At 70.9% G+C, this 57,671-nt stretch carries 45 protein-coding genes, 5 tRNA genes, 1 pseudogene and 1 riboswitch (1 of these 52 running past the window's edge); of the genes and pseudogenes, 24 read left to right on the top strand and 27 right to left on the bottom strand.

What is annotated here, in order from left to right; genetic code table 11:
- Window positions 1–210, top strand: partial view of a DUF8083 family protein gene (locus IEY78_RS24205; RefSeq protein ID WP_189101581.1) — the final stretch only. It extends 627 nt beyond the left edge of the window; 210 of the gene's 837 nt are visible here — the last part of the coding sequence; the start codon falls outside the window, past its left edge; the stop codon is at window positions 208–210.
- A gap of 512 nt (window positions 211–722) precedes the next feature.
- Window positions 723–929 carry a developmental transcriptional regulator BldC gene (bldC, locus tag IEY78_RS24200; RefSeq protein WP_003949541.1) on the top strand — a complete coding sequence of 69 codons (207 nt, stop codon included), beginning with the start codon at window positions 723–725 and terminating at the stop codon, window positions 927–929.
- A 527-nt stretch (window positions 930–1,456) separates the two neighbouring features.
- Here bldC and IEY78_RS24195 read toward each other — a convergent pair.
- The 3 genes from IEY78_RS24195 to hrpA all read right to left on the bottom strand — a co-directional run bounded on the left by IEY78_RS24195 (window position 1,457) and on the right by hrpA (window position 6,334).
- On the bottom strand, window positions 1,457–1,690 hold the full coding sequence (locus IEY78_RS24195) for a DUF6274 family protein (RefSeq protein ID WP_189101579.1): 234 nt from the start codon (window positions 1,688–1,690) through the stop codon (window positions 1,457–1,459).
- Between the two features lie 369 nt (window positions 1,691–2,059).
- Window positions 2,060–2,134, bottom strand: a tRNA-Asp gene (locus IEY78_RS24190).
- Between the two features lie 93 nt (window positions 2,135–2,227).
- Window positions 2,228–6,334 (bottom strand): ATP-dependent RNA helicase HrpA, encoded by a 4,107-nt coding sequence (hrpA, locus tag IEY78_RS24185; protein ID WP_373294234.1) that lies wholly within the window; start codon window positions 6,332–6,334, stop codon window positions 2,228–2,230.
- Window positions 6,335–6,510: 176 nt separating this feature from the next.
- On the opposite strand from hrpA, the gene IEY78_RS24180 reads away from it, so the two are divergent.
- A complete protein-coding gene (locus IEY78_RS24180) occupies window positions 6,511–6,720 on the top strand; it encodes a hypothetical protein (RefSeq protein ID WP_189101577.1) in 210 nt (69 codons plus the stop codon).
- 78 nt (window positions 6,721–6,798) lie between these two features.
- Here the strand turns inward: IEY78_RS24180 and IEY78_RS24175 are convergent.
- From IEY78_RS24175 to IEY78_RS24155, 5 genes are all read right to left on the bottom strand, one after another.
- Window positions 6,799–6,872, bottom strand: a tRNA-Phe gene (locus IEY78_RS24175).
- Window positions 6,873–6,876: 4 nt separating this feature from the next.
- Window positions 6,877–6,951, bottom strand: a tRNA-Asp gene (locus IEY78_RS24170).
- 48 nt (window positions 6,952–6,999) lie between these two features.
- Window positions 7,000–7,072 (bottom strand) — tRNA-Glu (locus tag IEY78_RS24165).
- 82 nt (window positions 7,073–7,154) lie between these two features.
- Window positions 7,155–8,834, bottom strand: coding sequence for a metallophosphoesterase family protein (locus tag IEY78_RS24160; protein WP_189101575.1), 1,680 nt, complete (start codon window positions 8,832–8,834; stop codon window positions 7,155–7,157).
- Between the two features lie 116 nt (window positions 8,835–8,950).
- A complete protein-coding gene (locus IEY78_RS24155) occupies window positions 8,951–9,721 on the bottom strand; it encodes a TetR/AcrR family transcriptional regulator (RefSeq protein ID WP_189101573.1) in 771 nt (256 codons plus the stop codon).
- 104 nt (window positions 9,722–9,825) lie between these two features.
- Here IEY78_RS24155 and IEY78_RS24150 point away from each other — a divergent pair, with 104 nt between their 5' ends.
- The 6 genes from IEY78_RS24150 (at window position 9,826) to IEY78_RS24125 (ending at window position 15,240) form a co-directional block, all read left to right on the top strand.
- A complete protein-coding gene (locus tag IEY78_RS24150; protein ID WP_189101571.1) occupies window positions 9,826–10,212 on the top strand; it encodes a VOC family protein in 387 nt (128 codons plus the stop codon).
- 75 nt (window positions 10,213–10,287) lie between these two features.
- On the top strand, window positions 10,288–11,262 hold the full coding sequence (locus IEY78_RS24145; protein ID WP_229700143.1) for a transposase family protein: 975 nt from the start codon (window positions 10,288–10,290) through the stop codon (window positions 11,260–11,262).
- Between the two features lie 148 nt (window positions 11,263–11,410).
- A complete protein-coding gene (locus IEY78_RS24140) occupies window positions 11,411–11,761 on the top strand; it encodes a metallopeptidase family protein (protein WP_189101569.1) in 351 nt (116 codons plus the stop codon).
- Window positions 11,762–11,939: 178 nt separating this feature from the next.
- A complete protein-coding gene (locus IEY78_RS24135) occupies window positions 11,940–12,566 on the top strand; it encodes a hypothetical protein (RefSeq protein WP_229700142.1) in 627 nt (208 codons plus the stop codon).
- A gap of 248 nt (window positions 12,567–12,814) precedes the next feature.
- The gene (locus IEY78_RS24130; protein WP_189101568.1) at window positions 12,815–14,989 is read left to right on the top strand and encodes a DEAD/DEAH box helicase; all 2,175 of its coding nucleotides are present in this window, start codon (window positions 12,815–12,817) and stop codon (window positions 14,987–14,989) included.
- A gap of 178 nt (window positions 14,990–15,167) precedes the next feature.
- Window positions 15,168–15,240, top strand: a tRNA-Lys gene (locus IEY78_RS24125).
- A 143-nt stretch (window positions 15,241–15,383) separates the two neighbouring features.
- On the opposite strand, the pseudogene IEY78_RS24120 reads toward IEY78_RS24125, so the two are convergent.
- Together IEY78_RS24120 and IEY78_RS24115 are read right to left on the bottom strand one after the other, a co-directional pair.
- Window positions 15,384–16,886 (bottom strand): annotated as a pseudogene (locus IEY78_RS24120) (site-specific integrase); the annotation flags it as partial.
- On the bottom strand, window positions 16,883–17,461 hold the full coding sequence (locus IEY78_RS24115; protein WP_229700141.1) for a transcriptional regulator: 579 nt from the start codon (window positions 17,459–17,461) through the stop codon (window positions 16,883–16,885). The pseudogene IEY78_RS24120 and the gene IEY78_RS24115, both read right to left, overlap by 4 nt.
- A 196-nt stretch (window positions 17,462–17,657) precedes the next feature.
- On the opposite strand from IEY78_RS24115, the gene IEY78_RS24110 reads away from it, so the two are divergent.
- From IEY78_RS24110 to IEY78_RS24090, 5 genes are all read left to right on the top strand, one after another.
- The gene (locus IEY78_RS24110; protein WP_189101564.1) at window positions 17,658–17,888 is read left to right on the top strand and encodes a hypothetical protein; all 231 of its coding nucleotides are present in this window, start codon (window positions 17,658–17,660) and stop codon (window positions 17,886–17,888) included.
- A 233-nt stretch (window positions 17,889–18,121) separates the two neighbouring features.
- Window positions 18,122–19,366: a DUF3631 domain-containing protein gene (locus tag IEY78_RS24105; RefSeq protein ID WP_373294232.1), complete on the top strand. Its 1,245-nt coding sequence runs from the start codon at window positions 18,122–18,124 to the stop codon at window positions 19,364–19,366.
- Window positions 19,367–19,548: 182 nt separating this feature from the next.
- Window positions 19,549–20,355 (top strand): DUF2637 domain-containing protein, encoded by an 807-nt coding sequence (locus IEY78_RS24100; RefSeq protein ID WP_229700140.1) that lies wholly within the window; start codon window positions 19,549–19,551, stop codon window positions 20,353–20,355.
- A gap of 93 nt (window positions 20,356–20,448) precedes the next feature.
- A complete protein-coding gene (locus IEY78_RS24095; RefSeq protein ID WP_308426935.1) occupies window positions 20,449–21,060 on the top strand; it encodes a MobC family plasmid mobilization relaxosome protein in 612 nt (203 codons plus the stop codon).
- 4 nt (window positions 21,061–21,064) lie between these two features.
- Window positions 21,065–22,771, top strand: coding sequence for a relaxase/mobilization nuclease domain-containing protein (locus IEY78_RS24090; protein WP_189101561.1), 1,707 nt, complete (start codon window positions 21,065–21,067; stop codon window positions 22,769–22,771).
- On the opposite strand, the gene IEY78_RS24085 is transcribed toward IEY78_RS24090, so the two are convergent.
- From IEY78_RS24085 to IEY78_RS24065, 5 genes are all read right to left on the bottom strand, one after another.
- On the bottom strand, window positions 22,748–23,602 hold the full coding sequence (locus IEY78_RS24085; RefSeq protein ID WP_189101559.1) for a hypothetical protein: 855 nt from the start codon (window positions 23,600–23,602) through the stop codon (window positions 22,748–22,750). The two genes, IEY78_RS24090 and IEY78_RS24085, sit on opposite strands and share 24 nt — an antisense overlap.
- Window positions 23,603–23,608: 6 nt before the next feature.
- On the bottom strand, window positions 23,609–24,781 hold the full coding sequence (locus IEY78_RS24080; RefSeq protein WP_189101557.1) for a cupin domain-containing protein: 1,173 nt from the start codon (window positions 24,779–24,781) through the stop codon (window positions 23,609–23,611).
- Window positions 24,782–24,955: 174 nt separating this feature from the next.
- On the bottom strand, window positions 24,956–25,153 hold the full coding sequence (locus IEY78_RS24075) for a hypothetical protein (RefSeq protein WP_189101555.1): 198 nt from the start codon (window positions 25,151–25,153) through the stop codon (window positions 24,956–24,958).
- Window position 25,154: 1 nt separating this feature from the next.
- Entirely contained in the window at window positions 25,155–25,538 is a 384-nt protein-coding gene (locus IEY78_RS24070; RefSeq protein ID WP_189101553.1) for a DUF6415 family natural product biosynthesis protein, read from the bottom strand.
- Window positions 25,539–25,694: 156 nt separating this feature from the next.
- The gene (locus IEY78_RS24065; RefSeq protein WP_189101551.1) at window positions 25,695–27,008 is read right to left on the bottom strand and encodes a helix-turn-helix domain-containing protein; all 1,314 of its coding nucleotides are present in this window, start codon (window positions 27,006–27,008) and stop codon (window positions 25,695–25,697) included.
- A 468-nt stretch (window positions 27,009–27,476) separates the two neighbouring features.
- Between IEY78_RS24065 and IEY78_RS24060 the strand changes: the two genes are divergently transcribed.
- The 5 genes from IEY78_RS24060 to IEY78_RS24040 all read left to right on the top strand — a co-directional run bounded on the left by IEY78_RS24060 (window position 27,477) and on the right by IEY78_RS24040 (window position 34,676).
- The gene (locus IEY78_RS24060) at window positions 27,477–28,376 is read left to right on the top strand and encodes a ParB N-terminal domain-containing protein (protein ID WP_189101550.1); all 900 of its coding nucleotides are present in this window, start codon (window positions 27,477–27,479) and stop codon (window positions 28,374–28,376) included.
- Window positions 28,369–29,175: a DUF6551 family protein gene (locus tag IEY78_RS24055; RefSeq protein WP_189101548.1), complete on the top strand. Its 807-nt coding sequence runs from the start codon at window positions 28,369–28,371 to the stop codon at window positions 29,173–29,175. Before IEY78_RS24060 ends, IEY78_RS24055 begins: the two co-directional genes overlap by 8 nt.
- Window positions 29,176–30,652: 1,477 nt before the next feature.
- On the top strand, window positions 30,653–31,798 hold the full coding sequence (locus IEY78_RS24050) for a PP2C family protein-serine/threonine phosphatase (protein ID WP_189101546.1): 1,146 nt from the start codon (window positions 30,653–30,655) through the stop codon (window positions 31,796–31,798).
- Window positions 31,799–32,179: 381 nt separating this feature from the next.
- Window positions 32,180–32,326: riboswitch (cyclic di-AMP (ydaO/yuaA leader) on the top strand.
- 11 nt (window positions 32,327–32,337) lie between these two features.
- Window positions 32,338–33,486: a M23 family metallopeptidase gene (locus IEY78_RS24045; protein WP_189101544.1), complete on the top strand. Its 1,149-nt coding sequence runs from the start codon at window positions 32,338–32,340 to the stop codon at window positions 33,484–33,486.
- A gap of 224 nt (window positions 33,487–33,710) precedes the next feature.
- Window positions 33,711–34,676 carry an aldo/keto reductase gene (locus IEY78_RS24040; RefSeq protein ID WP_189101542.1) on the top strand — a complete coding sequence of 322 codons (966 nt, stop codon included), beginning with the start codon at window positions 33,711–33,713 and terminating at the stop codon, window positions 34,674–34,676.
- A gap of 94 nt (window positions 34,677–34,770) precedes the next feature.
- Here the strand turns inward: IEY78_RS24040 and IEY78_RS24035 are convergent, their stop codons facing one another.
- Window positions 34,771–35,076, bottom strand: coding sequence for a hypothetical protein (locus tag IEY78_RS24035; RefSeq protein WP_189101540.1), 306 nt, complete (start codon window positions 35,074–35,076; stop codon window positions 34,771–34,773).
- A gap of 169 nt (window positions 35,077–35,245) precedes the next feature.
- Window positions 35,246–35,995 carry an HNH endonuclease gene (locus IEY78_RS24030; RefSeq protein WP_189101538.1) on the bottom strand — a complete coding sequence of 250 codons (750 nt, stop codon included), beginning with the start codon at window positions 35,993–35,995 and terminating at the stop codon, window positions 35,246–35,248.
- 161 nt (window positions 35,996–36,156) lie between these two features.
- On the opposite strand from IEY78_RS24030, the gene IEY78_RS24025 reads away from it, so the two are divergent.
- Window positions 36,157–37,341 carry a DNA cytosine methyltransferase gene (locus IEY78_RS24025; RefSeq protein ID WP_189101536.1) on the top strand — a complete coding sequence of 395 codons (1,185 nt, stop codon included), beginning with the start codon at window positions 36,157–36,159 and terminating at the stop codon, window positions 37,339–37,341.
- Here the strand turns inward: IEY78_RS24025 and IEY78_RS24020 are convergent.
- From IEY78_RS24020 to IEY78_RS23990, 7 genes are all read right to left on the bottom strand, one after another.
- Entirely contained in the window at window positions 37,276–37,737 is a 462-nt protein-coding gene (locus tag IEY78_RS24020; protein WP_189101534.1) for a very short patch repair endonuclease, read from the bottom strand. The two genes, IEY78_RS24025 and IEY78_RS24020, sit on opposite strands and share 66 nt — an antisense overlap.
- Before the next feature lie 29 nt (window positions 37,738–37,766).
- Window positions 37,767–38,519: an NgoMIV family type II restriction endonuclease gene (locus tag IEY78_RS24015; RefSeq protein WP_189101532.1), complete on the bottom strand. Its 753-nt coding sequence runs from the start codon at window positions 38,517–38,519 to the stop codon at window positions 37,767–37,769.
- A gap of 17 nt (window positions 38,520–38,536) precedes the next feature.
- Complete coding sequence (locus tag IEY78_RS24010; RefSeq protein ID WP_189101530.1) at window positions 38,537–39,499, bottom strand: NaeI family type II restriction endonuclease; 963 nt, start codon at window positions 39,497–39,499, stop codon at window positions 38,537–38,539.
- A 362-nt stretch (window positions 39,500–39,861) separates the two neighbouring features.
- Window positions 39,862–41,199, bottom strand: coding sequence for a PrsW family intramembrane metalloprotease (locus IEY78_RS24005; RefSeq protein ID WP_189101529.1), 1,338 nt, complete (start codon window positions 41,197–41,199; stop codon window positions 39,862–39,864).
- Between the two features lie 28 nt (window positions 41,200–41,227).
- A complete protein-coding gene (trmB, locus tag IEY78_RS24000; protein ID WP_189101527.1) occupies window positions 41,228–42,091 on the bottom strand; it encodes a tRNA (guanosine(46)-N7)-methyltransferase TrmB in 864 nt (287 codons plus the stop codon).
- 149 nt (window positions 42,092–42,240) lie between these two features.
- Window positions 42,241–43,452 (bottom strand): L-2-hydroxyglutarate dehydrogenase, encoded by a 1,212-nt coding sequence (gene lhgD, locus IEY78_RS23995; protein WP_189101525.1) that lies wholly within the window; start codon window positions 43,450–43,452, stop codon window positions 42,241–42,243.
- A gap of 221 nt (window positions 43,453–43,673) precedes the next feature.
- Entirely contained in the window at window positions 43,674–45,122 is a 1,449-nt protein-coding gene (locus tag IEY78_RS23990; RefSeq protein WP_006604728.1) for an NsdA family TPR-like regulatory protein, read from the bottom strand.
- 810 nt (window positions 45,123–45,932) lie between these two features.
- On the opposite strand from IEY78_RS23990, the gene IEY78_RS23985 reads away from it, so the two are divergent.
- A complete protein-coding gene (locus tag IEY78_RS23985) occupies window positions 45,933–48,032 on the top strand; it encodes an asparagine synthase-related protein (protein ID WP_189101523.1) in 2,100 nt (699 codons plus the stop codon).
- Between the two features lie 106 nt (window positions 48,033–48,138).
- On the opposite strand, the gene IEY78_RS23980 is transcribed toward IEY78_RS23985, so the two are convergent.
- On the bottom strand, window positions 48,139–50,124 hold the full coding sequence (locus IEY78_RS23980) for a sigma-70 family RNA polymerase sigma factor (RefSeq protein ID WP_229700138.1): 1,986 nt from the start codon (window positions 50,122–50,124) through the stop codon (window positions 48,139–48,141).
- A 328-nt stretch (window positions 50,125–50,452) separates the two neighbouring features.
- Window positions 50,453–51,283 carry a TetR/AcrR family transcriptional regulator gene (locus tag IEY78_RS23975; protein ID WP_189101521.1) on the bottom strand — a complete coding sequence of 277 codons (831 nt, stop codon included), beginning with the start codon at window positions 51,281–51,283 and terminating at the stop codon, window positions 50,453–50,455.
- 474 nt (window positions 51,284–51,757) lie between these two features.
- On the opposite strand from IEY78_RS23975, the gene IEY78_RS23970 reads away from it, so the two are divergent.
- Together IEY78_RS23970 and IEY78_RS23965 are read left to right on the top strand one after the other, a co-directional pair.
- Window positions 51,758–53,143, top strand: a complete 1,386-nt coding sequence (locus IEY78_RS23970; RefSeq protein WP_268240317.1) for an NAD(P)/FAD-dependent oxidoreductase — start codon at window positions 51,758–51,760, stop codon at window positions 53,141–53,143.
- 310 nt (window positions 53,144–53,453) lie between these two features.
- Entirely contained in the window at window positions 53,454–55,304 is a 1,851-nt protein-coding gene (locus tag IEY78_RS23965) for an ATP-binding SpoIIE family protein phosphatase (RefSeq protein WP_189101519.1), read from the top strand.
- A 98-nt stretch (window positions 55,305–55,402) separates the two neighbouring features.
- On the opposite strand, the gene IEY78_RS23960 is transcribed toward IEY78_RS23965, so the two are convergent.
- The gene (locus IEY78_RS23960; RefSeq protein ID WP_189101650.1) at window positions 55,403–56,716 is read right to left on the bottom strand and encodes an MFS transporter; all 1,314 of its coding nucleotides are present in this window, start codon (window positions 56,714–56,716) and stop codon (window positions 55,403–55,405) included.
- A gap of 178 nt (window positions 56,717–56,894) precedes the next feature.
- Between IEY78_RS23960 and IEY78_RS23955 the strand changes: the two genes are divergently transcribed.
- Entirely contained in the window at window positions 56,895–57,455 is a 561-nt protein-coding gene (locus IEY78_RS23955; protein WP_189101517.1) for a MarR family winged helix-turn-helix transcriptional regulator, read from the top strand.
- The last annotated feature ends 216 nt before the right edge of the window (window positions 57,456–57,671 follow it).

Raw genomic sequence — 57,671 nt, 5'->3', positions numbered from 1 at the left:
GAGTTCCACCCGCGTTCGCTCGTGGAGCTGGACTACGGAGGGCTGGTGCACGCGGTGCCCGAGGGGCAGCTCGCCGAGGACCGTTCCGCCGCCGAGGTGGCGGAGGGGCTGGCGGCGCTGCGCGACGGGGACGGCGAGCGGGCCGGTGTCGCGTACGAGAAGCTGTCCCAGCGGTGGCGGGCGGTCCGCGAGCGCCAGTTCTCCAGCTGAGGCCGGCGGGCGTCCCGCGGCTCGTGGTGCGGAAGCGCTGCGTACGATTTCCCTGCCGAAGCGGTAAAGGACGTAGGTCCTGATCCGGGCGATTGCCTCAAGCGTGACCTAAAGCACTGACTTCGGGTCTTGCTCCCAAGCCATACCCTCGTGCCAAAATAGGACAAGGAGCCCGACCTGGGCTCCTTCCGTCCAACTAAGGGCGGATAGATCGGTATTGCGTTCCTTGAGGGGTCTCGTGGCGGCTGAGCATGCTGTGACTGATCGTCACGGCCGTGTGACTGTCCGCTATGGCACGGTCCATCGGCATCCGCCGAGGTTGAACACCTGAGAGGGCAATTCCATCGGTTTGGCCGACGTGGCTGGACAGATGGTGTAGTTGTAGTGCCGAGGACAAGCCGTTCGTCCTATAACCGACTCGGCCCGCGTCCGCCATTTCGGGCAACGTGGGTCAAGGTGCAGAATTTAGAGGAAAGAACCGTGATGGTTCGGTTCTCCCGAGGAGGCCGCTCATGACCGCTCGCACCCCTGACGCCGAGCCGCTGCTTACCCCCGCCGAGGTTGCCACGATGTTCCGCGTGGACCCGAAGACGGTGACCCGCTGGGCCAAGGCAGGCAAGCTCACGTCCATCCGCACGCTCGGAGGACACCGGCGTTACCGCGAGGCTGAGGTCCGCGCACTGCTCGCGGGTATCCCGCAGCAGCGCAGCGAGGCCTGAATAACCGCATAACCAGGCTGTTTTCGGGGCCCCCAACCCGAAAATGCCTGCTTCGCACCACCATGCTCCACATAGCTCCATATGACGCGGCGCCTGCCCCAACGGGCGCCACACCCGCTCCACCTGGGTACGTCATCGATCGCGCTGGACTCCGCCGGGTCCAGCGCGATTTTTTTGTGTGCGCCCGCTTCCGGGCCCGCCGTGGGGCTCGGGCCGGCCTGGCGCCGGCGCCCTCCCGGATGCCGGTCAGGGTGCCTTCACGGGTCCTGTGAGGGCCTCTGTGTGCGGACGTGGCGGCCTCGTTCCGGAGCCGTTCACGGGTGGTGCAATTGCACATATTAAATTGACCGGTTGTAGGGCAGCGGTAAGTTCCGCATCTCGCCAAACTTGTTCGGTGACACCCGTCACACCGCGCGCGCCTTGAAGCCGATCCGTCCGCTGCGATAGAGGACGGCGCCCGCCCGGCGCCGCACCCACCACGACATCCAGCGTGTCAGCGCGCGGCCGGTGGCGCATGCGGCAATTGGTCACCGGGCCGCAGGACTTTCGTCCTCGGCGGCCGGCGGCTCGCGGCGGGCCGCAGGGGGTTCGGGAGCGGACCGGGGCGCCGGAGTCCCGGAGCGGGCCGTGTGCGGCTCCATGGCGAGCCGCAGCAGCTGGTGGCAGATGGGGCAGTGCCGCGTCAGATGGCGGTAGCCCGTGGCGGCTGACAGATGGGCCCGCAGCAGCGCCCTGGTCTCGTGCCGTACCGCAGTGCTCATCACGCACCCCTCCCCGCCCCGCACCCTTCCTCCGTGGGTACCGGGGGTACGTGCCGCCGTCAACACCGCGGGCCGCAATCCGGCTGCGGCCCGCACCGGGCGGAGCGGGGGAGGGGAGCGGCACTACGGCGGGTGTCCGGGAGAAGGTGGACGGCGGTACGGGGCCGGATCCGAACGGTGTGGGGGGCCGGGGCGGCGATGCCGGCCGTGCGGGCGGCATCGCGACGTTCGGGACGGCGGGGTGGCCCGTGCCGGGCGGCGACGCGGGCCGCGGAGGGTGCTCCTGACGGAACGTGGGAGCGTCCGCCCGGGAGTGGGCTCGGATACAGCAGTACGGCCCGCACCGGAGAGGTGCGGGCCGTAGAAATGCGGTCCTGACGGGATTTGAACCCGCGGCCTCCACCTTGACAGGGTGGCGAGCACTCCAAACTGCTCCACAGGACCTTGCGTGTGCTTTCCGCTTGCGGCGGGCTGCGAAACAAGACTGTACAGCAGGTCAGGGGGTGCGGTCGAACTCGATACCGGTGGCCCTGATTCCTACGGCGCGGCGGCGTCCACGGCCTTCACGATGCGCTTGTCGGAGACCGGGTACGCGGTCCCCAGGGCATGGGCGAAGTAGCTCACCCGGAGCTCCTCGATCATCCAGCGGATCTCCCGGGCCGCGGCCGGCACCGGGCGGCCCTGCGGGAACTGCTCCAGCAGCCAGGCGTATTCGTCCTGCATCTCCTTCACCTTCGCCATGCGGGTGCGGTCCCGCTCGGCGTTGGTGGGCAGCTGCTGCAGACGGCGGTCGGCGGCCACGAGATAGCGCATCAGGTCCGGCAGCCGCTTGGCGCCGTGCGCCGTCACGAAGCCCGGCCGGATCAGCGCCGCCAGCTGCTCCTTGATGTCCGTCAGCGACGGCAGCAGGGAGGGGAACGCCGTCTCCTTCAGCCGGCGCTCGCAGGCCTGCCAGGCGGCCAGCACCTCCTGCACCTGCTGGATGGTCCGGAGGGTGACGTCCACCAGGTCGGTACGGACGGCGTCGAAGAGCTTCCGGAAGGACTCCTCGTCCCAGGCCGGGCCGCCCCGGGCGGCGATCAGGCGGTCGGCGGCGGCCGTCACACAGTCCTCGAAGAGCGCCGGGATGGAGCCGTGCGGATTGCGGGACAGCGCCAGCTTCTGCTGATTGCTCAGCTTGTCCTGGGCGAACTTGGCGGGGTTGGTGGGGATGTTGAGCAGGATGAGGCGGCGGGTGCCGGCCCACATCGCGGTGAGCTGCTCGGCCTCGGTGTCGAAGAGGCGGACGGCGACGCTGCTGCCCTCGTCGACCAGCGCCGGGTAGGCCTTCAGCGGCTGGCCCGCGCGCCGGGTCTCGAAGGTGCGCGGCAGCGTGCCGAGGGTCCAGGAGGTCAGGCCGGTGCGCTGCTCGGGGCCGGCCGCCGTCCGCTTGTCGGCCCCGCCGCCCGCGCCGCCGCCGGTGCGGTCACCGGCGGGCCGCTCGGCGCCCTGCTCGAAGGCCTTGGAGAGGGCCGCCCTGGTCTTGGGCTTGAGCTGCAGCCGCAGCGCCTCCAGGTCCTTGGCCTCGGCGAGCTTGCGGCGCCGCTCGTCGACCACCCGGAAGGTGATCTTGAGGTGGTCGGGGATCCGGTCCGGGTCGAAGTCCGCGGCCTCGACGGGGACGCCCACCATGCGCTGCAGGCCGGCCGCCAGAGAGGTCGTCAGGGCGCCCTGGAGGGGGACGGTGGAGTCCAGGAAGCGGGCCGCGAAGTTCGGCGCGGGGACGTAGTTGCGCCGGATCGGCTTGGGCAGCGACCGGATCAGCTCCGTCACCAGCTGCTCGCGCAGGCCCGGGATCTGCCAGTCGAAGCCCTCGGCGGAGACCTGGTTGAGGACCTGGAGGGGGATGTGGACGGTCACGCCGTCCGCGTCCGCGCCCGGCTCGAACTGGTAGGTGACCTTGAACTTCAGCTTTCCCTGCCGCCAGGAGTCCGGATAGTCGTCCTTGGTGACGGCCTCGGCGGATTCGTTGATGAGCATCGAGTGCTCGAAGTTCAGCAGCTCCGGCTCGTCGCGGCGCTTCTGCTTCCACCAGGCGTCGAAGTGCGCCCCGGAGACCACGTCGTCCGGCAGGCGCCGGTCGTAGAAGTCGAACAGCGTCTCGTCGTCGACGAGGATGTCGCGGCGCCGGGCGCGGTGCTCCAACTCCTCGACCTCGCCTAGGAGTTTGCGGTTGTCATGGAAGAACTGGTGGTGGGTGCGCCAGTCGCCCTCGACCAGGGCGTTGCGGATGAACAGGTCGCGCGAGGTCTCCGGATCGATCCGGCCGTAGGCGATCTTGCGCTGGGCGACGATCGGGACGCCGTAGAGCGTCACCCGCTCGTAGGCCATCACGGCGGCCATCTTCTGTTCCCAGTGCGGCTCGCTGTAGGTGCGTTTGACCAGGTGCTGGGCGAGCGGTTCGATCCATTCCGGCTCGATCTTGGCGTTCACCCGCGCCCACAGCCGGGACGTCTCGACCAGCTCCGCCGACATCACCCAGCGCGGCGCCTTCTTGAAGAGCGCGGAGCCGGGGAACACCGCGAACTTGGCGCTGCGGGCGCCCAGATACTCGTTCTTGGCATCGGTGTCCTTGAGGCCGATGTGCGAAAGCAAACCGGCGAGCAGCGAGGTGTGGATGTGGTCCGGCGCCGCGTCCTCCTCGCTGAGGTGGATGCCCATGGTCTTGGCGACCGACCGCAGCTGGGAGTAGATGTCCTGCCACTCGCGTATCCGCAGGTAGTTCAGGAACTCGCCGCGGCACATCCGGCGGAAGGCCGAGGAGGACAGCTCCTTCTGCTGCTCGCGGATGTAGCGCCAGAGGTGGAGGAACGCGAGGAAGTCGGAGCTCTCGTCCTTGAAGCGGGCGTGCTGCTGGTCGGCCTGCTGCTGCTTGTCGGCGGGCCGCTCGCGCGGGTCCTGGATGGACAGCGCCGCCGCGATGACCATGACCTCCCGGACGCAGCCGTTGCGGTCGGCCTCCAGCACCATCCGCGCCAGCCGCGGGTCGACCGGCAGCTGGGAGAGCTTGCGGCCCATCGGGGTCAGCCGCTGCCCCTGCTGCCCCGACCGGTCGGACTTCTTGCCGGTCTCCAGCGCGCCCAGCTCGCTGAGCAGATCGATGCCGTCCTTGATGTTGCGGCGGTCCGGCGGGTCGATGAAGGGGAACTTCTCGATCTCACCGAGGCCGGCCGCGGTCATCTGGAGGATGACGGAGGCGAGATTGGTACGCAGGATCTCCGCGTCCGTGAACTCGGGACGGGAGAGGAAGTCGTCCTCGGAGTACAGGCGGATGCAGATGCCGTCGCTGGTCCGGCCGCAGCGGCCCTTGCGCTGGTTGGCGCTGGCCTGCGAGACCGGCTCGATGGGCAGCCGCTGGACCTTGGTGCGGTAGCTGTAGCGCGAGATCCGGGCCATGCCGGGGTCGATGACGTACCGGATGCCGGGGACGGTCAGCGAGGTCTCGGCGACGTTGGTGGCCAGCACGATGCGCCGGCCCGTGTGCCGCTGGAAGACGCGGTGCTGCTCGGCGTGCGAGAGCCGCGCGTAGAGGGGGAGGACCTCGGTGAACGGCAGGGCCTTCTTGTGGAGCGCGTCCGCGGTGTCCCGGATCTCCCGCTCGCCGGAGAGGAAGACCAGGATGTCGCCGGGGCCCTCGGCCTGCAGCTCGTCCACGGCGTCGCAGATCGCGGTGATCTGGTCGCGGTCCGCGTCCCGGCCGCCCTCCTCCAGCAGCGGGCGGTAGCGCACCTCCACCGGATATGTACGGCCGGAGACCTCGACGACGGGGGCGGTCGGCTTCGCCTCGTCGTCGCCGGACGCGTCCGGACGGGCGGAGGCGCCCCGGCCGTCGGCGGCGTCCACGGCGGCGAACGCGCCGAAGTGCCGGGCGAAGCGCTCCGGGTCGATGGTCGCGGAGGTGATCACGACCTTGAGGTCCGGGCGGCGGGGCAGCAGCTGGGCCAGATAGCCGAGGATGAAGTCGATGTTGAGGCTGCGCTCGTGGGCCTCGTCGATGATGATCGTGTCGTACTGGCGCAGCTCGCGGTCCGTCTGGATCTCGGCGAGCAGGATGCCGTCCGTCATCAGCTTGACCAGGGTGTCGCCGCCGACCTGGTCGGTGAAGCGGACCTTCCAGCCGACCGCCTCGCCCAGCGGGGTCTTCAGCTCCTCGGCCACCCGCTCGGCGACCGTACGGGCCGCGATCCGGCGCGGCTGGGTGTGCCCGATCAGGCCCCGCACGCCCCGGCCGAGCTCCAGGCAGATCTTGGGGATCTGCGTCGTCTTGCCGGAGCCGGTCTCCCCGGCGACGATCACGACCTGGTGGTCGCGGATCGCGGCGAGGATCTCGTCCTTCTTCTGGCTGACCGGAAGCTCTTCGGGATACGTGATCCCGGGCACCGCGGCGCGGCGCTGGGCCACCCGCAGCTCCGCCTCGTCGATACCGCCGGCGATCTCGGCGAGCACGGCGGTCCGCGCTTCGGGCTTACGGATCCGGCGTGCGCCGTCGAGCCGGCGTCCCAGCCGCTGCTGATCGCGCAGCATCAGCTCGGGCAGACGCTTGTGCAGATCGGACAGGGTGGGAGCGGTGCCGTCGGGCATTGCGGAGGCAGGCTGACTGGACATACGTCCTCCAGGATCTCACCTCGCGCAAACGACTGGCGAACCATTTGCCGGTGCGGGCGCCTCCCGGGCCCCGGCGCCGGCGCGGGGCACGTCGCAAAAACGGGTTCCCGGTGGTGCCGCGGGTGCGTGAGGATGCCGCCATGGAGAACGGATGACGACGCTTCGCCGGCGGGGCCGTGACGGCCGCCGGTATCGCCCTCGCCTGCTGGCTCGTCTTCGGCGCGTCGCAGGAATGGGAGGGAGAGGTGCGGCTGCTGCGGATGGCACTGGGCCTGGTGGCGACCGCGGCGATCAGCGGTGGCGCCCGGCTGATCTTCTGGGAACCGAGGGCGGACGCGGCCGAGCCGGGCGGGGCGGAAACCGGGGGGAGAGCCGGACAGCGATGAAGAAGGCCTCGGAATGAAGACAGCCTCGGAATGAAGAAGGCCCCGATTCGAGGAATCGGGGCCTTCTTCCAAAGGGTGTGGCTGGGGCCGGGGTCGAACCGGCGACCTATCGCTTTTCAGGCGATCGCTCGTACCAACTGAGCTACCCAGCCGCAGCGGTCCTGACGGGATTTGAACCCGCGGCCTCCACCTTGACAGGGTGGCGAGCACTCCAAACTGCTCCACAGGACCTTGCATTGTGCGAAACCGGCGTGCACCAGTCTCCCACACGGTGATGCGTGCCCCCAACGGGATTCGAACCCGTGCTACCGCCTTGAAAGGGCGGCGTCCTGGGCCACTAGACGATGAGGGCTGGTGGCCACCTTGGCGTCGTTACCGGCGCCGTCGGGGACGTGAGAAGCATATGGGATGGGAGGACCGTTCGCCAAAACGGTTTACCCGGTGCGGTGCGAAGAGCCCCTGGCCGGGTGCGAAGGGGCGTCTGCCGGGGGGCCGGAGGGCGGGCCGGTGGAGTGAAGCGGAGCGGAGGGCGACGGCGTGGCGCCGGGCCGGTTCTCGCGGGGGAGGTGCCGGCTGACCTCGGCCCGGGACAGTCCCAGGCCGCCCAGGGTGATCTCGTCCCAGGCCTGCAGCCGTTTGGTCCTCCGGTCCAGATAGAGCACCGAGGCCTGGACCGGCGCGGGCTTCTTGTTCTGCACCGCGCGCAGTCCGCCGCCGCCCGTGGAGCCCTCGACCATCAGCCGGGTGCCCTGGGGGAGCGTGGTGATCTCGCGGTGGTGGAGGTGGCCGGCCAGCGCGAGCGGCGCCAGGCCGTCCGCCTCGGTGGCGGCGGCGGGGTTGTGGGCCAGCGCGATGTCGACGGGGGTGCCGGCCAGCCGCTGGGTGCGCAGCGCGTCGGCGAGCCGGCCGCCGGCGGTGCGCTCGGCGGGGTCGCCGGCCGCCACCACGGAGCGGTCCGGGGTGAACTGCGGGTCGCCGACGCCGGCGATCCGGATGCCGGCGATCCGGGTGACGGAGCCGTTGTCGAGGACGGTGACGTGCTTGCGGTGGGTCAGATACCGCTGCGTGGTGCGCGAGTCGTGGTTGCCGCGCACCCACACGTACGGGGCGCCGAGGGAGGAGGCCGGGTCCAGGAAGTGGTTCTCGGCGGCCGAGCCGTGGTCCATGGTGTCGCCGGTGTCGATGATCACGTTGATCCGGTACTGCTTCACCAGGGAGGCGATGATCCCCCAGCCGGCCGGGTTGAGGTGGATGTCCGAGACGTGCAGGACGCGCAGGGTGCTGGGGTCCGGCTGGTACGCCGGGAGCGTGGAGGTGGCGTCGTAGAGCTTGGTGACGTTGGTCACCAGGCGCGCCAACTCCTTCTGGTAGACGTGGAATTCGCTGACGATGCTGCGGGCGTTGCCGACCACGGACGGGGCCGAGGAGAGCAGTCCGGAGAACTTCGGCTCCAGTACGGACCGGGGGTTCCAGGTGGCGTACGCGGTGCCCGCGCAGGCGGCGAGCAGGGTGAGCGCCAGCCCGCCGGCGGCCAGCGCGCGGCGCGGGCGGCGGTGCACGGCCAGGCTCAGCGCGGCGGCGCCGGACGCCACGGCGACGCAGGAGTGCAGGGCCAGCCGGCGGGCGCCGCGGCCGACGTCGCGGGTGACCTCGTCCTGCAGGCCGGCGAACCGCTCGGGGTGGTCGACCAGCGCCTGGGAGCGGACCGGGTCGAGCCGGTCGACGTCGACATCGAGCCGGACGGGTGCGTGGTGGCTGCTCAGTTCCAGGTCGCCGAGGGGCGCGACGGTGATCCGGGTGCCGCCGGTCAGCGAGGGGCGCAGCGCCATGCTGGTGTCCATCGGGCCGACCGGGACGCGGAGGCTGCCGATCAGCAGTAACCCCAGCCAGGCCCCGAGGACGGTGACCGCCAGCAGGCCGAGGGCGGCGCGCAGGGGCCGCCGCGGAGCCCCGCCGGGCAGGGTCGCGGTGGGTGGCTTACGGCGGGAGCGGTAGGCGCGGCGGACGGCTGCGGGCAGTGCGCGTACGCCGTCGGGTGTGGCGCGCAGCAGCCGGTGCGGGGTGCGGGGCGGGCGGTCGGGGTGCGGTGTCCGGGAGCGCGCGGCGCGGGCCATTGGTCCCGTATGCCCCCACCGTGCCGCCGCTAACGAGCTTGGGATCGATAGTGGTGGTCGTGGTCGGCGGCCAGTGGGCGTAAACGCGGACGTTGCCGGACCGGGATGTGAGGTTGCTATCGGGAACGGCTCACGATGAGGTGGGTGAGGCCGTCCAGGATGCGCTGCAGCCCAAAGCTGAAGGCGTGTTCGGGGTTGTACACGCCCTGGTGAGCTTCACCCGCGGCACTTCCGACCCGGGCTGCGAGGGGGAACCGGGCAGGATCGAAGACCCTGGCCAGAAGTGGAGCGTTGGCGGCCCACCACTGCTCGTCGGACATGGCGCTGTCGCGGGCGGCGGCCTGGGTATCGAGGTCGGCGCGGGCGACGGACTGGACGAAGCCAAGCAGGAAGGTGAGGGCCGCGTCCATCTCGACATCGTCGAGCCCGAGGCCGTCGAACGCGGCCAGTTCGTGTTCGTACTTGGCCATGAGACCGGGACCGAGCGGCGGGCGTGTGGTGGGCAAGGTCGCCACCCAGTGGTGGCGCCTATATAGGTCGCGGTTCTCGCGCGCGACGGCCTCCACCTTCGTACGCCACGGGGCGGCTGTGTGATCGGTACGCGGCATCTGCAGATAGGCGGCGTCCAGCATGAGGTCGAACAGCTCTGCCTTGCCCGGGACGTACGTGTACAGCGTCATCGGCGTGACGCCCAGCTGCTGGGCGACGCTGCGCATGGTCAGGGCGTCCAGCCCACCGGAGTCGGCGAGCTCGATGGCGGCCTGGACGACAGCGTCGACCGTCAAGCCCTGCTTGGGGCCGCGCCGGGGGCCACCTTGTCCGGGCTCGCGCCACAGCAGTTCCAGGGTGCGGGCCGGGTCGTCTGCGCCGCTTCGTTCCTTGGCCATGCGCTCCATCCTTTCCCCTGAGGGCTTTGGTCCCGCGCCGTTCCACTCTGTACGATGTATATAGTACAGCGTACAGAGATTGATCTCGAGCTCCAGGAGAAGCCATGAAGATCACTTCCACCGCCGTCTCCCTGACCGTCGACGACGTCCCCGCCTCCGCCGCATTCCTGACCAGGCACTTCGGCTTCCAGGAGGCCATGACCGCCGAAGGCTTTGCCTCCCTAGTCCGCGAGGACGCCGTCAACGTGATCTTTCTGCAGCGCGGCATCGAGGTCCTGCCCGAGGGCGTTAGGGACCAGCACGCCGCAGGTGTGATCACCGCGTTCACCGTGGCTGACCTGGAGGCTGAATACGAGCGACTGCAGAGCGAAGGCGTCCCCATCACCATGCCGCTGCGCGAAGAGCCGTGGGGTGAGCGCCTCTTCCAGGTCACCGACCCGAACGGTGTAGTCCTCCAGCTCGTCGCCTGGGCCACACCCGACAACCAGTGACAGCATTGAGGCCGATCGTGGAGGTGGCGGTCGACCCGTGACGCGAGAAGGGCCGCACTGGTTGGGTGAGTTGCGATGCTGACCTGGGCCCGTGCGGCCTGTGCTAACCCTGCCCTGTGCGGCGTCTCCCGCGCACACTTCGGCGAGTTACTCGAAGAACTCGCCCCCAAGTGGCAGGCAGGGCGGGAATCGGTGCTGCGCGAGCGGCGTGGCGGGGACCGGCGGCGGGCCGCCGGGGCAGGACCCAAGCGGCGGCTGGTGTTCGTGGACCGGCTCCTGGTCACGCTGGTGCACCTGCGGCTGGGGCTGCCGCACTCTGCGCTGGCGGAGTTCTACGCGGTGGACCGCTCTACCATCTCCGGCGCGATCCGCGAGGTCCGCCCGTTACTGGCGGCCCGCGGCTTCGCCGTCCCCGAGCGGCCCGGAGTGCGGCTGCGCACGCTGGAGGACCTGTTCGCCTACGCCGACGCGGAGGGCGTGGATCTGCGAATCGATGGCACCGAGGTACAGGTCCGCCGCCCCAAGGCGGGGCGCCCCGGCCGGAAGGCGTTCGTGTCCGGCAAGAAGAAGCAGAACACCATCAAGACCACCACCTTCAGCGACGGCCAGGGCCGCACCCTCCTCTCCGGCGTCGTGCGCCCGGGCAGGATGCACGACCAGACCTGCGTGCGCACCGAGGGCATCGCCGAGCAGTTCCACCAGTACCCGACAGTGGAAGCCGAGGTGGACGAGGGCTACCGGGGCCTGGCTAACGAGTTCCCCGACCAGGTCAGCGCCCCGCCGAAGAAACCCAAGGATGATGCCCCGCTCGGCGAGCGCCACGCCTGGCGCGAGCAGCGGCGCCGCCAGTCCTCCCGGCGAATCTGCGTGGAGCACGCCAACGCCGAGTACAAGCAGTGGCGCCCGCTCCAGCGGTACACCGGGCGGCGCAAGGACTACGCCGACATTCACCTGGCGATCGCCGGGCTGGTCTCCGATCGATCCGCTCAACGGGCAACCCGCCGCAAGACGAGCACCGAACTGGTACCCGTCCGACAGCCGGCCTGCTGATCACCCTCCAGCCGACCCGTCAGGCCACCACACCCCGACATCAATCGTTCCCCAAGTCGTAAGCCCGGAGGGGGGCTTCCGGTTGGGCTGCGGTGCGGCGGGCGGTCCACGAGGATCGCCGGGGGGCCGGGTGGCGGAGAATGGTGGTGTGCTGGAAATGACGCGCGAGGAGTTCGAGGAACTGGTCGCCGAGGCCCTGGACCGGATCCCGCCGGAGCTGACCCGGCTGATGGACAACGTGGCGGTCTTCGTCGAGGACGAACCGCCGGCCGGCGACCCCGGGCTGCTCGGGCTCTACGAGGGGACGCCGCTGACCGACCGCGGGGAGTGGTACGCGGGGGTGCTGCCGGACCGGATCACCATCTACCGGGGGCCGACGCTGCGGATGTGCGACACCCGCGAGGACGTGGTCGCGGAGACCGAGGTGACGGTCGTTCACGAGATCGCGCACCACTTCGGGATCGACGACGAGCGGCTGCACGCGCTCGGGTACGGCTAGGGGGTACGGCGGCGGGCCGGGCCGGGCCCCGGCGGCACTCCGGGGGCGATCCGCGGGGTGTCGCGCGTGTCCTCGGGCGGGCGGCGGGAGTTGGGCAGGGCGTCCGTGCCGCTGTCCCTGCGCTCCGGATCCGGAGGTCCCGCCCGTGCGCCCGCGCCCTTACCGCCATTCGCTCCCGATGCCGACACCGTCCCCGTCGTCGTCCGGCGTTCCCGCTCCCGTCCCCGCCACCCGTCCCCCGGTGGTCCGGCTGCGCTCGCGCGCCGCCGCGGCCGTGACCGTCTCCGCGCTGGCCCTCTCGCTGGCCGCCTGCATGAACGTGAGCGACCCCGAACAGCCGAAACCGTCCGGCAGTACCTCCCGGCACGGCGCGAAGGACGGGGCGCCCGGCTCCGGCGGGGTGTCCGTGGACGGCCGCGGCGGCGGTCCGCGGCGGATGGGGCGTGGTGGCGCCGCGCACCCGGCCGGCGGCGACGACAAGGCGGCCGAGGAGTCGCAGAGCGCGGAGCCGTCGCCGTCCGACCCCGGTGCGCCGTCCCAGCCGGTGCAGCCGTCGGGCCCCGAGCCCGGCGCGGGAGCGGGCCATGGCGGGCGCGGCGGGCACGGCGGCCACCCCCGGCCCTCGCCCTCCCACCCCGACCACCCGGCCACGCCGCCGGCCCAGACCTCCCCCGCCACACCGCCCGCGCAGCCGTCCCCGCCGCCGACCACTCCCGCGCCGCCGCCGAGCTCTCAGGCGTCGGGGCCGTCCCCCGTGTCGCCGGTGGCCTCGCAGCCGGACGGGTACGAGGACGACGAGGCTTAGAGGCCACAAGCGGAGGCGGGTGAGGGGGCCGGGCGCGGGGCGGATGGCGTGGGCGGGAGGTCATTTGCCATTCGGGGGGCGGAGTGCGTATGGTGGTAGATCGTTTGATCCCATTTGCCCGGCGCCAGAACAGAAGCGCGCCGCGTGGCGCGTTCTCTCCCTTGCCGTGGCTGACCGCATAGAGGCGGTCGTGTGAAACACACGGAGTTTGGGCGCGTGCCGAGACTCCGGAAGGTTTCGCATTTCGCATGTCCATTTCCACTGAGCAGTCCGTCATGCCCGCATCCGACGAGCAGACGGTTCCCGAGGTGACGGCGGCCGACGAGGCGCCCGAGACCGACGCGGCCGAAGCCGCCACCGACACCGTCACCTTCGCCGACCTCGGACTGCCCGAGGGCGTCGTCCGCAAGCTCGCGCAGAACGGCGTCACCACCCCCTTCCCGATCCAGGCCGCGACCATCCCGGACGCGCTGGCCGGCAAGGACATCCTCGGCCGCGGCCGCACCGGCTCCGGCAAGACGCTCTCCTTCGGTCTGCCGACCCTGGCCCAGCTGGCCGGCGGCAGCACCGAGAAGAAGAAGCCCCGCGCGGTCATCCTCACCCCGACCCGTGAGCTCGCGATGCAGGTCGCGGACGCCCTCCAGCCCTACGGCGACGTGCTCGGCCTCAAGATGAAGGTCGTCTGCGGCGGCACGTCCATGGGCAACCAGATCTACGCCCTGGAGCGCGGCGTCGACGTCCTCGTCGCCACCCCGGGCCGGCTGCGCGACATCATCAACCGTGGCGCCTGCTCCCTGGAGAACGTCCAGGTCGCGGTCCTCGACGAGGCCGACCAGATGTCCGACCTGGGCTTCCTGCCCGAGGTCACCGAGCTGCTCGACCAGGTGCCCGCGGGCGGTCAGCGGATGCTGTTCTCCGCCACGATGGAGAACGAGATCGGCACCCTGGTCAAGCGCTACCTGACCAACCCGGTCAGCCACGAGGTCGACAGCGCCCAGGGCAACGTCACCACCATGACCCACCACGTCCTGGTCGTGAAGCCGAAGGACAAGGCGCCGGTCACCGCCGCCATCGCCGCCCGCAAGGGCCGCACCATCATCTTCGTCCGCACCCAGCTGGGCGCCGACCGCATCGCCGAGCAGCTCGTCGAGTCCGGCGTGAAGGCCGACGCGCTGCACGGCGGCATGACGCAGGGCGCGCGCACCCGGGTCCTCGCGGACTTCAAGGACGGCTACGTCAACGCGCTGGTCGCCACCGACGTCGCCGCCCGCGGTATCCACGTCGACGGCATCGACCTGGTCCTGAACGTCGACCCGGCCGGTGACCACAAGGACTACCTGCACCGCTCGGGCCGTACCGCCCGCGCCGGCCAGTCCGGCACGGTCGTCTCGCTGTCGCTGCCGCACCAGCGCCGCCAGATCTTCCGGCTGATGGAGGACGCGGGCGTGGACGCCTCGCGTCACATCGTCGGCGGCTCCGGTGCCTTCGACGAGGACGTCGCCCGCATCACCGGCGCGCGCTCGCTCACCGAGGTCCAGGCCGACGGTGCGAACAACTCCGCCAAGCAGGCCGAGCGCGAGGTGGCCGAGGTCACCCGCGAGCTGGAGCGTCTGCAGCGCCGCGCCACCGAGCTGCGCGAGGAGGCCGACCGGCTGACCGCCCGCGCCGCCCGTGAGCGTGGCGAGGACCCCGCGGAGGCGCTGGCCGCCGCCGCGGAGACCGCCGAGGCGGAGGCCGCTGCCGCGGCCGCCGTGCCGGCCCAGAGCACCGCGCCCGACGAGCGCCGCGACGAGCGGGGCAACTTCGACCGCCGCGACCGCCGCGACGACCGCTCCGGCGGCCGTTCCTTCGACCGCGGTGACCGCCGTGACGACCGCGGTGGCGACCGCGGTGGCTTCAACCGCGACCGCGGTGGCGACCGTGGCGGCTTCAACCGTGACCGTCGTGACGACCGCTCGGGCGGGCGTTCCTTCGACCGCCGCGACGACCGTGGCGGCGAGCGCGGTGGCTTCAACCGTGACCGTCGCGACGACCGTTCCGGCGGGCGTTCCTTCGACCGCCGCGACGACCGCGGTGGCGAGCGCGGTGGGTTCAACCGTGACCGTCGTGACGACCGCTCCGGTGGCCGTTCCTTCGAGCGCCGTGACGACCGCGGCGGCTTCAACCGCGACCGCGGCGACCGCCCCGCCCGTCCGTTCAACCGTGACGACCGTTCCGGTGGCCGTCCCTCCTCCGGCGGCTACCGCTCCGGCGGCGGCGACCGTCCGTTCAACCGCGACGACCGCTCCGGCGGCCGTCCCGCCACCGGTGGCCACCGCTCCGGCGGCGACCGCCCCTACGGCCGCCGCGACGACCACCGCGGCGCCACGACCGGCTCCTTCGGCCGTCGCGAGGACAAGCCGCGCTGGAAGCGCAACGGCTGATCGCTGACGCCTGACCGGCACGCATGACGCAGGGCCCGTACGCACGCAAGTGCCGTACGGGCCCTGTGCGTTGGGGTAGCCGGACACCCCGGGAAACGGCCCCGGGCCACCCGCCCGGAGGGCCGCACGGCCAATGGCTTCGGGCTGTGGCACCTCGTCGGGCTATGCTGCTCGGTGCGGGCCATTAGCTCAATTGGCAGAGCAGTGGACTTTTAATCCATTGGTTCAGGGTTCGAGCCCCTGATGGCCCACCGTCATCGGTCGAGGAGACCTCCTCTGACCTGCGAGGCAGCGCCCCCATCGGCTCAGGCCGGTCGGGGCGTTCCTTCGTTTTCGGCTTGTGCGTGAGCGATGCGTGAGCGGGAGCGCCGGAGCCTTCGTCAATGCGCGTTACTCGGCGGGCCCTCGGAACGAGCTGCGCCGCCTTCTCGGCTATCTCACGATCGAGCTCGGGCAGCAGGCTCGTGTACGTGTCCGACGTCAGGGCGATGGTCGAGTGGCGCAGGACCTCCTTCACCGTGTGGATGTCCCCGCCGCCTCCGTGGGTCAGGGTGGCCGCGACGTGGCGCAGATCGCGGAGCGTGATCGGCGGAAGATCCGTGGACGCCAGAACGCGGCGGAAGGTCTCGGAGACGGTTTCCGGGTGCAGGGGCGAGCCGTCCTCCTGTGTGAAGACCTTGCCCGTGTCCTGCCACGCGGAGCCCCATGCCAGGCGCTCCGCGTCCTGCCGGGCCTTGTGGGCCCGCAGGACAGCCAGATTCAGGCTGTCGAGCGCGATCGTGCCCGCGCTGCCGTCGGTCTTGGGCTCGGACTCGTACGGTGCCCAGCCGTCCACCACGATCTCCTTGGCGGGAGTGATCAGCCCCGCCTCCAGATCGATGTCCGTCCATTCCTGGCCGACGCCCTCACCGCGCCGCAGGCCGCGGGTTCCGACGAGGTGGAAGAACGGGTAGAGGCGGTCGTCCTCGGCGGCGTCGAGGAAGACACCGAACTGTGCTGGCGTCCACACCATGACGGGGCTCGGCAGGTTGCCCGTCTCGCGCCAGCGGCGAACGCGCTCCTCCGTCCAGAGCAAGGGCTTCGGCCGCTTGCCGGATTCGAGTTCGACGTGGGCTGCCGGGTTGAACGTGATGAGTTGTTGGGCGATGGCGGCGTTCAGCGCGGCGCGTAGGGTCCGGCGGATGGCCTGCCGGGTGGCCGGGCCGTTCAGCTTCCGGAACGGCTTCATTTCGGCCAGCTTTTGCTGCTCCTCGGCCAACCGGGCTCGCTCGGCGGCGGTGGGTCGCCCCGGCTTGCTCGGCTTGCAGCGCGCGATCTGCTCACTGCGGGCTTGGTTCTCGGCCTCGGTCACCTCGTTCTGGAGCGCGATGGCATCGAACATCTCCACCAAGTGGCCGACGTGGAGACGGTCGAGACGGATGTGCCCAATGCGCGGCTTGAGGTGGACGCGGATGTGCGACGCGTAGCCGTTGAGCGTCGTCTTGCGCCGCTTCTTGGAGGCGAACCACGAGTCGAGCCACTCCCCGACGGTGATGGTGCCGCGCAGGGCCAGCCCCGCCCTCAGCCGCCGGTGGGTCTCCTCCGGCTCGGGCAGGGGCGCCTTCTCGTCGGCGATCTCCTCCAGCATGGTCGTCAGCCGCTCAGTGCTGTCCGGGTCGTCCTGGTCGACGAGAGCAAGGAGCGCGCGTAGGCGGTCCAGGTCGCCCTGTGCGGCCTTGAGGGACTCGTAGCCGGCGCGGCTGAAGGAGCGGCGGGTGCCGTCCTCGCGGGGCGGGAGTTCCTGGCGTATGGAGTACGAGCCGTGCTTGCGGCTGGTGAGTTTGGGGCAGTTCTTGCCGAGCGGCTTGCCGGTCTTGGGATCGCGGCAGTAGCAACGGCGGTGCGTGGAGCCCTTCAAAGGCGTTCCTCCAATGTGGTGTGGGTGTCGCCCTCGGACGGGTCGACGTCGGCCAGTGCGGATGGCAGGTCAGGTGGGACGGCTCCGTCGTCGCGGAGGTCCCGGCGGAGATACCGGAGGTGGTACTTGGCGGACAGGGCCTGGTCGGCGAACTTGGCCCGTCTGCGTTCGGCTTCTTCCTGCTGCGCGTGGCTGGTTGCCGCTTCGGCTGTGAACCTCGCCCGTTCCTCCTCTTCGAGTGCGGCCAGGGCGGTGCTGACGAGCTTGGCGTGAGTCTTGAAGTCAGGCACCAGGCCCGCGTCGAGCCCGGGCACGTCCTGCTCGCCGGTGAAGCGCCGCAGGGCGTCCCAAGTGGGTACGAGGTCCTGGAACGGGAGTTCCTGGGCCCGGTCGACGTATCCGACCGGAAAGATCAGGCAGCCCGGGTAGGTCTCCAGGGCGGCGGCCAGGACCATGACGTCCACCAGCGGGAGGCTGGCCCGGCGTCCGGATTCCATGTTGGCGATCACGTTGCGCGGGATGGGATGCCCGAGGCTCTCGCACCGGTCGGCCAGATCCTGAGCGCTCCATCCCATCTCCTTCCTTCTCCGCCGGACTTCGCCGGCCACGTTGGCCTTGATCCGGTCCTCCCACTCAGGGAAGCCATCCTCTTCATCATCACGATCGCGTTGTGTCACATTGACACATTAGCTTGTGGATCCTGGTTCGTGGACGCCTGGAGCCGGACGTGAGGGTCACGTTCGCCGAGGGCTGTACCGAAAGGGATGCCGCATGCGCGAAAACGCCGCTGCCGGACGAATGAACGGGATGAGCCGGGGAGATCTGCTTGCGCTACCTGTCGCCGTTGACCTGGAGACCAGTAATCGCGCCTTGGGGCTCGGCCGGAGCAAGGGCTACGACCTGGCGAAGCGGGGTGACTACCCGTGCAAGGTCCTGCGGCTCGGCAATGCCTACCGGGTCGTCACCGCGGATCTTCTGCATCTGCTCGGACTGGCGGCGTGAAGGGGCGGCAGCGTAGCAGGCGGTTCTGCGTTGAGCTGACACAGAATCGCTGGACTGTTGGCGGGTGTGGCCGTACGGTCCGTGTTCCCTCGCGATGGCCTGGTGCCCGCGAGACGGGACGGGGCCCCCGGCGGTGCAACGCCGGAGGCCCCAGCAACCCCGAACGGCCCGTCAAGAACCAACCCGGCGGTAAGGGCGTGCAAGCCCGCCACCGCCAGACGAGGAGCTGCCCCGTGGAACACGCGGGAGCCGAGCCCTATTCCAACCCCAACTCCGTCAAGCCGGTATGGCCGCCTGTTGCCGTCCCCGGCCAGCCGAACGCCCATGCTCTGCCGTCACCGGAAGAGCCGCCCACCGTCATGCCCGACCCCGCCCCGGTCTCCGAGGGAGAGCAGGTGCTGACAGAACTGCGGGAGCAGATCCGTCGGTACGTCGTGCTGCCGAGCGAGGAAGCCCTCACGGCGGTCACCCTGTGGGTGGCGGCGACCCACCTGCAGACCGCATGGCAGCACGCCCCGAGGCTGGCCGTCGTCGGGCCGGCCAAGCGGTGCGGCAAGTCGCGGCTCCTCGACGTGATCGCCGAGACCGTCCACGATCCGCTGATCACGGTCAACGCCTCGGCCGCAGCGGTGTTCCGGTCGATCACCGATACCCCACCGACCTTGTTGGTCGACGAGGCCGACACGCTCTTCAGCTCCGTGAAGGTCGCGGAGAAGAACGAAGAGATGCGCGGCCTGCTCAACGCGGGACACCAGCGCAACCGCCCCACCCTCCGGGTCTCCGGTCCCAATCACGAGGTCGCGAAGTTCCCCACGTTCGCGATGGCGGCCCTCGCAGGCATCGGCGACCTGCCCGACACGATCATGGACCGGTCGATCGTCATCCGCATGCGCCGCCGCAGGCCGGGCGAGAAGGTGGCGGAGTTCCGCACCTTCCGCGACACCCCGGCCCTCCATGCACTCCGCGACCGGCTTGCCGCATGGCTGGCACCGCTCCACGCCGAGGCGATGGAGTTGACACCGGTCATGCCGGTAGAAGACCGAGCGGCTGATACCTGGCAGCCACTGGTGTGCGTCGCCGACCTCGCGGGAGGCCAGTGGCCCGACCTCGCCCGCACCGCCTGCCGGGTCATGGCCAAGCACGAGGCCGAGCACGACCAGGACAGCAGCAGCCTGGGCATCCGCCTCCTGGCCGACATCCGCCGGGCCTTCGCCACCGATGGGAACCCGCCGGCTATCCGCACCAGCCGTCTCCTCACCCTCCTCAACGAGGACGACGAGACGCCCTGGCCGGAGCACACCGCCAACGGCCTCACCCCTCGCGGCCTGCAGATCCTGCTCAAGGAGTACGGGATCAGCTCGGCCACCCGTCGCTTCCACGGCGGCGTCCAGGCCAAGGGCTTCACTCGACTGCAGCTCGCCGACTCCTGGGCGCGCTACTGCCCCGAGTCCACGCCGGATTCCACGACCGGCGCCTGACCTGGCACGACTCGTCGCGACTCGTCTCCATGCAGGTCAGCGCGGGGACGAGTCGGAGACCGACAACGAGTCGACTCGACATCACCGATGCACCCGTACCTGCTCTGACCAGGCGTGCAACGAGTCGCGACGAGTCTCCCAGACCACGGCCACGTCAGCCCCCGCATTCTGGAGCACCGCGCTTGCCTGCACCGCACACCGCCCCATCCGCTTCCCCGGTGCCGCTGGCCGCCGCGATCCGCATAGGTGTGGCGCTACTGGCCGTGGCGGCCTTCGCGCTCTCCTATGACGCCCTGCGGCAGATGGCCGCCGCCAGCCACATCCACCCGGCGCTCACCTACGCCTTCCCGCTCGTCATCGACGGGTTCATCGCGATCGGAATCGGCGCCTTGCTCACCCTGCGGGAAGCGCCTCTGTCCGCCCGCCTCTATGTCTCGGCGCTGGTCGGCATCGCGACCGCCACAAGCATCTGGGCCAACGTCCTGCATGCCATCCGCCTCAACGAGCAGGCCCGCCACACAGGACTTGTCCTCGACGACATCACCGTCGGCGTTATCTCCGCCATCGCGCCACTCGCCCTGGCCGGAGCCGTGCACTTCTACCTTCTCGTCGCCCGGCGCCCGACCGCCCCCGACATCGAGGGCCACGGCCACAACAACAGCCAGACACACACCAGGGGAAACACGGCCAGCGCTACAGCACCGTTCCCCGCCACGAATCCCAAGACCGTGGATGAACCGGCCACCGAGCATGTGGCGGAAGCCGCGCACCAGCACGCCAGGCCCGGAGGCAACCAGCCAAGCCTCTCTCTGGAAGAGGCCATCGACATCGGCCGCACAGCCCCCCTCGGCCGGGCCGGGCGCGTCTCGCGCCGCAACATCGAAAAGGCGATCCGCGACAAGGGATTCGGCATCTCCCGCAGCCGCCTGGATGACGTCAAGAACCTGCTGCAGGCCGAACTCGACCAGGCCGCCGCAGGTACCGGCTGAACCCCAAATCCCACGTCACCCCTGCCCGCCTCTCCCGCGCAGCAGCACGAGAGGGGCGGGCCCTCACCCGCACCACCGCTCGCAGGAGCCCACATGCATGACGCAAATGACGAACTCGAACTCCTCTCGTCCCAGCAGCGGATGACCACCGCCCCAGCTTCAGACGCAGCAAGTTGTCGGGTAAGGAGTCCTTACCCGGCCTCCGCCCCAGGGGTGGCGGAGGCGTCCGGCGCCGAGGGGGCGCCGGAGTCGGGCGACCTGGGGGAGCCGCCCGGGGGAGAGACCAGCCAGTCGTCGCCGAGCGCGCCACCAGAGCCTGCCCCGCGTCGCCGTCTGCGCGAGCCCCAGCTGCGTGAGAAGCGTGTGCACCCCCGCTACAACGACGACGAGTTCGCCCTCCTCCAGGAAGCCGCTGGCCTGAGCCACATGGCGCTCGGTGGCTACGTCGCCGAGTCGTCGCTCGCCGCTGCCCGCTCCGACGACCCCACCGCAGCCGTCGCCGACTACCGCGCCGCGGTCAAGGCACTGATGAGCGCCAACGGACAGCTCGGCAAAATCGGCAGCAACCTCAACCAGCTCACCCGGCACCTCAATGAGGACGGCGCCTGGCCCCACCACGACCTCGTCCAGCGGCTCCTGGCACGAGTCGAGGCATCCATCGCCCGGCTGGACACCGCCATCGGCCGCGTGACCACGGGGCGGTGATCCGGTGATACCCAAGATCATCCTCGGCAAGGGCCCACACGCCACCCGCCGCACGGTCGGCTACCTCTTCGGCAAGGGCCGGGCCAACGAGCACACCGACCCCCACCTGGTGGCCTCTTGGAACGGATTCGCCCCCGACCCCGGCCGCAGCCCGCACCGCAACCCCAAGGACGTGGCCGACCAGCTCGCCACACAGCTCGACCAGCCCGTACGGATGCTCGGTGACAAGGCCCCGAAGTTCACCGTGTGGCACTGCCCCGTCCGTGCCGCGCCCGAGGATCCGGTCCTGACCGACGAGCAGTGGGCGGACGTGGCGCGCCGGATCGTGGCCGCCGCCGGCATCGCGCCTGACGGGGATGAGGGGGCGTGCCGGTGGGTGGCCGTGCGCCACGCGGACGACCACATCCACATCGCCGCCACATTGGTGCGCCAGGACGGCCGACGCCCGCGCCGCGACTACGACCAGCGCGCTGTCCAGAAGGAGGCCCGCAAGATCGAAGTGGACTACGGGCTCCGGCGGCTCAAGCCCGGCGACGGCACCGCCGCCAAGCGACCGACCAGCAAGGAGCACTTCAAGGCCAAGCGCCAGGGCCAGGACGCCACAGCCCGCGAGGTCCTGCGCCTGCGGGTACGCCGTGCGGTGGCCGCCGCATCCAGCGAGGCCGAGTTCTTCACGTTGCTGGACGCGATGGGCGTGACCGTGCGGCCGAAGACCGGGCCCTCCGGCGACGTGCTCGGCTACAGCGTCGCCCTCCCCGGAGACGTCAACAAGCACGGCGAACCTGTGTGGTTCTCCGGCTCCACCCTCGCCGGCGACCTCTCCCTGCCCAAGATCCGCCAATGCCTTGCCGCCACCGGTCCCGAGCCGATCGCCGTCCGGCCGGGCAATCCGTGGCACCAGGCTGTCGCCGCCACCGAACGCATCCCCGGCCATCTCACCCGCGGTGACGACCACGTGGCCCAGGGGCAATTGGCCGCGCTCGGCGCGGTCCTGGACCTTCTGCCGATCACCGCCCCGCCTGTGGCGAAGGCCGAACTGCAGCAGGCCGCCGCTGCCTTCGAGCGCGCCACCCGCTCCCGGATCACCGCCGACCGCGACAGTGCACGCGTCCTGCGCCGCAGCGTCCAAGCCATCTGGAGCCATCCCCGTACGGCAGGCGACGGGTCGGGGGCGGCGATGCTGCTGGACGCCGCGCTCACCGCGGTGGTGTTCGCAATGCACTGGCACCACAAGCACCAGCACGCCCAACAGGAGGCGGCAGCCCGGCAGACCCTCGTCCACCTCCAGGCCGCCTACGGACCGATCGTCGAACCTGCACTCGGCGACCTCGCCTGCCGGGCTCCCGGCCAGCAGACCAAGCACCGCTACGCCCACCACCTACGGCAGGCCGTCCCCGAACATGCCGAGCGCATTGTGGAAGACCGGGCCTGGGACGCACTCGCCACCGTGCTCGCCGAGGCAGAGGCGCGGGGCCACGGCGCGGTCACGGTCCTCGACCAGGCGCTCAGCCAGCGTTCCCTGGACGACGCCCGCCACCCCGCCAGTGCGCTGACCTGGCGCATTCAGCGACTCGGCCAGCGCCACGCCCGTGGCCCTCGGGCGCAGGCCGCTCTGGCCCGCAGCACCGCGCTGCGGCCCACCGCGACGGCCTCCACCGCAGCAGCGGTCCCGTCCTCGCAACAATCATCAACCCGACGGCGCCGCCGCTGAGCGTGAGCCCTTCAGGCGACTGAGGTGCTGCCGTACGCCGTCGGCCAGTTCGGCGTAGAAGGGCACACGTGCGGCTGCCTGGAGGATTTCCGTGCAGGCGGTCAGTTCGCCGATGCGGCCGGCCGGGGTGTCCAGTACGTGGGCGAATTCCTTGCGGATGCGCTCGGCGACGTCCGGCGCCGGCAGGGAGTGCAGGTAGAGGGTCGCGGCGTCGTAGCCGAGGGGTGCCGTGCCCCAGCCCTCCCAGTCCAGGAGGGTCAGTGCCGGGCCGGTGAGGTTGGCCCAGTGGAGGTCGCCGTGGGCCGTGGTCCAGGTGATCTCGCCGGGGGTGATGCCGGTGAACTCCGGTACGCGGCGCCGGATGTACTGCTCGCGCACCGCCTGGCGGCTTGTACCGACGAGTGCGAGGTGCGCCAGGGCCCGGTGGAGGTCCTGCCACCAGGTGTCCGGGAGGTCTGCCTGGCGGTGGAGTACCGGGCTCTTGGCCACCGGCGGCGTCGTGACGATCTCGTAGTGCTCCGCCCGGTAGTCCCAGTCGTCTGCCGACCAGTCGCACAGACCGAGCAGCCGGGGCCGGGGCACCGCGGGCGGCAGGGACTGTTCCGCCTCCCGGGGGCCTTCCCACAACTTCCCGCCGCTCTTCCCTTGAGGGTCGCTCACCAGTCGCAGCCATGCGACACCCGTGGGCGTGTGGACGGCCGCGGACAGCGTCCTGCCCGCGTATCCCCACACTTCTCCGCCCGTGGTCTCGACGAGGCCCATCAGGGCACAGGCGTGCCCGCGGGCGGAGAGCATGCGGTCCCTGACAGCAGGCTCAGGGGCAGTGAACATCGTCGGCTACCTTCTCCGGCTGACGGCGGCGACACCGGCCTCGACCAGCTCGGAGACAAGGGCTGCGACGTGGCCGACGGGGAGCCCGGAGCTTACCGACAGTTCGCCCAGGGTTGCGGTGGTTCCGTTCAGAAGGAGCTTGATCACAGCGAGGACCGGACGGCTGAACGTCCATTCCTGGCCGCCGGCGCTGAACACGACGTGGCCGATCTCGTCCACGCCGTACCAGGCTCCGGCAGCGGTGAGCCGGACGCACAGGCTCTCGTCCGCGGGGATGCCGTCCACGAACGGTAGTGACGGCATCGGCCGACCGGGATCGGTGCTGCCCCGGGCGTTGATGAACTCCTCGATCACCCCTTCATGCAGGGCATCAGCGAACTCCTTGCGCAGGGCTTGGAGATACGTGGTCCGTTCGTCCGGCGGAGCGAAGTACGGCAGGTTTGCGCGGACGGTGTTCGAGACCCGCAGTTGGTCCGCGAGCCAGGTCAGGAGGTCTGCTCCGGTGGTGGGCTTGAGGCCGCAGGTCAGGTGGAGGGACCGGCCTTCGGTAGCGGCGACGGCGTGCCACCACCCGCGGGGCAGATAGAGCATGTCCCCGGCCTGGAGGACGATCTCTGCGACCGGGGCCCCGGTTGGTGGTTCGGGGGCCTCGGTGTCGACGCGCAGTGGGTCGATCCGGGTGGCGCCGTAGATCTTCCACCGCTTGGCGCCTTCGAGTTGGACGACCACCACATCGTGGTCGTCCCAGTGGACGCCGAAGCCTTCCTTCGGAGTCCATGAGGCGTAGAGGTTGACCTGCACGTCGGTGCGGAAGTGCCGCTCCAGTGCGGTCGCGAGGTCTTCCACACCGGGGTGCAGTGCGTCCACGGCGTCCAGGACGAGCGAGGCGCCGTCCTTGAGCTGGTGGTGCAGGTTGGCGGGCTCGATCCGGTGCCAGACCATGTGGCGCTTGGACACCACGGGGTGGGAGTAGCTGTGTTGCGGGAGCTGGCTGCCGTCGTTGAAGAGCCGCAGCCGTGGGGGTTCGAGGCGGTGCCGGGCGATGATCTCGTTGAGGTCGTCCCAGGTGAACAGGTCCGAGAAGTCGCCGACGCGCGGCCAGAGGCGATAGGTGCGGCCGAACACCTCGGCGGGGAAATCCCCGCCGAGGCTCCGGACCGCCGAGGAGATGGCGGTCATCTACGGCTCCGATCAGTCGTTGCCGTCGCCCCTGCCGGTGCCGCCGCCGTCGCTCAGCCGGTCCTGGCTGCGGGCGGCCTGCACGGGACGCTTCGAGACGATCAGTTCGTTCATCGCATGTTCCTTTCTCTCCGGTTCTCCCACCGGGGTTCCGGTGGGAAGTGCTGTGGGCGCCTAGACAGGCGGCGCCGGGTCGGTGTCGGGTGCGGAGACCGGGGCTGTCAGGGTGTGGTCCGCGTCCTGCTGCACGGTGACGGCCAGGAGCGTGAGGGTGGCCGATGCTCCCAGCAGCCACAGGCGCCCCAGCCAGACGTCCAGTCGCGGCTCCCCGCTGCGGTGGCGGCCCCTGGCTCCGTGCTCGGACCACGTCACCTCACGCCCCCTGTTCGTGGTGGATCTGGCGGAGGAGCTGCTGGACGGAGCGGGCCAGCGCCTGAAGGCGACGCGCGGCCGACACCAGCCCCTCGCCGGGCCCGGCCCGCAGCTGGAACTGGGCGTTGTCGATCTGGGCGTGTTCCCGATACCGGGCGACCTCGCCCGGCCGGTGCTCCTGGACGTGCTCTTCGGCCTGCTCGATCAACGGGCCGAGGTGCCCCTTGAGCGTGTCGATCAGCCCGAGGACCTCGTCGTACGGGGGAAGGACGATGGTGGAGCGGAGAGCTGCGGTGATGTCCGCCTGGATCTGGTCGATGCCGTCGGTGCCCGTCGGGCGCAACTGATCTGGCAGCGGCTGCTGATCGGCACGGGTGGCATCCATGGTGCAACTCCTCGAAGTCGGTGGTGGTAGGCACCGCCGCCAGGAGCGAGGAGAGGCCGGCCGTACGCGGCCCTGGCGGCTGAGTACGAGTCAACCGCCGGAGCAACAGGCAGATCCGCAACCGGGTTGCGAGGTAGTAATCCCTTTGCGGGTGGGTCAGTTGACGGCCACGCCCGCGCGGCCGGCGAACGCCCGCACACCCGGGAGGGTCCGGTCATGCCGGAGCAGACCGCTGGCCAGGTTCTTGACCGACCCGCGCCGGATCTCCTGCGGTGCGGCTCGTTCGGCCGCCAGCAGCGCCCGGTAGCACTGCTCGGGCTTGCCCCACTGGTCGAAGCACCGGGCCACGTCGGTGAAGAAGCGCCCCTGCCGCTCGGCGGTCGGCAGAGCCGCGGGGTTGATGGTCCTGGCCAGATCGATCGCCTGCCCGGCATCACCGAGCAGGTAGTGGACCGACAGCTGGTGCAGCAGCACCTGCTGGGTACCGGTGTCCGTGCGGGCCTCGGGGCTCGTCCGGCCGATTTCGGCGGCTTCGGCGGCCTCGCCGATCAGCCCGTGCGCGGTGGGCCGATCGCCCATCTTGGCCGCCGTGTACGCGGCAGTGGCCAGCAGCGAGACACCCGCGGACAGCCGGGCGGCCTCGGGAGTGCTGCGATCCGCCCGCACGTCCTGCGCGGCCCTGACGGCGATATCGGTGGCGCGTGCGAGGTGGCCTTGGCGGCGCCAGGCACTGGACACCATCCGGTGCGCCTCGGCGGTCGTCAGGGCATCGCCACCGATCCGCGCAGAGGTCAGCGCACGGTCCGCAGTGATGGCCACCAGACCGTCCTCGCCGAGCTTGATGCACAGCCGAGTGGCGATGTTGTAGAGGTCGGCGACGGCGGTGGCCGACAGCTCCGCCGGCTCCAGGCCCTGAGCTTGCGCGATCCTGCCGGGCAGGTTCCGGGCCAGCGTGTCGTAGCGGGCGGCTCGGAATTCCTCTCGGGACGCCCTCACTTCGGCAGCGACGCCGGCCGGTGACACCTCACCGCGCTTCGACACGGCGGAAGTGCCGTAGAGCAGGTGGTCTTCCAAGGGCGCGAGGGTGCTGGCCTCGGCTGGAGAGGCACCGGCCAGGGGGGTGGTGAAGACCACCGCCGCAGCGGCCAGAAGTTCGCGGCGTCGCACGGGGTCGTCCCCCTCCTCTGGACCAAGATTGCGATCAACCCTAGCCGAGGTGGGCCGACGCCGGGTCGATGTCGGCGCTGGCCCGGACGGCGCAACAGCGAGAAGGTCGAACAGGGGAACATCCAAGGCATCAGAGATCTGACGCAGCGCATCCAGACTGTTGACCGGGATGACATCCCGTTCGACCTGAGACACCCAGCTCTCCGACCGGTCGATCATCGCAGCCAGGTCCCGCTGCGGCCATCCCTTGCGCCTGCGCGCCTTGGCGATCGTCTTACCGAGTGTCAGTTCGCTTCCCGCCATTGGGCAACGCCCCCGAAGTCCCGTATCCGCATCGCGTGAGCACGCAACGGTACTGGCGGGAGGCCCCCGGCTGTAGGGCGCAAGACAGCCAGAACCGAGCAGATCTCGACTGAGTCTGCACTCTCCACGGTTGCGGGAAAGCGCCCGCGAATATGAAGCCGATCATGTCGACTGCTATCAAGCGCAGTACCTTCGGCCGGGCGACCTCTCCCCCTGCTCTGCGGTGCCTCAAAGAAGCTCCACCTGCGCAGACCCTGCCTCCGTGACCGATTACCTCAAGGGTCCGATGTTCCGGGCCGCACTCGGAGCGCTTGCCGATTCTGCTCACCTTCAGAAGTCGCGAGCGATACGAATATTAGGCTATCCGGGTGGCGACATTTACATTCCCTGAAGAGTCGGTCTAACCTCACATCGCGAACGAACCAACCCGGTCGAATCGGAATACAAATACACCGAGGGTGGAGATAATTGGAACAGGCGAAAATCAGGCTTTCCGACATCAAGGCTGACGCGCTCACTCCAGTCAGGTTCAAGAACATCGATGGCCTGACGACATCGATCAGAACATCCGGCCTGCGGGAACCTGTAATGGTTGCAGAGAAAGATCACCTACTCCTGAGTGGCGCCAGGCGCTTTGAAGCATGCAAAAGAGCTCACGTACATTTCGTGGACGCCTTTTTCCCTTCGAATGTCGTAGAAGGGTCGCTGGAGTTGCGTCGCCATTTCGACAATCCAGATCCGCTCTACTCGCTCCCCATGGGCGTTACTGAGCGCGTGGAGGCCGCCTTTCTCCTGCACCGCCTGCCACCTCCAGTCGGGGAGGAGAACGGCTTCAGGCGAGACACGCACACTGCCGCCGCAGCAGGGCTGCCGCCTAAGATTTACGCGGCTCTGAGATCCACCATCCGGAAGGCCGGAAGAGGGGAAGAACCTTCCCTGAACGCCATGCAGGAGAAAGCCCGGAAGACGCTTTCCCTCATGGTAGAGGCTGTAGAAAACCCTCCTCCGCAATTCCCACTGGCATCCCTTGTCGGCATGCTCCACCAGCTGCTTTTGCAGGAGATCTGTCCGGACACGCTCGAGTCTTGCTTCCCGTACCTCAACGGAGGAACTGACACCAAAGACAATCGCCATCAAAAAGGCGGAAGTGCCCGAATTTCAAGGTCCGGGAGTCGCGCCCCAAAAAAGGAATTCGACTACATTCGAACTGCAGATGTAGTCACGGGAACCCTCGAAGGACTATCCTGCGTAATCACCGATGAACTGACAGATTCGGAGCATTACGAATACGTGCTTAAGGCGCTCAAGGAAGCCCGAAGAATGTCACACGTTTACGTGAAGAAAATGGAGAAGATGCGAAATGAGTAGCAGGATCCAGCACACTGTGGAAATTGAACTTATCGAGCCCAGTCGAGTGACAACCGACCGGCACGTAAACACCCGACCGGTGGACAACGCCTGGGTGGCCCGCAAGCTCAGGGAAGGGTTCGACGTGGGACGCCTTGGCGTCCCCCAGGTTTCCGCCCGTCCAGACGGCACCTATATCTGGCTTGATGGACAGAACCGTGGAGCCCTCTGCGTCGCTGCTGACCACGGAGACACCAAGATTGGAGTGAAGGTATTCCGCGGACTGACCACGCAGCAAGAAGCCGAGCTTTTCCTGGGGCTCAACGACAACCGTCGCGTACAGCCTCTGTACAAATTCATGGCCGAAGTTACCGCAGGGCATCCCGAAGCGTTGGCGATCACTCGAGCGGCGCATGATCACGGATGGATCATTTCAGATTCAGGTTCCAGCAACTCCATCATCGCGGTCGCCGCCCTACGAAAGATCTACGGGAAGTCATCGGAGAAGGGACAGCTCCTCAGGCGGACGCTGAGGATCGTGACGGATGCTTGGGGTAACAGTCCTAACGCTGCGAACAGTTACGTGCTGCTGGGAGTGGCTTCCGTCCTTTTCGAGTTTCCTTTCCTCGACTCCGATGCGCTAGTGCGGAAGCTCTCCAAGTCTGCGGGCGGACCGGCCAGCCTCCTGGGTAAGGGCCGGGGCTTCAAGGCAGTCACCGGAGGCACAGTCGTCGAGGGCATTGCCAAGGTGGTCCGCGACACGTACAACTCTGGTAGACGGTCCGGGAAGCTCACAACGGACTCTCGGGAGCCGTTCTGAGGGCAATGCTGGTGTGGTCTCAGGAGGCTAGACGTGAGGGCCACACGGCACTCCCTCATCTCCACCCCATGGTTCGGGCTGAGATGTCGAGGGTGCTCCACCGCAGGTCACTACACCTTCGGCCCCTGCGCGAACTGGCCGATGAACACTTGGGAAGCGTGCTGGCGAAAGCACCCCATCGAGCACCTTGCGCGAGCCACACTGCGACTGATCCATTCACGCTCGCGCCCATCTCCGCGCCCACTCGGGCAGCCCGGCAGCACATCAAACCGCCGCCCGTCCGGGTCATGCCACCAACGTGCCTAGCAAGGGGTAAACCGTGGTCGATACGGGTGTCCCAGCGCACCCCGTAGCCTGTCCACCAGCGCACGTTTACGCAGGTCAGACACTACCCGACAGGCGTGAGCGCCCGTTGATTCCCAAGCTCAGGGCACAGGATAGGTCGGCGGCGCGTGGCCAAAGCTGATTGGCAACCAGTCATTACGGGGGCGGCGGAGGGTTCCGGAGGCACACGAAGCAATCGCCGGACTGGGGCTGAGGAAGGTGGGATGGTGATTCGACTCCATCAGCTCTCGTCTCACGGGACTTGGGTGAGGAGCCGGGCATCCGACAGGAGGGCGACAGGCCGTGACGGAACAGCGCTGCGATCGCTGTGATCTCATCATCGGGGCGGGGTGCGCATGCCCGTCCGAGGGTGTGGCTCCTCGCATTGTTGGCGGCCAGGCACCGAAACAGGCCAGCCGCCACGGGCAGCCGCCCCACGCCATCATCGTGTCGCCCGCGGGGAACGCTCACCTGCCTGGCTGCAATCACCTCTCCGACAGCGAAATCGCTGGGCCGAAGTTCGGCTGGGTGGCCGGCCCCGATCCAGATGCCTGGTCCCGCATATCGGAGTCGGAGCCGCTGCGAGCCACCGAGGGCAACACCGGGCGAGTGGCGACCCGTCGCTGTCTGACTTGCGACACCTACGCGTAAGGCGCTGCGCCGAATGCCTGGTCAGCCGCCCGCCATGCGTGAGCGATGCGTGAGCGGACGGCGTGACACAGGCCGGTCGGAGGCTGGACCTGGCGTCAGCCATATGTCCTGTGACCAGGCAAAACCGGATACCGACCGACTACGTGGGACCGTCGGTCACGTGTTCGTCGGGTCTTTTAATCCATTGGTTCAGGGTTCGAGCCCCTGATGGCCCACCAGAAGCGGACGGGAGAGCCGTCCGCAGCGCCCACCGGCGCCCCCGAGGGCCCGGGCCGGAGACGGTCCGGGCCCTTCGTCGTCCCTTCCGTCGCGCGCGGTCCCAAGTGGGCCCGGCCCGCGGGCGATCCTGGGGCGGGCGTCCCGCGATGGCCTCGTCGCCCCCGGATGACCCGTCCGGCCCCCGGTGATTCGCCGCCCCGACCCGTACCGGCAACCCTGGGGACGGCGGGACGGCCACCCGGGTGCCCGTGCGGGCGGGCGGCGGGCGAAGGGGCCGGTACGGATGCGCGACGGTGCGGCGCCCCCCGAGGGCGGTGGGGAGCGGCGGGCCCCGGTGTCCCCGGCCGTTCGCCGCCTGGTGGGCCGCGTCCCGCTCCTGCTGATCATCGGCGGGCTGGCCTTCGGCATGGCGGCGCCGCCGGGCTGCACCGCCGCCCCCTTCTTCGCCGCCGCCCCGCCGGTCGCCGCGCCGCTGTCCTCGCTGCGGACCACCGCGCTGACGGCCCTGGCGGCCACGCTCGGCGAGATCTGGACCGTCGTGTACCGCGGCGCCGGGCCGTCGCGGGGAGCCGCGGTGACGGAGATCGTGCTGGTCCTCGCCGTTTCTCTGCTGGCGCTCGCCCTCCACCGGGTGGTGCGGGCCGGCGGCCATCCGGCAGCCGTGCAGGAGGCCGCGGCCGCCCAGCGCGCCGTCCTGTCCACGCCGCCCGCCCGGCTCGCCGGGTTCGCCGTCGCCGCCCGCTACCGGGGTACGCGGGCGGCCTCCGGGACCGGCGGCGACCTCTACGCGGTGCAGGACACCCCGCACGGCGTACGGCTGATCGTCGGCGACGTACGGGGCAAGGGCCTGCCGGCGGTGGCCTCCGCGATGACCGTCCTCGGCGCGTTCCGTGAGGCGGCGGATCAGGAGGCGAGCCTGGAGGCGGTGGCGGAGCGGCTGGAGCGGGCGCTGGAACGGGAGCGCGAGCGGGGCGAGGATCTCGACCGGTCCGAGGATTCCGATTGGTCCGAGGACTTCGCCACCGCCCTCCTGGCCGAGCTGCCCGCCGGGGAGCCGTCCGTCCTGCGGGTGCTCAACCGCGGCCACCCCGCCCCGCTGCTGCTCGCCCCGGACGGCGGGCTGCGCGAGCTGCTCCCCGCGGAGCCGGGGCTGCCGCTGGGGATGAGCGCGGTGGGCGGCCGGACCGGCCGGCCGGACGAGACGTTCTTCCCGGCCGGTGCCCTGCTGCTCTGCTTCACCGACGGGGTGAGCGCGGCCCGCGACCTCTTCGGCCGCAGCTACCACCCGCCGGGCAGACTGCGCGGCGGCCGCTTCCCGGGCCCGGACGTCCTCCTGGACACCCTCATCGAGGACGTCACCCGGCACACGGGCGGCGAACCGGCCGACGATCTGGCCCTGCTGGCGGTGCAGCGGCCGATAGGGGAGTAGAGGGGTAGGGGGAGTCGGGGGCGGGGCGGGGTGTGCCCCCGCGCCACCGGCGCCCCCGACCTGACCGGTGTACCCGGCGTTGACGACCATGATCCGACGCCACTGCTCTCACGTTCCGTAACTGAGGTCCATCCCTCCGCATAACAACTGACGCACAATCACCACGAGATCGTTTAGAGCCGGGTGGGCGACTCGCCCGTTTGCGACCCCGATCCGCCGCAAAGTCCCAGCCCCGGCTCGTGTGCCGGCCGTATCGATTCGCGGGAAGGCTTGGAATTCGGATGCGATCTCTATTACTGTCCGATAACGCAGCGCGGTCGTCCCAGCCGCCGCAAGAGGCGGCACCGTGCGCTGACGCCGAATCCCGCACGCGCTTTTCACGCACCCCCAGCACCTCGAACTGCACCAAGGGAACCGGGGAACCACTTCCTTGGGGTGAATCGGACGCCCTCCGCCAGCGGGCGCCCGTAGGAGACCTTCCTGCTCCGAACCCGTCAGCTAACCCGGTAGGCGAGAAGGAAGGAAAGGAGTGCGCCTCCGTGGCGTCCAACAGGCCTGCCCCCGAGGGTCCGTCCGCCGACGAGCCCGATGACCGAGGTGCCTTCCTGGGCCCCGGTGAGCCGGACGGAAACGGCGACGGTCCGTGGGAGGAATGGAATCCCACCGAGGAATCCGTCCGTTCCGTCCGCGGTAAGCACCGGGTGGCCAAGCAGCGCGCCGGCGGCCTCACCCGCGGCGGCACGGTGCTGGGTGTCGGAGTGATCGCCGCGGTCGGCGCGAGCGGCATGGCCTCGGCCGAGGACCGCCCGCCGCTTACGATCTCGATGCCCGACGTCGGCGGAATGGCCGATGACCTCTCCGACGCCCTCCCGGACGCCGCGTCCCTCCCGGGCGTCGGCGGCCTCATATCCGACGCCTCCGACACCTCCGACGCGGATGCCACCACGGCCGCGGACGCCGCCCCGGCCTCCGGTTCCCCGGTGGCGGACGTCTCCGGCCCGCTCAGCCAGGCCTCCGGTGCGGGCGCGGACGACGGCGTCGCGGGCCCCGGTGAGGCGCTGCGCAGCCGGATCCTCCAGCAGGCCGACGTGCAACAGGGCGCCGGCGAGCAGGAGGCTCGCACCACCGCCGAGCACACCGCTCTCCAGCGTGCCGACAAGGAAGCCACCGCCCACCAGCAGTCGGCCGAGAAGGCCGCCGCGGCCAAGAAGGCAGCCGAGATGGAGGCCCAGCGCCAGGCCGAAGAAGCGGCCCGTCAGAAGGCCGAGGCCGCGCGCCTCGCCAAGCTGGCCCAGAGCTTTACCGCCCCCGTCGCCTCCTTCACGCTGACCGCCGGCTTCGGCGAGTCCGGCGACCGCTGGGCCGCGGACCACACCGGACAGGACTTCGCCGCACCGTCCGGCACGCCCGTCAAGGCGATCCACGGGGGCACCATCACCCAGGCCGGCTGGGCCGGTGCGTACGGCTACCGCATCGTCCTCAGGCTCGACGACGGCACCGAACTCTGGTTCTGCCACCTGTCCTCGATGGTGAAGACCTCCGGCAAGGTCGGCACCGGCGAGGTCATCGCCCGCGTCGGCGCCACCGGCAATGTCACCGGACCCCACCTCCACCTGGAGGTGCGCCCCGGCGGCGGCGACCCGATCGACCCGATGCCGTGGCTGAGGGATCACGGGATCAAGGTGTAACGCCGCTGCGGGTGGGGGCGGTGTCGGGCGCGGGGGTCGGGCCGCGGGGCCGGGGCACGGTCCTGGCGGCAGGAACACGGTTTTGGCGGTCTCGGGCTGTGACGCGGGGGCCGTCGGGCTGTGGCGCGCGGCTCCGGCTACCCGGTCGTCGCGAGGCCTCCCGGTAGTTGCGAGGCCCCCCGGCCCCAGGAATAGCTTCCGCCCCCGTGACGTTGAAACCACGCATGACCACGTCTCAGGGCCCCCACGCCCCCCGCAGCCCCAAGTCCCTCGGTTCGCTCTCGGTCTCCCCGCTCTCCCTGGGCGGCAACGTCTTCGGCTGGACGGCCGACGAGGCCGAGTCGTTCGCCGTGCTCGACGCGTATGTGGCCGGCGGCGGCAACTTCATCGACACCGCCGACGTCTACTCGGCGTGGGTCCCGGGCAACAAGGGCGGCGAGTCCGAGACCGTCATCGGCAACTGGCTGGCCTCACGCGGCAACCGCTCCGACGTCGTCATCGCCACCAAGGTCGGTGCCCACCCGGACCTCAAGGGCCTGTCCGCCGCGACGATCAAGACCGCGGTCGACGACTCCCTGACCCGCCTGCGCACCGACTACATCGACCTCTACTACACCCACTACGACGACGAATCGGTCGAGGTCGGGGAGTTCCTCACGGCCCTCGACGACCTCGTCCGGGCCGGCAAGGTCCGCGAGATCGCCGCCTCCAACATCTCGGCGCAGCGCCTGACGGAGTCGCTGGCGTTCTCCGACCGCGAGGGCCTGGCCCGCTACGTCGCCCTCCAGCCGCACTACAACCTGGTCTCCCGCGACACCTACGAGGGTGAACTCGCCGACGTGGCCGCCCGCAACAACGTGGCGGCGGTGCCGTACTACGCCCTCGCCTCCGGCTTCCTGACCGGCAAGTACCGCCCGGGCACCCTCACCGACAGCGCCCGCTCCGGTGCCGCCGCCAAGCACCTGGACACCGACCGGGGCCTGCGCGTCCTGCGGGCCCTCGACACCGTCGCCGCCGCCCACGAGGCCGAGGTCGCCACCGTCGCCCTGGCCTGGCTCGCCGCCCGCCCCACCGTCGCGGCCCCGATCGCCAGCGCCCGCACGGTCGAGCAGCTCCCGGCCCTGCTGGCAGTCGGCGACCTGACGCTCACCGACGCCGAACTCACCCTGCTGAACGAGGCATCGGCCTGATCCACGAGCCACCCACGGGCCGGGGCCGGGGCCGGCCGGCCGGAACAACCGGCCGACCCCGCCCCGTGCTCCGGCCCAGCCCCGTGCTCCGGCCTCACCCCTGCCGGCGGTCCACCACTGCCCACGACGCCGCGGCCAACCCACCCGCCACCGCACCCACCGAAGGCCACGCCCCGATCTTCTTCGCCAACGGATGCGACCCGACAAACGCCACCACATACGCGCCACTCAGCGCCGCCGCCGTCGCATTCCCCGCCTTCTGCCGCCACCCCTTGGCCGCCACGACCCCGGCGGCAGCAAGCGCCACCCCACCGAGCGGCCGCTTCTTGGTCCACCGGGCCACAGCATATCCACCCAGCAGGCCGGTTGCGGCGATCACGCCTGTCGGTACGCCGGTCATGGGGGACCTCCGCATCCGATAAGTACTCCCGACTGTACGTCGCCGGTCGGTAGAGTTCCGGTGATCTGGATTGGGGCAGGTTGAATGCTCTGGCCCAGTTACTCCCTCAGGTCCGAGTGCTGGCCGGGCCAGGGACCTTCTGCAGTCCGCTCGACAGCTGAGGCAGTTTCTACGGACGCCTGGACGCACCACTTTCCGTGATCATGGCACGCAGCATCCCGGGCGTACGCCACGATTCGCCGGCGTGGTTCCTGTGGCACATGCGATGGCAGTTGGAGCGCAGGAGCGCAAGGTCTTCGAGCTTGGTCTCACAAGGCCCTGAGACGTGGAGGGGTGTCACATGATGCACTTCGATGTAGTCCTTGCCGAGACCACCGTAGAAGCGTCCGAAGTGGAAGTCACAGACTTCGCACTGGAGGGGCTGCCCTATGCGGCGCGCTCTGTCGATCTTGCGTTGGCGGAGCTTGGGGTTCCGCTCGCGGGCGAGGGTCCACCGTGCGAGAAGGCGGCCTTCGAGCGCGGTGGCACCGTCTTCTGCTACTTCGTCCGGCTGCTCTGGGATCCGTGCGAGTTCTCCAGAGCTGATCCCGGCCTCGATGGCTTTCGCGGCCTTGAGCATGGTGACTGGGTCCGCGGTGAACCGGGCAATCATCTCGTGGTCGAGGCGGCCGCACCTGGTGGCCTTCCCCTGGTATGAGGGGTGGTTCGTGGCCAGGTCGGTGGTCTTACGGCTCACGCTGCCGGTGGACCGGAACCCGGGGATGCTTCGAGCCTTGTCGCCGTGAAGCGGCAGCGAGCGCAGCAGATTGGACAGTTCGTCGACACGCCAGTCGCCTTCCCGGAGTTCTCTCCAGCCGTTCTCCACGACTAGAGCGCACGCCAGCAGCAACTCATCCCACATCCACGACGGGCTCCGCATAGGCAATATCGTATGGGTGTTCGTTGTGGTGTGTGGGGTGATCTGATCAAGGCGGAGTGTGCCGCACACTTGGCGGAGACGAATTGTCAGTGGGGTCTGTCACCCTCTGTAAGGGCGGATCGCAAAGAGTGTCCGCCGTGGCAAGTCTGGAAGGAGGGTGCATGACCCGCACTGAGTCCACATTCACCTCGGTGGAGATCTGCGCAGGCGCCGGAGGTCAGGCCGTAGGCCTGCACAAGGCGGGGTTCAAGCACCGTGCGCTGATCGAGATTGATGCCAGTGCCTGCACGACCCTCAGGCGGAATGTTGAGGGCAACCCGGAGTGGGACGGCTGTGAGGTCATCGAAGCCGATCTCACGGACTTCGACCCGGCGAGGCTGGGGCTGGAGCCCGGGGAGCTAGATCTCCTTGCCGGCGGAGTCCCCTGCCCGCCGTTTTCCGTCGCCGGCAAGCAGCTTGGCCAGGACGACGAGCGGGATCTGTTCCCCACCATGCTCGATCTGGTCGCCGAGCTGCAGCCCAAGGCTGTGATGATCGAGAATGTGCGGGGCCTGCTGGACCAGAAGTTCGAGCACTACCGCGAAAACGTGATCCGGAAGCGCCTCGAAGAGGCGGGCTACACGATCTGCTACTGGAAGGTCCTGGAAGCCTGTGACTACGGGGTACCGCAGCTCCGGCCGAGAGCCATCCTCGTTGCCATGCGCGAGGACTACGCCCGGCACTTTGTCTGGACTGAGCCGGGGAAGCTGCAGCTGATCACTGTGGCTGAGGCACTGGCTCCTTCGATGCTCCAGCGCTTCCGGGCGAGCGGTGAGCACCCGCGGTGGGAGGGGGCTTACGCGGAGCGCTGGGAAAGCGCCTACAAGAAGTGGCGCGATCGAGCTGAACTGGGCACCGTGGCTCCGACACTGGTCGGCGGCTCCAAGAAGCACGGCGGGGCCGACCTTGGTCCGACGCGCGCGAAGGAAGCATGGCGGAAGCTCGGAGTCTGCGGCCTGGGTGTCGCCAATGAGCCGGCCGAACTCAAGGATCCGGAGCGTGACCTGTATGCGGAGCGCGGCCCAAAGCTCACAGTGAGTCAGGCTGCCCTTATCCAGGGCTTCCCAGAGGAATGGCAGTTCCCAGGTCGCAAGACCGCAACCTACCGGCAGGTTGGCAATGCGTTCCCGCCGCCAGTCGCAAGGGCTGTCGGGGAACAGATCCTCGCCGCGCTGAAGGCTGGGCAGGTGAGGGGCACGGCGGAGAAGGGGCAGGCAGGCCTGCCCGATGTTCCTGCCCCCTCATGCCCGCCTGGCGCGAAGCCTGCTGACCACCGCGGCAATCTGGAGAGCGCAGGCGTCCGGTGACTCGTGCTCCCAGAAACGGAGTACGGTCCAGCCGGCTTCGCTGAGACGCTGATCAGTGTCCCGGTCGCGCGCGATGTTCCTCGCCACCTTGTCTGACCAGTACCCGGAGTTGGTCTTCGGTGGGACATAGTGTTCAGGACAGCCATGCCAATAGCAGCCGTCGATGAATACCGCGACCTTTGCCGGGCGGAAGACCATGTCAGCCGTCCGGCGGAGGTCAGGTAGGGGCTTTGCTGCGACCCGGTAGCGAAGCCCCTTTGCATGCACCAGCCGACGGATCAGCCGCTCAGGTTCGGTGTCCCGGCTTTTGATCGCCTGCATGTTCCTACGACGGGCAGCCGAGGAAGCCCAGGAGCCACTGGGCGGCGACCAGTGATCGTCGGGTGACTTGTGCATCTATGAAACTCCAGGAGCCTTCTGTCCGTTTACCAGCGAACCAGAGTGGTCGCCAGTTCCTTGTAGGGGAGCACCCGGCGCTGCTCCACGCACTCCGTCCAGTCATCTTGCTGCTGCGCGGTGCCTCTTGTCGCCACGGCATGCGCTAGTGATTCGAACGCTATGTGATAGACCGCATCAACTTCCCCCGTGCCCCGTGCGATAGCAGCGATACGGCTGGGCATCGGCTCGGCGGTGACTGTCACAAGGTGCGGCTGACGGCCCCTGCGATGCCGGATCATCTGAATGAATTCGTGCCTGATGTTCTGGACTCGGTCCGACCGGATCGTCCACTTACAGGAAACGGCTGCGTGAAGAAAAGGCCCGTCGGTGCGGGAATCTGGCGCTTCAAGTCCCACTGTCACGTCAGGCTTGATCAGGTAGTCCCGGCCGATCGCCACACGCAGTTCCTGGCTCTGCTTGACCAGATCGTCGACGCGGCGCAAGTGGGAATACTGAGCAAACGATGTCACGATCGCTTTGCGGTCAAGCTGCCAGGGGCGGGAGGGGTCGATGTTCCGCAGTGAGGTTGAAAGGTCGTCCCTGACCCGGTGTTCCAGTACGGTCCCGGGCTTGGGTGGCAGCCCTTCGGTCAGCGACCGGGTGAATCCGAGGTGGTCGAGCATGGCGCCCGCCAGCGCTATCGACTGCTCATTGTCAGAGTCGGCGAAATTGGGCACGACCCGGCCGGTTTTGTCGGCTTTCTTCCAGCCGAGGAGGTGTTCGGTGAAGGGGGAGGTCATGTCTGATGGCTCCTCGGCTATTTGGTGTGTGAAGGGAGGGCGGGCGCTGTCTGCTGGGCGTCTTGTGCCGATGCGCAGGCCCATCGCTGACCGTCGAGAACGATACTCGGGCGGCTGGTGTGTTCCGCTGGAATCCTGGCGACCCGCACGCTGACGAACTCACCTTCTCCAGGAACTGGAATCTCCAGCCCGGCTGCAATCCTCCGGTGGCTTGCGTAGTCGCCCATGATGAGGATTCCCTCGTCCCGGAGCGCTGACCGCGAGCCGCCATTGCCTCGCACACGCTTCATGTAGTCCTTCTGCTGAGCCACGGTGCGGACTACGTTACGGCTGATGCGCCGCTTCTGGACGCGGCGGAAGAGTTCGTTGAGACGGCCCTGACCAGATGGCTGCGCGAACACAGATGCGCGGTCCGCAGCGTCCATGTGGAGCAGGACGTTTTCGGGCAGCTCGGCATCCCGCCACAGCCACATGATTCTTTTGCGGTGCTCAGCCTTCACTGTCAGCTTCATGTCACGGTTGTTGCCGCCATTGAGCCATGCAGACTCTATCCGCATCAAGCCCGCGCTCCACTGGCTCTTGTAGTCGTCAGCCCAAACCAGAAGACACAGATGACCCTGGGCTTCGGGCGGGATCATCCAGCCGCCGAACTGCTGGGAGTACTTGCAGTCGACGTCGATGCCAGCAATCTGGTAGTCCATGTCGACGCCGTCACTGAACTTGAACTCGCGTTGCAGATTGATCTCGACCACGGTGCCTGCGTGTGTCTTCTCCGTTTTGAACAGCGTCGTCCAGTCGTAGCGGCCTGTGACTTCGCCGTTGAGGAGCTGGTCAATGGTGTCGCGCAGAACAGAGGCGAAGCGGCTCCCGGAAGGGTCCAGGCGCAGAAGGCGCTCCCGTACAGTCGTCAGCTCGCTGTCAGCGGCCGCCACTGAAGCAGCAGAGACGTTCGCGGCAGCGGAATAGTCCAGAGGGAGCATGAACGGACCTCACGTGTGTGGGCAGCAAAGGAGCCGGCGGATAGCCAGATGGATTCCTGAAGGCATGAGTGGTCAAGCATCCCAACGGCTAAGCGGGGGACCACTTGAATCAGCCAAGGCGGTCCGTCGAGATTCCGCGGGATTCGGATGAGTGGCGAAGTGTTGCCGCGCTGGCCCCGGATGATGACAGCCTGTGCCCTTTGGCCGGATTGGCCGGGCACTGCCTGGGAGCGCCGTCAGCGCCTGGCCGCTGGCAGATCAACAGCTTTTTGTCGCTCTGTTGCCTCCCATGTGACGGTACCGGTTGTGCACTCAGGGAAGTTGCGACAGACAGGATGCAGGGCGTAAGCGGCATGGCGGCGCTACTGACGGCCGGGCCCGCCGTGCCGTGGAAACTGCTCTGACTCGCACGGCTGGTGCGTCGTACGAAGCGCACCTACCAGCGCCGCCCGTCCCCACCCCTGGTAGTGCCGCAGGTGGTTCAGCAGGTGTTGTTCGCGGGTGACGAAGTCGGGGGTGGGGCCCAGGAGGTGGGCGCGGCGGCGGTGGAAGGAGAGAGTGGTGGCGGTGGTGGTGTATTCGGTGACGGCGCGGGCGGCGGCGGGGCCGTGGGTGCGGCGGGTCATGGTGCGGGCCAGGGCGCGGGTTCTGGGGGAGGAGAGGGCGGTGGGTTCGGTGGGGTCGAGCCAGCCGGCGGTGGCGTACGGGGCGAGGTAGCCGCGCAGGGAGAGCAGCTCCTGGTTGCGGGCCCAGACGGCCAGCCAGGTCAGGGCGATGAGCACCGGGACCATGAAGAGGCCGTAGACGGTGAGGAAGCCGGGCTCGCCGAGGGCAGAGGCGCCGTTCCAGATGGCGTGCAGCAGGACGGCGGTGAGCAGGCCGAGGACGGCGAGCGCGATGCGGGCGCCGCGGCGGCGGGGGTAGCGGGTGGCGGCGATGCCGAACGCGAGGCCGGTGAGGATGGTGAAGAGGGGGTGGGCGAAGGGGGAGATGATGATGCGGAGGAAGAAGGTGCCGGCGGTGAGGGAGTCCAGGCCGGAGTGGCCCATCGACTGGTCCTCGCCGAAGGCGTTGCCCAGGTAGAGGATGTTCTCGGTGAAGGCGAAGCCGGTGGCGGTGATGCCGGCGATGACGATGCCGTCCGTGATCCCGTCGAAGTCGTGGCGGCGGAAGCGGTAGACGACCACCACGGCGACGGCCTTGACCAGTTCCTCGACGATCGGGGCGATGATCGTGGCGCCCCAGGCTTCGGCCTCGGAGGGCGACGCGGAGGCGATGTTGGCGGCCAGCCAGTCGGTCGCGAAGCCGTTGGCGAGGAGCGCGACCAGGGCGGCGGCGCAGGCACCCCAGGCGAAGGCGAACGCGAGGTTGCGCCAGGGCTCCGGGGCGATGCGGTCGAGCCAGCAGAACGCCGCGATCAGCAGCGGTACGGGGAAGACGGCCAAGCCGAGGCCGACCAGCAGGCCCTCGGTGCCGGTCTCCTGGCGGACCAGGCCGATGATGATCACGCCGGACAGCGCGAGCAGCGAGACCAGGGCGATCGCCCGCAGGGTCTTGCTGCGCCAGAGGGCGAGCCGGCGCCGGGCGGGCGCGGCGGCGGGCTCGTGCGGGCCGGGTGTGCCGGCCGGAGGTGTGTACGGGGCCGGTGGTGTGTACGGGGGAGGGGCGGGCGCGCGGGGCGGTGGCTGGGACGGGTACACCCATCGACCCTAACGAGCGGCCTTCGCGTTACGTGGCACGACGGCGGAACAGGAGGTCATGGACGACATGCCCCTTGTCCAGGCCCTGGCCCTCGAACTTGGTGAGCGGGCGGAAGTCCGGCCGCGGCGCGTAGCCGGAGTGCAGGTTCTCCAGCGTCGGCTCGGCCGAGAGGACCTCCAGCATCTGCTCGGCGTACGGCTCCCAGTCGGTCGCGCAGTGGACGAGGGCGCCGGGCGCGAGCCGGGTGGTCGCCAGGGCGAGGAACTCGGGCTGGATGAGGCGGCGCTTGTGGTGGCGCTTCTTCGGCCAGGGGTCGGGGAAGTAGATGCGCAGGCCGGCGAGGGAGCCGGGGGCCAGCATCTCGCGCAGCAGGATGATCGCGTCGCCGTTGGCCACCCGGATGTTGGACAGGCCGTTCCGCTCCGCGAGAGCGAGCAGATTGCCCTGGCCGGGGGTGTGGACGTCGCAGGCGAGGATGCCGGTGCCCGGGTCGGCGGCGGCCATCTGCGCCGTGGCCTCGCCCATGCCGAAGCCGATCTCCAGGACGACCGGCAGCCCGTCGAAGAACGCGTCGAGGTCGATGCGGGACAGTCCGTCGATGTCCAGCCCCCAGGTGGGCCACCGCCGGCGCAGCGCATCGGCCTGGGTGGGCGAGACGCGGCTGCGACGGGGCTGGAAGGAGCGGATCCGCCGCTCGTGGTGCGAGCCCGCGGGGTCGGCAGCGGGGCCGGTCCCGTCGGGGAACATGGGCGCGCCGCGGCGCGGGGTGGCGGCGGAGACGGCGGTGGAGCCGAGGCCGCGGGCCTCGTCGGCGGCGACTTCCGGAGCGTGTGCCTCCGGTGCGTGCGCGTCGGGGGCGGCGGACTCGGGGGTGGCGGGGTTCTCGGACACAGTGAGGCGATTCTACGGAGGGTGGGGTGGGGGACGGGGCGCGGAGGGCTGTGGGGTGGGCAACGGCCGGTGGCGGGAGCGGCGGGCCCCGGTCGGCCGTGGGGCCCGGACGCGTACGGACGCGGGGCGGGCGATCCGGACCCGGGCCGTCAGGTCGGCAGCGCCTCCAGTACCCGGCGGGCCACCTCGCGGCCGATGGGGAGGGAGGCCGTGGCGGCGGGGGAGGGGGCGTTGAGGACGTGCACCATGCCGGGGGATTCGGCGAAGAGGAAGTCGTCGACCAGGGTGCCGTCGGGGAGCACGGCCTGGGCGCGGACGCCGGCCGGGGACGGGCGCAGGTCCTCCTCGCGGACGGCCGGGAGCAGCCGGCGGACCGCGTCGGTGAAGGCGCGCCGGGACAGGGAGCGGCGCAGCTCGCCGGCGCCGTAGCGCCAGTGGCGGCGGGCTATCCGCCAGGAGCCGGGGTAGGCCAGGGTGCCGGCCAGCTCGGCGGGGCGGATCGTGCGCCAGTCGTAGCCCTCGCGGGCCAGGGCGGGGACGGCGTTCGGACCGATGTGGACGGCGCCGTCGACGCCGCGGGTCAGATGGACGCCGAGGAAGGGGAAGGCCGGATCGGGGACCGGGTAGACCAGCCCCCTCACGAGGGCGGCGCGCTCCGGGGCGAGGGTGAAGTACTCCCCGCGGAACGGGATGATCCGCATGCCCGGGGCGTCGCCGGCCAGCCGGGCCATCCGGTCGCTGTGCAGACCGGCGCAGTTGACCAGGGCGCGGGCGCGGTGGACCGTGCCGTCGGCCGTGCGGACCGCGACCCGGCCGGGGCGGCGGCCGATGGCCGTCACCTCGGTGCCGTGGACGATCCGGGCGCCGGCGTCCTCGGCGAGCCGGGCGAACCGGCGGGCGACCGCGCCGAAATCGCAGATGCCGGTCGTGCCGACATGGATGGCGGCCAGGCCGCGGACCTCGGGTTCGTACTCGGCTATCTGGGCGGGGCCGAGTTCGCGCACCGGCAGGCCGTGCTCGCGGCCGCGCTGGATCAGGCCGTGCAGCCGGGGCAGTTCGCCGCGGTCGGTGGCGACGATCAGCTTGCCGGTGACCTCGTGCGGAATGTCGTGCTCGGTGCAGAACTTCACCATTTCCGCCGAGCCCTGAAGGGCGTAGCGGGCCTTGAGCGAACCGGGCGGATAGTAGATGCCGCTGTGGATGACGCCGCTGTTGCGCCCGGTCTGATGGCGGGCCGGACCGGACTCCTTCTCCAGGACCACGACCCGCGTGCCGGGGGCGGCACGCGTGAGCGCGTAAGCCGTAGAGAGCCCGATGATGCCGGCACCGATCACCAGCACATCGCAGTCGTACGCCGCCACTGCACCTCCCCAACCGCATGACCGCAGGCCCGTCCGTCGCCGCGGACCCGCGCGTCCTCACCGACGACGTATCCCATCATGACGGCCGGCACTGACAATGCCGATCCGGCGGTCCCCCGGCCGGTTTCCTTCGGCCCCGGCCGGGCTCCCGTGCTCGCGGGTGGCCGGGCGGCCGGACGTCAGGGAATCCGCACTCCCCGCCCGGCGGCCCGTTCCCGCTCCTAAGCCGGCGCCGCCAGCAGCGGCCTCGCCCGTTCGCGCAGCTCCACCACGCGCGGCTCGTCGCCGTACGGCTCCAGGCGGTGCAGCAGATCGCGGACGTACTCGGTGGTGCGGGCGGAGGAGATCCGGCCCGCCACCTCGACCGCGCGGGTGCCCGCCGCGCAGGCCGCGTCCAGATTGCCGGACTCCAGTTCGGCCACCGCGGAGACCACCAGGCGCAGCCCGTGGGAGCGGACGAACTCCTCGGTCGGGCGCGACAGGGCCTGCTCCGTGAAGCGGCGCACCTGGCGGGGCAGCCGCAGATCGCGGTAGCACTCGGCGGCGTCCGCGGCGAAGCGCTCGTACGAGTAGAAGTCCAGCCACGACGGGTCGGGGTCGCCGCTGCGGGAGCGCTCCAGCCAGCCCTCGGAGGCCTTCAGGGCCACCTCGCAGGCGCGCGCCTCGCCGGCCTTGGCCTGCGCCCGCGCCTCCACCAGGCGGAAGAAGCTCATGGTGCGAGCCGTGGCCAGACCGCGGTTGCGCTCCAGGGCGGCCTGGGCGAGGTCGACGCCCTCGTCGGCGAAGCCGCGGTAGGTCGCCTGGAGGGACATCGAGGCGAGGACATAGCCGCCCAGGGGGACATCGGCGGCCGCCCGGGCGAGCCGCAGCGCCTGGATGTAGTAGCGCTGGGCGGCCTCCTGCTGGCCCGTGTCGAAGGCCATCCACCCCGCGAGCCGGGTGAGTTCGGAGGTCGCCCCGAAGAGCGCCCGTCCGACCTCGTCGCTGTACGAGGCGAGCAGCAGCGGGGCCGCGTCCACCCGCAGGCACTCCGGCACCATGGAGGAACGCCAGTCCCCGCCGCCGTACTTGGAGTCCCAGCGGCGCGCGTCCTCGGCGGCCTCCCGCAGCTTGCTGACGTCGCTGTGCCCGACGTGCTGGGGGATGCCGGCGTCGCCGGCCGCCGCGGCGTCCTTGTCGCGCGCCTCGGCCGCCTCCCGGGCCACCGAGCTGTCCGCCGGGGATATCAGCCAGCGCGAGGCGGGGGTGGCGTACGCGCTGACGGCGAAGGATCCGGCCAGGCTCTGCCAGATGCCGCCCCCGCCGGCCCGCCGTCCGGCCAGATCCAGGCGGTACAACTCGGTCGCGGAGCGCACCGCGGCGCCCACGTCGCGGGGGAACGCCAGGCCCACCTCGGGCGCCGGGTCCGCGTCGGCCAGCCCGATCTCGTGCAGCGGGACGGGCCGGCCGAGTTTGCTGCCGATCGCGGACGCGATGAGATGGGGCGCGGCGCCCTGCGGCACCATGCCCTTGGAGACCCAGCGCGCCACCGACGTCTTGTCGTAACGAAGCGTCAGACCGCGCTGCGCGCCGAGGTCGTTGACCCGGCGCGCCAGTCCGGCATTGCTGATCCCCGCGAGGGCGAGAACGGTGCCGAGCTTCTCGTTCGGCCCGCGTATATCCCTGGACATGCGCACCCCTCGACACAGCGACGGCCGCCCCGGTACCCCGGGGCATGCGTCCACCCAGAGTAGTTCGCCGGATCCTGACCGTTAAGGGCCGGTGTGCCGGATGGCGAGATTCGTGTTCAAACAGGGGTGCGGGAATTGGCATGTGCTCCGGGTACGTGTGCCCGTGCGCCCGTCCGTGCGCGCTGGCCGGGCCCCGCGGGGAGCGCTTCCATGGCTCCTGCGTGGGTCGGCCCGCTGCACTGGATCCAGTGGGCTGGGGGATACCGTCACCTCATTCCCCGCGGGTGACGGTCCGGTCCGGGGGGCGCAGCCCGCCTCCCGGACCGTCGCACGGGCCGCTCGCCGGCCTGCCGGGGTACCGGTTGACACCCTGCCCGAGTGTGTCAACTGGGCTGCATGGAAAGGACTTTGGCCGAAAGTCTACGGGTGGTGATTTCGCGCCGCCGCATATTCGGGGGTCGCCCCGGGGGCCACACGGGGGGCCTCCCGGGGCCGGGGCGAAGGCCGCTGCCCCACCCCGGTGGGAGGGCGTCCGCGGTCGGCCACGCCCGGCCTCCCGCCGACGCCGTCCGCCCCCTCCGTGCCACCGCCCGCCGCTCGCCCGCGGCGGGCCGGTGCCCGCCCCGCGCTCCCACCGGCGCCCGTCCCGGGGGCCGTGCGAGGGGAACCGCCCGTATACAGGACCGCCTCAACACCTCCTCCGTGGCGCTGTCATGGCAGCATGGTCGCCACAACAGCCCGGCGGCGGCCGGGCAATCCGCTGTACGGGTGGCCGTTGGCCCCGGCGGGGAAAATCGGGTGGAGGCGGCGATGCGCTGGTTGGTCGGGTGGAGCAGTGCCACCACGGGGCCGGCGGCCTCGGGCCCGGCCCCCGGTGAGGAGGGCCGCGCGGTCCTTCCCGTGGGCGCCCAGCTGGTGTGGGGCGACCCCGATCCCCTCTGGGCGGTCGGCGACTGGCGGCCGGACGAGGTCCGGGTGGTCCAGGCCGACCCCGAGACCCGGCTCGCGGTCTTCGGCGCCTGCGGGGCCACCGACGACCAGCTGCGGGTGGGCCTGTTCGCGGCCCGCGGGGGCGCGCTGCGCCACCTCACCGCCTGGCCGGGCAGCTACACCGCCGTCGTCCGGACGGGGCGGCGGCTCACCGTCACCGGCGATCTGGCGGGCGCCCGCCCCGTCTTCCACACCCGCTGGGCCGGCGGCACCGCCTACGCCACCGCCGCCCTGCCGCTCGCCGACCTCGTCGAGGCCACGCTCGACATCGGCCACCTCGCCGCGCTGCTGGCCTGCCCGGACGTCCCCGAGGCGCTCGGCGACGGCACGCCGTACGAAGGGGTCCGCCGGATCCCGCCCGGCCACGCCCTGGTGCTGCGCGGCGGCGCCGGCGACATCACCTCCTTCGAGCCGACCGCCTCGCTGGCCGTGGCGGCGCCGCCGCTCGCCCCGGAACAGGCCGTGGACGGCGTCCGCGACGCCCTGGTCGACGCCGTCCGCGCGCGGCTGGCCGGGCCCCGGCACGTCCCCGACCCGGACGGCCGCGACGGGCTCGACCCCGGCCCGGTGCCCGGCATGGGGCCCGCGGAGCGGCGCGCGGCACGGGGCGCACCGGCCCCGGGCATCGGCGCCGACCTCTCCGGGGGCAGCGCGTCGGGAACCCTCGCCCTGCTGGCCGCCGGCCTCCCCGGGCGGCCCGGACGGCTGGGCGGCCACGGCGAACGCCTCCTGGCCGTCACCTTCAACGACCGTGCCACCAACGGCGGAGCGGCCTCCCGCGAGGCCGAGCTGGAGCGCGCCCGCAGCCTCGCGGACAACCCGCGGCTGCACCATGTCGTCGTCGCGGCCGGCGAAGAGGCCCTCCCGTATGCGGACCTCGAAAGCGGCCCGCTCACGGACGAGCCGGGGCCCTCCCTCATCACCGCGAGCCGGCACCGCCGACGACTGCTGGCCGGCAGCGCGGACCACTTCGTCGGGCACGGCGCCCGCCAGGTCCTCGACGCCCACCCGGCCCGGCTCGCCGACCTCCTCCTGGACCGCCGCCGGCGCCATCTGCTGCGTCCGGTCACCGCGCTGGCGAAGGCCGACGGCTCCACGGCGCAGTCCGTCCTCGTCCCGTTCACCGTCTACCGCGCCGCCCGCAAGCTCGCCCGCACGCCCTACGCCTCCGGGATCGCCGACACCGCACGCCGCCTCCTGGAGCGGCAGTTCGCCGACGAGCCGGTGGCCGCCGGAGCGGTGGACGCCTCGCTGGCCGCGCTCGCCTGGTGCCGTCCGGGGCCCGCGGCGCGCTGGCTCACGGGAGAGGCGCTGGCAGAAGTATCGGTTCGGCTGAGCGAGGCGGTGCAGCGGGTGCCCGCCCTCAGCCGCCCCGGGGAGCGCCGCGCCCGGGCCGCGCTGGCCCGCCAGGCCGCCGACCACCGGGTCTTCGAGCAGGCCGCGGAGGTCCGCAGCCAGCGGCTGCACGCCCCGTTCCTCGACAACCAGGTGGTGCTCGCCTGCCGCGCCCTGCCGGACACCCTGCGGGTGCAGCCCGGGGCGCGGGCCACCGTGCTGCGCTCCGTACTGGCCGGGGCGGGCGTACGGGATCTGCCGACCGACTGGGGCGCGACCTCGCACCTCACCCATGCGGCGGAGGTACGCGCCGGGCTGCGCGGCGCCATAGACGGGCTGGAACGGCTCTTCGACGCGCCGCTGTTGGCCGATGCGGGGCTGGTGGAGGCGCGGGTGATCCGCAAGGCGCTGCGGGACGCCGCGGAGGGCGCCGCGCTGCCCATGGACGGGCTGGCCGAGCTGGTCTCCACGGAGCTGTGGCTGCGGCGGCTGGTGGCCCGGCGGGGCTCGTGCTGGACGGGGGCGGGGGCGCCGCGCCAGAAGGCGGTCGCGGGCGGAGTCGTGCCCCGGGCGCGGCTGACTTAGGGGGTCGGGGGCGGGGCGGCCGTTGCCCGGGCCCGCAACGACCGTCGCGGTCAACGGCAGTTGAGGGGCGACGGTCAGCGACAGCTGAGGCAAACAACAGCCGGGGTCAACGGCAGCTGAGGGTCGACCGCGCCCAGTCCCCGAACACCACCGCGCCATGGGCCGCCGGTTCGGTCACCAGCCGCAGCGTCCGGTGGCCCGCCAGCGGGAGATGCACCGGAATCCCGGCCGCCCCGCCGCGGATCGCCGGCGAGCGCCACAGCCGCACCCCGTCCGCGTAGACGGAGAAGCGCAGCGCCCCGGGGCCCACGCTCAGATCGTCGACGCCCACGACGGCGTCATAGGCGGTGCACGGGCGGTTGAGGTCGATGGTCACCGAGGACAGCGCGGGCACGCTCACCCCGTGCGGATACCGCGTGCCGCCGATCGCCGGCGCCCGCCGCGTCCACAGCCAGCCGCTGCCGAGGGAGCGCACCTCCGGCTTGCTGCCGTCGCCCATGAAGTCGCGGTTCAAAGTGTTGAGTTGGTACGTCGTCAGCGGCGGGAGCGGTGGCTTCGGGGCCGGCTTCGGCGGGGTGGCGCCGGGGACGGGCCGCGTCGGAGCGGGGGCCGCCGGGGACGCGGGCGGGGTCGGAGTGGGCGACGGCTGCCGCGGGGACGGGGCCGTGGACGGCTTCTGCCGGGGGCCCGGCGCCCGGGTGTGCGGGGCGGTCGGCGTCGAGGGCGGCTCGGGATCGGCACCGGCCGCCGGCGGCAGCCCCGGATGTGACGCGACGGGCGCCGGCTTCTGCGGCGCGGCGGGGGCCGGCCGGGCGGAGCGGGCCTGCGGATCCGGCGCCCGGTGCGGGTGGCCGGTCAGCGACAGCGCGAGCACCGTACCGGCCACCGCGGCCGCCCCGACGCCGAGCCCGATCGTCAGGGAGCCGCTCAGCCCGTTGCCGGCGGCGGCGCCACCGGCTGCGCCGGCGCCTCCCGACCCGGCCGAGCCGCCGCCCCCGGCGAGTCCGGCCGCTCCGGCCCCGGCCGCCGCGCCCGCCGCGGCACCCGCCGCCTTGACGGCGTACCCGGCCGCCAGCCAGCCGATGACCGCGACCGGCAGCAGCGCACCGATCCGCTGATTGACGTCCTCGACCTCCAGCGCGGCCAGCCGGCACCGGGCGCAGTCGTCCAGATGCCTGCGCAGCCCCCGCTCGGCCCGCATCCGCAGCCCGCCGCGCGCGTACGCGCCGAGCCGGTCGGCGTACCGGGCGCAGTCGCCGCCGTCGGTCAGCGACCGGCTGACATGCGCCTGCAGATACGCCTGCTTGAGGCCCTCCCGGGCGCGGTGCGCCAGGACGGCGGTGGCGTTCGCGGTCAGCCCCAGCAGCGGGGCGACCTCGCCCGGCGACTCGTCCTCGACGGCGGTGTGCCACAGCACCGTCTGGTAGCGCTCCGGGAGGCTGCGGAAGGCTTGTACGGCCAGCGACCGCTCGGCTTCCTGCATGGCGCGCACCTCCGCGCCCGGATCCAGGGTCTTCGCGTCCCCCGGCGGGCCGGCCGCGGACACCGCGAACACCGCGAAGTCCTCGACCAGTTGCTCCCGGCGGGCGGTCTTCGCCCAGGACGCCGCGACCCGCCGCAGGGTCGTCAGCAGATAGGCCCGCACCGCGGACTCCGGGCCCGCGCCGCCGCGCACCGCCTGCAGGGTGCGTGCGAAGACCTCGCCGGTCAGATCCTCCGCGGTGTCCGCGTCCCGGCAGCAGCCGCGGGCGTAGCCGCGGACCGCGGGGGCGTGCCGGCGGTAGATCTCCTCGTACGCGCCGTCGTCGCCGGCCCGCAGGTCGGCGAGCAACTGGGCGTCGGAGGGCGGGAGTTCGCCGTCGTCCTGCCCGGCTTCCGGGGCCGCCCGGCCGACGCGGCGCCGTTGCCGCGGCACGAGGTGGGCCGCGCCTGCGGGGCCGCCGCCGCGCGGAGCCGGTCCGGACGGCTCCGGGGCAGGGGCGACCAGGTCCAACGGCTCGCTCGGAGCGGGTACTTGTCCGGCCGGCGCCTCGTCGTGGGCGCCCACCCCGGACCCGCCGTCGCGCCGCTCGTCCTGCCCGTCAACACTCATTGCCGAGGCTCCCGAAGCCGCCGTCCCACCCGAATACCGCGCCAGCGTGCCACACCGCGCCCCGGTGGCCGAGGGCTCCGCCCGCCCGCCACTCCTCCGGGGAGCAAGGGCGGACGACCGCACGGGCGTTCACCCGTACGAGCCACCGTGCGCAGACGGAGCACACCGCGCGCGGACCCCGTACGGACGATCCCGCGCGCACCCCGCGGCGCCTTGGAGGGCGCGGAGACGGGGCGTGGCGGCCGGTACCGTTCCGCGGCCGGGCCCGCCCGGGGGACCCGGCGTACGGGTTCCACCGGGCGGCCCCGGCCGCCGGAACTCACCGCGTTTAACGCGAGCGCAGCCCCTCCAGCAGGATTTCCAGCAGCCGCGCGGAGGCGGCCTGCTGGTGGCCGGGGTCGGGCAGCGCCGGTGCACCCGTGGCGATGACTAAGAGGACGTCGGAGACCGTCACATCCGTGCGCAGCTCGCCGGCCGCCTTGGCGCGCTCGACCAGCCGCCCGACGACCTCCAGCAGCGCGTCGGCACCGGTCGTCTCCGCCACCGGCGGTTCGCCCTCCGGGACCTCGCGCTCACCGGCCGGCCGGAGAGCGGCGGGCGTCCCGTCACTGCCCGGCGCCACCCGCTGCTGCGGCACCCGCGCCTCGCTCAGGCCGTCCGGCAGCCGCGGCTCGTTCGCCCCGGGCACCGACGGCGGCGCGGGCCGGCCGGTGTCCGCGTCCGCCCGCAGGATGCCCGGCGGCAGCAGCCGCCCGGCCCCCGAGGCCACCGAGGTCCGCAGGAAGCGCGAGAGCGCCGACCACGGATCGTCCTCCTGGCCCAGCGCCGTACGCGCCTGGTCCGTCAGCCGCGCGGTCTCCTCCTCCGCTATCCGGCGGACGAGGACGTCCTTGCTGGGGAAGCGGCGGTAGACCGTGCCGACCCCCACGCGGGCCCGCCGGGCCACGTCCTCCATGGGCGCGCCGTATCCCAGCTCGCCGAACACCTCGCGCGCGGCGCGCAGCACGTGTTCCAGATTGCGCTGTGCGTCCACCCGCAGCGGCGTGCTCCGGCCGCCCGGTCCCGCAGCGGCCCGGTGGGTCATGCCGGTGCCGTTGCCGTTCTCGTTGGTTCTGCTGTGCGTGCCGCCGCTCCCGGCGCCGTCCGAGGCAGCTGCCATCGTGACGGTGGTCGGCCATTGAGAGCCCTGCGTGTGCATAGATATCCCCCGGTAATGTCGTCTCCCCCCGGAGACTCCCCGCCCTGACAGTCAGGGCGTACCGATGACAGGGTGCACCCCAACGAGATACGAACATAGTTGAGCCGGGGTCAAGAATGAAGGGGGAGTTCCGCACAATGCACCCCCGATCGGCCCAAGCGGCGTGATCCGCCCGGATTTCACCTCTGCCGCTCCGCCGTCCCCCACCCTCTGACCAGCGCACCTCTCCGCGCTCGCGCGGAATGAGCCGTTCCATCCCCAGGGCGGCGCCCGGTCACACATTTCGACGGGCCTGTGGACAAAGGCGCTCCCGCGAGGCGTCATGGAACAGTGCTGTGCCTTTCCGGGGGCGCAGCTCCCGAGGGTGGAGCGCCGCCGGCCGGCCTCCGCGGTCGGTGCCGTCCCGGGCCTGTTCGACACCGCGAGGAGAACCCTGTGAAGGCTGTGTCTTCGAACAACGTGACGCGCATTCTCGTTGTCGGCGGTGGCTATGTGGGGATGTACACCGCCCTGCGGCTGCAGCGGAAGCTGAAGCAGGAGCTGCGGCAGGGGACCGTCGAGGTGATGGTGGTCGACCCGGATCCCTACATGACTTATCAGCCATTCCTGCCCGAGGCCGCGGCCGGCTCGATCTCCCCGCGCCATGTCGTGGTCCCGCTGCGCCGGGTACTGCCCCAGTGCCGGGTCGTCATCGGCGAGGTCACCGCCATCGACCACGGCGAGCGCCGGGCCACCCTCACCACCCTGGCCGCGGAGGAGACCGGCGGCGACGCGGTCGAGGTCCCCTATGACGAGCTGGTCCTCGCGCCCGGCTCGGTCTCGCGCACCCTGCCCGTCCCGGGCCTGGCCGAGGTCGGCATCGGCTTCAAGACCGTCGAAGAGGCCATCGGGCTGCGCAACCACGTCCTCGGGCAGCTCGACATCGCCTCCTCCACCCGCGACCCCGCGGTCCGCGACGCCGCGCTGACCTTCGTCTTCGTCGGCGGCGGCTACGCGGGCGTGGAGGCGCTGGCCGAACTGGAGGACATGGCCCGCTACGCCGCCCGCTACTACCACAACATCAAGCCCGAGGACATGAAGTGGATCCTGGTCGAGGCCACCGACCGCATCCTGCCCGAGGTGGGGCCGGAGATGGGCCGCTACGCCGTGCGTGAGCTGCGCGCCCGCAACATCGACGTCCGGATGGAGACCCGGCTGGAGTCCTGTGAGAAGCGGGTCGCCGTCCTCAGCGACGGCTCCCGCTTCCCGACCCGGACCCTGGTGTGGACCGCGGGCGTCAAACCGCACCCCGTCCTGGCCGCGACCAAGCTGCCGCTGGCCGCCCACGGCCGTCTCCAGTGCACCCCCGCGCTCCGGGTGGACGGCGTCGAGCACGCCTGGTCCGCCGGGGACGCGGCCGCCGTCCCGGACCTGACCGCCGAGCCGGCCGAGCCCGGCGGGCCGCGCCCGGTGTGCGCGCCCAACGCCCAGCACGCCCTGCGCCAGGCCAAGGTGCTCGCCGAGAACATCGCCTCGGCGGTGCGCGGCGGGCCGGTCACGGACTACCGGCACAAGTACGTCGGGTCGGTGGCGTCCCTGGGACTGCACAAGGGCGTCGCGCACCTCTACGGGCGCAAGGTGAAGGGCTACCCGGCGTGGTTCATGCACCGCGCGTACCACCTCAGCCGGGTGCCCACCTTCAACCGCAAGGCCAGGGTGCTCGCCGAATGGACCCTCGCGGGGCTGTTCAAACGTGAGATCGTCTCGCTCGGCTCGCTGGAGAACCCGCGCGCCGAATTCGAACTCGCCGCCGGCACGGGTCGGCACAACGAGGCCAGTTGACGCGCCGTACGCCCACACGAGTTGATCCGCCGTCATCCCTGGAGGGACCGGTCGCGGCGGAGTACGGAACTCCACAGGGTGCCCGGGCGCCTGACGGATGTCCGTCCGGTCGGCCACACTGGACGTGTGACCATGGGTGGGCTCGTATCTGCAAAGAGTGACAATCACGAGGATTCTGGACGTTTGCTGCATTCCGCAAGAGGGCGCCGAGAGTGCCCCCAGCCGACCCTCTTCCGGCCCCCGGCCGGGAGGTTTCGCCCTGCCGACGGCCCGATCCCGCGCGATGACGCGAAGTAAGAGGTACCCCTCCGTGATCTTCACGCGCTGGAGCGCCAAACTCCCCGGCACACAGCGGCGCGCCGCCGCCCGGTCCGACCGCGCCGCACCCCGCCCCGCCCCCGGTGCGGCCGCCGCCCCGGCGTCCTCCGCCGTGCCCGCGGGCGCGAACGACACGCCGGCTCCGCCGACGGGCGCCACCACCGGCTCGGTCCCCGCCGCCCGCGCCGAGCACGCCGATCCGGCGCCCTCCCGGGAGCTCACCCCCGAGGCCCTGCCGCCCACCGTCGACGCGCTGTCCGTCCACGAGATCCTCGGCACCATCCCCGCGCTCGTCGCCGTCGTCTACGGCCCCGAGCACCGCCTCGCCTACGTCAACGGCGCCTACGCCCACGTCTTCGGCGCCCGCCCGGCCGGCCACCCCGCCCGCGAGGCCCTCCCCGAGCTGGACGAACTGGGCCTGCTGCCCCTGATGGACCAGGTCCTGCGCAGCGGCAGGCCGCGGACGGTCAAATCCCGCAAGGTCCCCGCCGGCACGGGCGGCGACCGCGCCCGCGACGCCTACTACACCTTCACCTGCACCCCGGTCGAGGTCGCCGCGAGCGGCCCGGCGCCCGACCCCGAGGTCGCCTGTGTCGCGCCGCGCAGGGGCGTGCTGGTCTTCGGCGCGGAGGTCACCGACCAGATCGAGTCCGCCGAGCGGCTGCGCGCCAGCGAGGCCCGCCAGCGCGAGGCCGCGGTCACCCTCCAGCGCTCCCTCCTGCCCCAGGAACTGGAGCAGCCCGACGACCTGCGGGTGGCCGCCACCTACCAGCCCGGCGGCACGGAGGCCGCGGTCGGCGGCGACTGGTACGACGTCATCACCCTCGGAGCCGGCCGCACCGCCCTGGTCATCGGCGACGTGATGGGCCGCGGGGTGCGCGCCGCGGCCGTCATGGGCCAGCTGCGCACCGCGGTCCGCGCCTACGCCCGCCTCGACCTCCCGCCGCACGAGGTCATCCAGCTGCTCGACGGCCTGGCCGCCGAGATCGACGCCAGCCAGATCGCCACCTGCGTCTACGCCGTCCACGATCCGAACGAGGGCCGGCTGGTCTACTCCTCGGCCGGCCATCTGCCCATCCTCGTCCGCGACGCCGACGGCACGGTCCGCCGCGCCGCCGAGCCCACCGGCCCGCCGCTGGGCACCGGCGGCTGGCTGCACACCTCGGGCTCCGTCCCCCTCGGCCCCGGCGGCAGCGCCGTCCTCTACACCGACGGCCTGGTCGAGCGCCGCGACAAGGACATCGACGAGGGGGTGGAGGCCCTGGAGCGCGCCTTCGCCGGTGCGGCCGGCGCCCCCGACATCGTCTGCGACCGCCTGCTGCGCTCCCTGGGCATCACGGCCGCGCACGACGACGACGTCGCCATCCTCGTCCTCCAGCACCCGGAGCGGACCGGCCACGACGCCGAGCTGTTCCACAACGCCGCCCTCGAACTCCACGGCGGCGTCGAAGCGGCCCCGCGCGCCCGCGCCTTCGCCTCCGGGGTCCTCGCGTCCTGGCGTTTCTCCCCCGAGCTGCACGACCTCGGCGTGCTGGCCGCCAGCGAACTCGTTGCCAACTCCCTCCAGCACGGCACCCCGCCCATGCGGCTGCGTCTGCGGCGTACGGACCGCCGGCTGATCGTGGAGGTCACCGACGGGGACGACCATCTGCCGCGCCGCCGCCGCGCCGAGCCGGTCGACGAGGCCGGCCGGGGCATCTCCATCGTCGCGACCATCGCCTCGTCCTGGGGCTCGCGCCGCACCCCGGGCGGCGGCAAGGCCGTCTGGTGCGAATTCGCCCTGCCGCACGGCCAGGCCCACGCGCAGGCGCACGGCCGGCCGCAGAGCCCGGCGGCCGGCTGATCCCCGCCCCGGCCCGGGACGGGGATTACGGCGGCGGATACGCGAAAGGCGGGGCGGGGCACCTCAGCACCCCGCCCCGCCAACACTCCGCTCTCACCTCACACTGCCGCCGGCACCGATCCGGTGGTCTCCACCGGCCCCGGCACCTCCGCACGGGGTGCCGGCAGCGCCGCCACCGCACGGTGCGGATTGTCCTGCCCCGGCCGCAGCATCCGGCCCAGCCACAGCGACAGCCCGCTGATTCCCAACGCACACACCACCAGCATCACGATGTACGACACATACATGCCGCGCCCCACCATCAAGGCACCCACCGCCGGGCCGAGCGCCAGCGCCAGCTGCTTGACCAGGGCGAACGCCGAGTTGTACTGGCCTATCAGGGAGGCCGGCGCCAGGTCGGCCACCAGCGGGGCCACCGTCGGCGACAGCATCGACTCACCGATACCGAACAGCGCATAGGTCGAGATCAGCAGCGCGGTGGCCACCACCTGCGCGCCGTGCACCAGCCCGGACAGACCGGCGGCTATCCACGCCACCGTCCAGACCATGCCGACCAGCGCCATGACCCGGCTGCGCCGCCGCCGCTCGACCAGCTTGAGCACCACGAACTGCGCCGCCACGATCGCCGCCGTATTGGCCGCCAGCGCGATACCCAGGCTCGACGGAGCGATCCGGGTGACCTCGGTCGCATACGCCGCCAGCCCCGACTCGAACTGCCCGTAGCAGGCGAAGAACAGCACAAAGCCGAGCACGCACAGCCACACCATCCGCCGGTCGGCGAACATCGCCCGCCAGGCGCCCTTGGCCCGCTCCTCGGTGGGGACGGTGTCCTCCACCTTCGGCGACCGCGGCAGCCGCACGCTCGCCACCGCCGCGCCGAGCACCAGGAACATCGCGGCCTCTATCGCGAACAGCCGCACGAAGCTCTCGGGGTGCGACTCGTCCACCAGCAGCCCGCCGACCAGTCCGCCGACGCCCAGGCCCAGGTTGTTCAGGAAGAACTGGGTGGCGAACGCCCGCGACCGGGTCAGCGTCGTCGAGCACCACACGATCATCGTCGCGAGCGCCGGCTGGATCACCGCGATGCCGGCACCGAGCGCGATGGCCGACGCAACGACCAGCGGTTCGGTGGCGGACAGGCCCAGCCCCAGGGCACCGACGGCAGCGGAGACCGTGCCGACGACGGCCACCGGCAGCGGCCCGCGCCGGTCGATGGCCCGGCCGGTCAGCGGCAGGACGACGAGAGCGGCCACCGCCAGCATCGCCAGCACCACCCCGGCCGTACTCGCGCCGAGATCCCGCACCTTCGCCACATAGACGTACAGATACGGAACGGTGAAGCCGTTGCCGAACGCGCTCAGCGCGTTCCCGAGCTGGATCCGGCGCAACGCGGCGCCCATCGCGGTGGTCACACTCACCTACCTAGGTCAAGTCATCAGACGGATAAGAAGGACGAACCGGCGAGCTGCGACAGACGACAGGACGGGACCGGACAGTCACACCCTGAAGACTTCAACTCTAAAGTTCGAAGCTAAAGAGTACACGCCGAAGAACTTCAACGCCAATGACTTCCATGTCATACTGCGCCGCATGCCTGAGCCCTCCGATGCGGCCGCCGACGCTGCCGAGCCGAGCCTCGAGGAACAGATCGCGGCCTACCAGCGCGAGTTCCAGGACCTCGACCCCCAGGTGGAGCAGGTCGTCTCCGCACTTCAGCGCCTCAACCGGCGGATGAACGTCGCCTATGGGCGGCAGACCGCCACCCTGGGCCTGAGCAACGCCGAGTGGGAGGTCCTCAAGGCCCTCGTCGTCTCCGGAGCCCCCTATCAACTGGGTCCCGGCGAGCTCGCCAAGCGCCTCGGCCTCACGCCGGCCGCCATGACCCACCGCATCGACCGCATGGCGAACGAGGGTCTGGTCACCCGGGAGCGCGACGAGGCCAACCGCGTCCGCGTCATCGTCGAGCTGACCGACGAGGGCCGCGAGAAGTGGCTCGAGGCGATGCGCCTGGCATCGGTCTTCGAGGAGGACCTCCTCCAGGACCTCAACGGTGCGGAGCGCCACCTCCTCGGGCAGGTGCTGACCCGTCTGCTGCGCCGCGTCGAGGACGCCCAGCCGGACGCCGATGGACGTCTGAGTGACCTTGACTGACGCGAGTTGACACGGTCCTGCCCCATCCGTAGTGTTCTCCGAGTTGCCACAGAGCCGGAACGGTTTCTGCGGCAGCCATCCGCCGCATCGCGGCACACCACTACTGCACGGCCCCTCACCGGGACCAATTTCGGCATGCCGAAATTCGAACCGTGACGTGATTATGCGTCAGCGAGGAATTCCGCTAAAGTAGTGAACACGCCGAAAGGCGCGGCA

The organism is Streptomyces kronopolitis (assembly GCF_014646275.1).
Taxonomy (GTDB): Bacteria; Actinomycetota; Actinomycetes; order Streptomycetales; family Streptomycetaceae; genus Streptomyces; species Streptomyces kronopolitis.
The sequence above is the reverse complement of the archived record's forward strand: the minus strand, read 5'-3'. Positions and strand labels throughout refer to the sequence as shown.

Coding starts and splice junctions, on each gene's coding strand:
- bldC (WP_003949541.1), top strand. CDS start 723: ATGACCGCTCGCACCCCTGACGCCGAGCCGCTGCTTACCCCCGCCGAG.
- IEY78_RS24195 (WP_189101579.1), bottom strand. CDS start 1,690: ATGAGCACTGCGGTACGGCACGAGACCAGGGCGCTGCTGCGGGCCCAT.
- hrpA (WP_373294234.1), bottom strand. CDS start 6,334: ATGTCCAGTCAGCCTGCCTCCGCAATGCCCGACGGCACCGCTCCCACC.
- IEY78_RS24160 (WP_189101575.1), bottom strand. CDS start 8,834: ATGGCCCGCGCCGCGCGCTCCCGGACACCGCACCCCGACCGCCCGCCC.
- IEY78_RS24155 (WP_189101573.1), bottom strand. CDS start 9,721: ATGGCCAAGGAACGAAGCGGCGCAGACGACCCGGCCCGCACCCTGGAA.
- IEY78_RS24150 (WP_189101571.1), top strand. CDS start 9,826: ATGAAGATCACTTCCACCGCCGTCTCCCTGACCGTCGACGACGTCCCC.
- IEY78_RS24145 (WP_229700143.1), top strand. CDS start 10,288: ATGCTGACCTGGGCCCGTGCGGCCTGTGCTAACCCTGCCCTGTGCGGC.
- IEY78_RS24135 (WP_229700142.1), top strand. CDS start 11,940: ATGCCGACACCGTCCCCGTCGTCGTCCGGCGTTCCCGCTCCCGTCCCC.
- IEY78_RS24130 (WP_189101568.1), top strand. CDS start 12,815: ATGTCCATTTCCACTGAGCAGTCCGTCATGCCCGCATCCGACGAGCAG.
- IEY78_RS24115 (WP_229700141.1), bottom strand. CDS start 17,461: ATGGGATGGAGCGCTCAGGATCTGGCCGACCGGTGCGAGAGCCTCGGG.
- IEY78_RS24110 (WP_189101564.1), top strand. CDS start 17,658: ATGCGCGAAAACGCCGCTGCCGGACGAATGAACGGGATGAGCCGGGGA.
- IEY78_RS24095 (WP_308426935.1), top strand. CDS start 20,449: ATGCATGACGCAAATGACGAACTCGAACTCCTCTCGTCCCAGCAGCGG.
- IEY78_RS24085 (WP_189101559.1), bottom strand. CDS start 23,602: ATGTTCACTGCCCCTGAGCCTGCTGTCAGGGACCGCATGCTCTCCGCC.
- IEY78_RS24080 (WP_189101557.1), bottom strand. CDS start 24,781: ATGACCGCCATCTCCTCGGCGGTCCGGAGCCTCGGCGGGGATTTCCCC.
- IEY78_RS24070 (WP_189101553.1), bottom strand. CDS start 25,538: ATGGATGCCACCCGTGCCGATCAGCAGCCGCTGCCAGATCAGTTGCGC.
- IEY78_RS24065 (WP_189101551.1), bottom strand. CDS start 27,008: ATGGCGGGAAGCGAACTGACACTCGGTAAGACGATCGCCAAGGCGCGC.
- IEY78_RS24055 (WP_189101548.1), top strand. CDS start 28,369: ATGAGTAGCAGGATCCAGCACACTGTGGAAATTGAACTTATCGAGCCC.
- IEY78_RS24050 (WP_189101546.1), top strand. CDS start 30,653: ATGCGCGACGGTGCGGCGCCCCCCGAGGGCGGTGGGGAGCGGCGGGCC.
- IEY78_RS24040 (WP_189101542.1), top strand. CDS start 33,711: ATGACCACGTCTCAGGGCCCCCACGCCCCCCGCAGCCCCAAGTCCCTC.
- IEY78_RS24035 (WP_189101540.1), bottom strand. CDS start 35,076: ATGACCGGCGTACCGACAGGCGTGATCGCCGCAACCGGCCTGCTGGGT.
- IEY78_RS24030 (WP_189101538.1), bottom strand. CDS start 35,995: ATGCGGAGCCCGTCGTGGATGTGGGATGAGTTGCTGCTGGCGTGCGCT.
- IEY78_RS24025 (WP_189101536.1), top strand. CDS start 36,157: ATGACCCGCACTGAGTCCACATTCACCTCGGTGGAGATCTGCGCAGGC.
- IEY78_RS24020 (WP_189101534.1), bottom strand. CDS start 37,737: ATGCACAAGTCACCCGACGATCACTGGTCGCCGCCCAGTGGCTCCTGG.
- IEY78_RS24015 (WP_189101532.1), bottom strand. CDS start 38,519: ATGACCTCCCCCTTCACCGAACACCTCCTCGGCTGGAAGAAAGCCGAC.
- IEY78_RS24010 (WP_189101530.1), bottom strand. CDS start 39,499: ATGCTCCCTCTGGACTATTCCGCTGCCGCGAACGTCTCTGCTGCTTCA.
- IEY78_RS23990 (WP_006604728.1), bottom strand. CDS start 45,122: ATGTCCAGGGATATACGCGGGCCGAACGAGAAGCTCGGCACCGTTCTC.
- IEY78_RS23985 (WP_189101523.1), top strand. CDS start 45,933: ATGCGCTGGTTGGTCGGGTGGAGCAGTGCCACCACGGGGCCGGCGGCC.
- IEY78_RS23980 (WP_229700138.1), bottom strand. CDS start 50,124: ATGAGTGTTGACGGGCAGGACGAGCGGCGCGACGGCGGGTCCGGGGTG.
- IEY78_RS23975 (WP_189101521.1), bottom strand. CDS start 51,283: ATGGCAGCTGCCTCGGACGGCGCCGGGAGCGGCGGCACGCACAGCAGA.
- IEY78_RS23955 (WP_189101517.1), top strand. CDS start 56,895: ATGCCTGAGCCCTCCGATGCGGCCGCCGACGCTGCCGAGCCGAGCCTC.